This is a genomic window from Mesorhizobium vachelliae (assembly GCF_033977325.1).
Classification (GTDB): Bacteria; Pseudomonadota; Alphaproteobacteria; order Rhizobiales; family Rhizobiaceae; genus Mesorhizobium; species Mesorhizobium vachelliae.
In genome coordinates, this window is record NZ_JAVIIR010000022.1 from 1 (window position 1) to 56658 (window position 56658).

The window sequence follows — 56658 nt, forward strand, 5'->3', positions numbered from 1 at the left end:
TGATGGCTGGGCCGAAATCCAGCAAGACGGCTCCATCACCGGCCAAATCTGCTTCCACAACGGCGACGAAGCTGACTTCATCGCCCGCAAGTGGATTTCTTCAACAGCCTGCTAGATCTCGATAGGGCCATTGTATTATTTGTATGCGACAACCACGAGGCGCGAGCTATCGGAAGTAAACGCTTCGCCTTCCTGCCCATAAGCTTCAACAGTCTGGAACCCCGCGCCTCGCAACATGCGAACATATTCAGAAAACCCATACTGTCTGAAAGAAAGGTGCGTTCGTCTAACGCATCCATCGCGGACTATAATCCTTTCGAGGTTCGAGCGATCGCGTAGCACGTCATTGCTAAATATATCGATTCTTACATCATTGTGGCGCTGCGCAACGTAACAGATAGGCGACTTGTGGCTCAGGAAATCGATGCGATTAGGGTGATCGATTAGCAGACGCCCGCCCGTTCGAAGGCAGGAAGCGGCTTCACGAAGAACTGTCTCATTGTCCGCGTCATCGAAATAGCCAAACGTCGTATACCACAGAAAAGCCGCGTCGAAGCGATCTCGCCAGGGAAGTGAACGCATGTCGCCCAAAACATACTCAACATTTAATCCGCGCTCAGCCGCGTCCGCTTCGGCTTTTTTTAGCAAGATCGGCGAGATATCAAGCCCGGTTACTTGCGCTCCTTTTTCCGCCAACCGGTTGGAAATCCGCCCATAACCGCATCCAAGTTCAATAACGGGGCTATCTTGCCCAATGGAAAGAAGGTCACAAATTACTTCTGCTTGCCGATCACTGCTTTCCGGCAGGTTGACGACGTCTCCAAAATATATATAATCTTCTCCGAAGTACGACTCAAGCTCTGATGGTGAAATAGAATTATCAATTTTGTCATCCATTTTTGATTTCCCTTCTACAGTATGATGGATCGCACAGATTGTTGCACGCGGCATATAATATTGAAAGGCGATATTTGTATATTTTTCTATACCGTTGTTAAATGTTTTTGTAACAGTCATCGACCTTGGTGTGTTCGAGATTGTTTATCGGGCCGGCGCGGGGCCTCGCGAGGCGCCACTCTCGAAGCTCGCCAACATGGATTTCGCGGATTTTGGTCCGGGCTGTGCGGCGCATACCGGCCTTCGAGGTATCCGACTTGTTTCATCGGTCCGCCGTAGCGGAGCGCATGTCGATTGTTGGCGCGCGCTGTCCGTTCCGCGTTTTCAGCGAGGAGACTGATCGGCGGCTTTGAGCTTGAGCTGGCCATGGGGACTCTGCCAGTTTGTACATGCGTGTCCAGACCGGAAGGGCTTGAGCTTGACGGTCCGAAGTTTGATACGCGCGTGCGTAAGCCTATTCCCTAAGCACGGTCTGCATGAGGCGCTCGGTCCCATCCTGCACCCCACCCGTTGCCTTGTCTCGAGCGCTGCGTAGACGATCGATTCCATGAAACTGGCATGTGCTCGTAAAGGCGCGAGTCTGGCCCCTCATGGAACTGGTGGGTTGCTCGCGGATTCCTCGTTGGCGGTGAACTGAACGAGGAGCAGCGAAATGGCAAGAAGGCGGCGAGCGATTGAGCTGGCGATGAGCGATGAGGAGATTGGAACTCTGACGGCGCTTTTGCGCTCGCGAAGCGAGCGGCACGGCGGGTTGAACGGGCACGGATGCTGCTCGCCTACCGTGACAATCCATCGTTCTTCGCGGTCGGGCGGAGCCTTGGCGTCCATCATCAAACAGTCGAGCGCTGGGTGGAGCGAGCGCTGGCCTATGGGCGGCCGCTGACGGCACTCGATGACCGACCGCATCCGGGAAAGGAGCCGACGATCACGCCGGAGGCCAAGGCTTGGCTGGTATCTTTGGCGTGCGACAAGGCCAAAGAGCACGGCTATCCGCACGAGTTGTGGACGACGCGGCTTTTGGCACGCCATGCGCGAGCATGGACCGGCGGCCGGGCACGAATGTCTCGCCAGGCTGGTGCAGGGCACGGTGTGCAAGATACTCGGCCAAGAGGAAATCAAGCCGCACAAGGTGCGCTACTACCTGGAACGTCGCGACGCCGCGTTCGAGCAGAAGATGGCGCAGGTCTTGTGTGTCTATCGCGAGATCCAGATCCTGAAAAAGACCGCCGCCAAGTCGAACAAACCGGGCAAGTCGGTGGCGATCGTCTCCTACGATGAGAAGCCGGGAATCCAAGCCATCGCAACGACGGCGCCGGACTTGCCGCCCGTAGCTGGCGTCCACCTGACCTTCGCGCGCGAACTAGGAGTGGCAGCCCAAATCCTAGATGTGGAATGTCCCTGAGGAAAAGGAATACCCAGACATTTGAATGCCCGCGCTTTACGATTCGATAAGTCCGAATCTTACGGCCTTCACAGCGGCGACCGTTCTGCTAGCGGTATTCAACTTTCGCATTACGTTCTTTATATGAAAATTGACGGTGTTGACGGATATCCCTAGTATTTTTCCTATTTCCCACGACGATTTTCCTCGCGCCGTCCATAAAATACACTCCTTTTCTCTTTGCGAAAGGTTAGCTCCATCTTCGATACCACTGTAGTGCGCAAGCTTAGAGAAGCTCAGATGGAAATGTAGCGCGGCCAGTTGCAAGTAGGCGATTGTTCTATTTTCCATTTCGTGGTGCCGGGATTGAGCGAAGCTGATGACTGCAAAGCTGCCATCGGGACCGTGCAATGGTACGCTAATGCCCGACCTTAGGCCGAACGTCGCAGCTTCGTCGAAAACGCGCCGCTCGTCTCGAGTCGTGCTCGCGTCGTTGTACACTTCGCTCCATCGAAAGGCATCTGCGCTCCTTCGACTCGTCTTGATGATGGGGTCTATTCTGTCAAAACCCATTTCGAAATATCGCTCCTGCCAGTCATCAGGATAATTCAGCATGACCGCCGGGCTGCGTCGAACCGGCCCGCAAAATCTTTGGTCCGGTGTAAAAGAGCCATAGGCGATCCACGGGCAGTCAAAATTCAGAGCAAAGGCAGATAAAAGGTCGAACAACCGCTGAGATTGAGCAACGCCATTGGTCTGGTCGAGAAATCGGCCCAACTGGACGGCAAATGCCTGACCGGCTACCGTTGGGACCTGCCAGCCGTCGAATTGAGGGACTGAAGTCATCGGCGGGCGTTCCATAGTCTCTGCTCCGCAGCCATTTGCGCCGTATGCTGTCTCTGGGCATACAAAGCTGGCGGCTAAAAGGCTGCGGCTCTGGGCGTCGTGTCGGAAGGCCGGCATATCGGATGGCCGGCATCGCCAAAAATCTATCACATCGCCGCAGCAACCAGCGTTATTTTTGGGTGAACTAATGTGACACGACCGCTTCTGAAAGTTTCATATAGTAAAAGTCTTTCAGAAGCGTACCGATAGTCGTTGCGCGATTTCCTAGCCCGGAAATTTCATGGCAGGTTGGCGGATGTGGAGCAAGCCAGTCGAAATGACGTAGGATTTGTTTCCTAGGCCGATCCGAACCGTTTCCCGGAGACAATACCCGCCATGATTGATCTTACGCTGCCGGTGAGCGGTTTGTCATCAGTCGGCGGCAAGTCCGTCGTCGCCCGTTTCGACGGCGGCATGCTGTCGTCCAACAGTGGTTCTCGCTCTGGCCGAGGTGGAAAAGCGGCTGCGTGTTGCCGAGCGTCTGGCGCGCTGCATCGACGATTCGCGCTGTTCGGACCAGATCGTCCACAGCTTGGCCGACATGATCGGCTTTCGTATGAAGATGATCGCCGCCGGCTACGAGGATGGCAATGACACCAACCGGCTGCGCTACGATCCGGTCTTCAAGATGGCCCAGGATGCGCTGCCATCGGGTCCGGATCTGGCCTCCCAATCGACGATGTGCCGGCTGGAGAACCTGCCTGGGGTGCGGGAGCTAGTGGATTCCGTCTAACATAAGAGTCCTCTCTGATTGGGGTCGTTGAGGTCAAGGCGCTCCTGCACTTTTTTCTCGGACGGCTCCGCGAGTCACTCGCTTCTCTTCGCGGTTGGCGCTGGGCCGCCGCATGATGGGGTCATGAGAGCGAGGCGTCTCAATCTGATTCACGACCTTGCGAACTTGGTTCGGCAGGTTCGGGGACTCTTAACGAGATCACCTCGCCCATCGTCCCCACGGAACGATCCGGGCATCGCCCTGTTGGGGCGAAAGCTTGTTCGTGTTTGCTCGCTCCTTTGATCTGTTTTGGATCACACCGCCAGCGCGGTATTCTCCTTTCCAAAGCGGAACTCGGTTGCGTCGGCCCACATGCGGTGCAGGATAATTGCCAGTTTGCGGGCCACCGCCACACGCGCCCGCGCCATGCTGCGGCGCTTGGCAATTTTCATGCCCCATGCCCTGAGGCTCGACCATTTCTTCGAGCGCACGAGCAGCGAATGCGCTGCCTCGTAGAGGGCGGTGCGCGCGAGTTCGTCGCCGCAGCGGCTGACCTTGCCCTGGATATCGGTCTCGGGCCGGCGTCAGCCCCAGATGCGCGCCAACCGCCCGCGAGGTGCCGAACCGCTCCGGCCGGTCGATGGTGGCGCGGAAGGCGAGCGCGGTGATCGGCCCGACGCCAGGCGCGTGACGAGATGCAGGCGATCCTCGAAGCGCCCGATGCTCAAACCTGGGCCGGCCAGTGAGATCGAGCGCTGTTCAGCCTGATGTATAACACCGGCGCGCGGGTATCCGAAGCCATCGGGCTGCGCGTCGGCGACGTGATCATCGATGGTTCGGCAGTCGCGCATCTACACGGCAAGGGGCGCAAGGAGCGGAGCGTGCCGCTCTGGCACGGCCCAACTCCTCCGCAACTGGCGACGCCGGTTGGCCGACCCGGGCGCAGACCGTTTCTTGTTCCCGAACCGCGGCGGCGAGCGCATGGCGCGCTCGAACGTTACCCAGCGTCTCGGAATCGCGGTCTCGACAGCCGCCGAGCGTCACCCGCAGCTCACGCGCCGTCCCATATCGCCGCACACCATCCGCCACTATTTACCCCGCCCGACTATGTCGGGTAGCTTTGACCGCAATGGCAAATGTCTGAGGAACAAGGAGATTTTCGGCAGAGACACCCGGGTCACCCGACATAGTCAACGCGATCTACAGGCTGTTCAGGAACTCCAGCAGGTTGTCGTCTGGCCGGAAGCGGGATCACTTACCGGAATATGGGAGCGTCTTTGCCAATGCCGTCTCCTTCATCGCCCACGTCGCCTCGAGACAGATCTGCGAGGTCTCGACCGATTCATGGCCGAGCCATAGGGCGATGACGGCGCGATCGACGCCAGCCTGCAGGAGGTCCATGGCCATCGTGAGCCTCAGACGATGAACAGTGACGCGCTTTCCATTCAGAGACGGGCACATGGCAGAAGCGGTCTGGCGGTGTTTGTTCAGCATATACTGAACGCCATGAACGCTCAACCGCTCACCTCTGGCGCTGGGAAACAGGACCCCTCTTCGCCGCGCTGAGGCTCTTTCTGTTCTCAAGACTGCGGTCGTAGACTTGGCGAACGAGGTGCAGCGTTCCTTGCGCCCTTTGCCAATGACGCGCAGGTGGGCGCCCGTGCCGAAGAACAGATCGTCCCGCTTGAGACCGGTTATCTCCGATAGCCGCAATCCGGTGTGCACCGCGACCAGCAGGAATGCGTGATCACGTCGCCCAGACCAGGTCGATCGATCCGGTGCGGCCAGCAAGGCATCGACCTCCGGGCGGGTCAGGAAAGCAACCAGGGTTCGAGTGAAGCGCTTGCTGGGGACTGCAAGCACGCGTTGGATTTGGGCGGAATGCGCGGGTGCCTCGAAGGCCGCGTAGCGAAAGAAGGAATGAATTGCTGCGAGGCGCAGGTTGCGGCTGCGGACGCTGATACCCTAATGGTTCTCCAGGTCATCAAGGAAGGCAACGATCAACGGCGCGTCGACCTCCTCGAAGTTCAGGCGAGACGGCGGCTTATGCAATGTTCGTTCGGCGAACTTCAGCAACTGCCGAAGCGTATCGCGATAGGAACTGATCGTTGCCTGCCGCTGTTGCATCAGACGCTGGGTGAAAAAGCGCTCCAAAAGAGGCGCCAGGCTGGCAAGCTTGGTCATGTCCGATCCTCCCAGCGGCGCTCAAGGCGGCGCATTGCTTCTTTCATCAACTCGGGTGAAGCGCTGAGCTACCATTGGGTATCGGCCACGTGGACATGACCGAGATAGATGGACAAAAAAGGCAGCAGCCGCTCGGGATCTTGCGGGTTATTTCTGGTTGTTGGGTCGGCATAATCAGAGGCTCTTCAAAAAGGCAAGGAGATGGTCATCAGGCTTATAGCGGCCCGCCCGGCTGTCGGTAGCCTCGGTCTTCGCCAAAGCTTGTTCCTTGAGCTTCATGTCGGCCTTAAGATAGATGGCCGCGGTTTCGACCGACTCGATGGGACCGAGGACGAGCTCGCTTCAACCAGATCCTACGTCATTTCAACGGCTTGCTCCTCGTCCGCCAACCTGCCATGAATTTTCCGGGCTAGCGCGAGGCGCTTTCAGAGGTCTGCGCGCCTGTGCATCCCACTCCGGCCTCAGTAGCGAGAGCACCAGCTCGTCGCGATGCTCGTCGCGGAAGAAGGCGCTGCTGCGCGCCACGCCTTCGGCAACAAAGCCAATGGCCTCGTAGCTGCGCCGCGCTCTGAGATTGTCGGGGAAGCAGCAAATCCAGAGCCTGTGGACGTCGGTCCCTGCAAACGCCTCATCTACTACGACGCGCATCATTGCCGTGCCTAGTCCCCTGCCGGGCTCGGCGACAGCGACGCGCTCTACAAGTGTCACTTGCTCGGGCGAAGCCCAGCCGCACAGGATGGCGAAACCGAACAGTATTCCGTCAGCCTCGCCGACAAAGTAGGCATAACGCGAATCAGCGAGAGCCGCCATATGCCGAGCTTCCTCCCAGCGACCGACCAGCGATTCGTATCCTTCCAACCGCTCGGTGCGCATGATGAACGGGATGTCGGCGGCGGCGGCCCGCCTTAAAGTGACGCTCATTGGAAAATCCCGTCGATCAACGCTTCGCAAGCATCGCGCGCGAAATCGGGGGAGAGCTTGAGCAAGGGTCTTTTCCTCATGACGCTTTCTTATTCGTTTGTGGATCGGCCGTACATTTGGATCGAGATCAGTGCTCGCTTCGTCAGCGTCGCTGCATTGCGGACAAGCTTCGCCTACCACCGTGGACACGACTAGGAGCAGCCTGGTGGCACTGAGAATGCCGCGCGTCTTGGAGGTTCTCGGCGCCACGCTGCGGCGCATCGAGCAGGTTACGAAGGATAATTGACGTTCCAACTGCCGGTGGAAGCCGGTCATTCGCAGCGGCGCCCAACTTCAGGTCCACCAGAGAACAAGATCTGGCCGCGCAAATCCGAAAAAGCAATTCAGCAGCACGCGACGCTTTCCGTTGCCTGATTGACCGGTAACCCCATGAACGAAACCGCCGTCAAGTAGCGCGATATCCCCGGCCTTGAGCTGGATTTCGCGGCTAGGCACGGCCTCGAGATAAGCTGCGGAGTAGGGATATCCCGTGGTCTCCACACCCTGCGACCTTCGATCTGCGACTGTCGGCTTGTGACTCCATAGCCTCAAGTTTCCACCTGCCTCAGGCATGCTGGGATAAAAGTTGAGTGCTGCGACGATGTTGTCCGCCACCGCAGAAAGCTCGTAATCTTTCCCGGCACGTAACACTTGAGCGACATCGTCGTGGGGGTCCAAGGAAAATGTGCCGCTTCCGGTCCAACTGAGAGCGCGACAAACATTGGCCTGACCGCCTTCCGAACGGGCCAGCCGCAATTCGATGCCCTGTTTGTGAAGCTCGCGCTTCAACGCTTCGAATAGTGCTCGGACAGGGTCGACTAAATTGCCAAAAAGGGCGTCAACGTGCGGCCGTGCATTTTCCGCCTCCTCGAAATAGGATTCCGCATCCTTCCTGTAGTGGGATGCGCCCACATATTGTCCGGGGACGCCATCTTTACGCTCGTTGAGAGCGGGACTGCCAAAAAACTTCGTGGTGATCTCCTCGGCTACTTCGGTGCTGAAAGCTTGGCTGATATGCAGAGCCGTGATCTCACCCTTCAGGACCGAGATGATCTCCGCAGTGCTGATCGAGCCGGTTCGTTCTTTGACTGTAAGAGGCGAGATGGCCGGCGTTTGAGCTACTTGGTTAGTCGCCATCGGTTTTCTCCTGTAGTGCGTGATCGAGGATGGCAATGCCGTGATCGAGTTCGTCATCTGAGATGGTTATCGGCGGAAGGACTTTGATGACGTCGCGATTTGGCCCCGAGGATTCGATCAGCAGGCCGTTTTCGAACGCGACATCGTGCACACGACTAACGACGGCCTGTGACCGGCACTTGAGGCCGGCCATCAGACCACGGCCGCGCTTTTGTTCGATGCACTTCGGGAATTTCGCAACGAGGCGATCAAGGTGTTCTTGAAGTTTGACGGCCGTCCGCTCGACGGCTGTAGTAAAGACCCTGTCGGCCCACATTGTGCACATGGCCGCGGAAGTCACGAAGGCGAGATTATTGCCTCTAAAAGTCCCGCTATGTTCTCCCGGTTTCCATATGTCCAAGTCGGGGCGAATTAGAACTATGGACAACGGACTACCTGACCCGCTGAGCGATTTCGAAAGGGTCACGATGTCGGGCTCGATTTTCGCGAACTCGAACGAGAAGAAATCGCCCGTTCGTCCCGAACCTGCCTGAATGTCATCCACGATGAAAACAACGTCGTGCTTACGGCAAATGCGCTGAATTTCTGAGAGCCAAGGTGCGGATGCGGTGTTCATGCCGCCTTCTGCCTGGATGGGCTCCAGGATGATTGCGGCCGGCTTTTCTATCCCGCTGCCGGGGTCGCCCAATACGTGATCAATGTAACTCGCGGAATCGAAAGTTTGGTTGGGATAGTTCTCATAAGGGACACGGATCACATCGTGGCGAGCAACGCCGCCAAGCTGTCTGGTTGCCGCTGAACCCGACACCGCTAAGGAGCCGAGCGACATGCCATGGAACGAATTTGTGAAGGCCATGACGCTCGAGCGGCCGGTATATTTTCGCGCCAGCGCCAACGCCGCTTCGTTAGCGCTTGTCCCGGTCGGCCCAGGAAACTGTATCTTAAAAGAAAGGCCCCGGGGCTTCAGGATCGACTCGACAAACACTTCGATGAAATGACGCTTCGCGGATGTATACATATCAAGCGACAAAGCTATCTTTTTATCGACAAGGTATTTAATTGCCGGCGCCATAATATCTGGATTGTTATGGCCGTAATTTAGCGCCCCGGACCCGACAAGGAAATCAATAAAATGTTTTCCGGCCTCGTCCCATATGGTCGCTCCCAGAGACTTAGTAAAAATTGTTGGAAACGATCGTCCATAGCGACGAACGTTAGACTCGTAAGCTTCGAAAACGTCGATGTCCATTAACGGCCTCTCTGTACGCGGCTTGCGATCAACGCTGCAGGTTCTATGTTCACGCATTCCAAATCATTGAGTCAGACAACTAGCCACGGCCAATCTCGGACTGAAGCTAACGTATCATTGTCAGCGACTTGCATTCGCAAAGACTCTGTAAATTTGTTTGACGAATCTGTTGCAGCACTTTGGTATCGATAGCGTGACAGTCAGTACTCGCCTTTGCGGCCACCCTGTCGGTTGCGTTGTTGGCGGAGGCAACCGGCACAATCGCACCGGTTTTCCGGCATGACTGCAACCACGATGCTTTGGTATTTCTCTACGTCGGCTGCGACGGGACTTGCCGACGAGTGGCTGTGACAGATAGTGATTTCTCTCCTTCGATGTGACGGCAAGACCGGTGCTCGCTCGAATTTCGTTTTGCAACGCGGACTAGCCACACCGCGATTCGCGACTGAACTGGAACTGACCGCGGCATCTAATCGTGGCCATGCCGTGTGCGGTGATTGCGCTGTTCCTTGGACGGCGCGTTGGCCCACTTTCCGGGTTTCGTGGCATTTACAATGCCTGAGTCGGCCCTCGTGAGGTGACGGCCGCACTGAAGGCCACGGTCCGAGCACACTAGTGTGTTTGGAACCCAAGAGCTGACAGACGGCGCCTGCTTCGACAAGGCGCCATCGAAGCGGTTGTCGACCCCCGGTGTTCGCCATCGCACCGTGTGGTGACGACGGCGCGGCTTTTGGAGCGCAGCACGACCAAGAGTTCGCACCCGGTCCACATTCATATGATCGAAAACGCTGGCTCTGGCGGCGAGACTGGCTGATGTCGCTTTTTGTGCGCCAGGTTTCACTCTGTCCGACATCCGACAATTGTTGGATGTCAGACAGGGTGCCAATCCGCTAAACATCCAATTTTCTTCTCTGGCACGCTTTGTGCGGCGTGCCTTGCGACCACATCAAAGATAATAAGTCCCATGATCACACTCACTGAGAACGCCGTCGCCGCCGTCAAGGCCGCGCCGACGAACCGCCGGAAGGCTTTCGCATCACGGTCGAGGCGGGCTGCGCCGGCCTCAAATACCTAAAGGGTCTGGAAAGCGTCTCGCGCGAGGGGACGCCGTCATGGAGACGGACGGGATCAAAGGTGTTGGTCGACGCAAGCTCTCAGCCCATCTCGTCGGCATGACAGTTGAGTTCGTCACGGACCTGGAGTCCTCCGGCTTTATCTTCGACAATCCAATGCGCGGGACAAATGCGCCTGCGGTAGGTCCTTCGGCTAGCCGCCACCATGACAAGGATCGGGGCCATGCGGTATGACACCGACAACGTCTACCACTTCAGCGACAAGGTCTATTTCATCAACCCGAGCGATGTCGGCGTTTTGGACACCCCAAATGCGGCCGGCGAGGTCGGCGCCGTCGCCTGCGGCGATGGGCTTAAATTGACGATGGGTTTCGATCGCAAGACGCAGACGATCACCGCCGTAACATTCCAGACCTTCGGCCGCGGCTCGGCCATAACCGCATCCTCGACATTTACCGAATTCATGGTCGGCAAGACCATCGATGAAGCCCTTCAGATCACCGATCAGGACATGGCGAATTTTCTCCATGCCCTGCCGCCGCACACGACATACTCATCGCTCGACCGCCTCATCCTGGAGCGCGGCTTGCGGCTGATGAGCGAGTTCTTCCGTGCTGTGAGGCAGGCTTTCGAGGAGACTCCAGAATTCTCGCGCCTCGTCCTCGTCAAGGCGTCGTCGCCATGAGCGACTTTATAGTGGCTCTCTCGTGGTTACAGGCGACCCTTCTCCGCAACCTCCACCCGCTGAAACCTGATTCCGCGTGGAGTTCGAGCGTCTGGGTTTTCGGCATCGGGCCACTACGGTGGAACGAGCTGCAAAACGTGCGGTGAGACATTTCCCACCTTTTGCCGCGTCGCATAAGCCCGCAGAGATGTTTCCCTTGCTCACTCGAAGGCCGCTTAAGCAATGTCGGGACGAGGAGATGGTCGCCAATCGGCCGAACAAGGAGATAGAGGAAATGAAGCAACCGTAGGCTTGACAATCATCGCCCCATACAGGCGAGGGAGCGGCTTGCCGGTGGTCATCGGCGCTTTCCGGTAGGGTTTGGTTGTCGGCGCCAACCCATTTCGGAAGGATTACCGATGACCGACGACATGATGAACCTGCGCACTCTCGTGGAGAAGACCCCGGATGCCGATCTGCTGCGCGAGATGATCGGCTTTGCCGCCGAGCTAAACACCTGTCGGGATACGAGCACCAATAGCGCCTGCGAGATCGCCGCGCTTATCCGCGACTTCTCGATAACGCGCCGTTGCCGCTGCCTTTGTTCGTCGGCGGAAAAGGTGGTGGGTATCGGGCAGGCTTTCATAAATCTGTGTCTTACGCCGCGCGAGTTGCTGCGACTGCAAGCGCCAGCTTGTAATCATCAAAGCTGAATGAGTGGCTGGGTATCCACATGTGGTGGAAATCTTTCATCCCACTGTTCGCACCTCTCAGAGCAACCATGGCTTGAGCGATGGATGGTTGATCGACCGCAATGCCGCGCTCGGCCATCATCTCCTCGAGATCGCGCCGGCTGGGCTTGGCGGCCAGGTTCCAGCGCATGCCGCGGATTAGCTGAACGGATCCCGCCAAGCTGACCGCAAAGCGCCGATCGCAGCGGGCAAGCTGTTGAACGACCGCGTCGTGCCGTTCTTCTGATGAGCATAGCATACCACGGAGCCAAATGCTGACGGCGGACCGGTTCGGCAGAAGACTCGTCAGCTTCTCGAAAGTTAAGCTGCCTAGCATTCGAACTAGGTCTCCAGATGCGGATGCCTCAAAGGGTGACGGACCCAGGTACTCGCCAGACGGATCGGTAAGAGATCGTTGTTCCCGTAACAGAAGGAGAGCTCATGGATTCCACCCGGATAAACGGCACCGGATCGCTGCCCTCCCCGCCGGGGTACGTCGACAGACACGATGATGATCTCTTTAGGCAAGCTTTGAACCAAGCCAGGTCATCGACTGTCGCACTTGTCTCGGCAAACGCTCCGATCTGGAGGTCGAGCGCGCCATTCGAGGACTTTTCACATGGCGGCTATTCCTGGAACAATGATATCTGGGGGGGAAAGGGCGCTGGGCCTCAGACAATTTCGGTCTATGCAGACAACCAGTGGAGCGTTTGGTCGAACCAGCCTAATACTGGAGGTATCAAGAGCTATCCCCACCAGGCTTTCAATGTCGGGAAACCGCTCAGTTCGATTAAAACTCTGACTGGGAGCTTCAATCAGGATGTTCCTTCTGGCGGCGCCTGGGACACCGCCTACGACATCTGGGACAGCTCACATCAAAATGAGATAATGCTCTGGACAAACCACACCGGAAATCCAGACGGCAGCGGCAATGTCAAGCCTATCTCAAGTCAATATGACCCTTCCGGTGCGGCGATTCCAATCTACCCCAATGTCAATGTAGGCGGTGCGAATTGGAACGTGTTTGAAGGCTCCAATGGCCACAGGGTAATCTCGCTAGTTCGCACTTCGAAGACCGACAGCGGGACGGTGGACATCAAGGGTGTCCTGGATTGGCTCAAATCTAAAGGTTGCTTTGGCGACATAAATGTCGGCAGCGTTCAATACGGTGTCGAGATTACCGGGTCTCCCGGTGGAGCGAACTTCAACTTCAAGAACTGCTCCGTGACTTCGACGTGACACATATACGGGCTGCGGATCACCCGAAAGGGATGTCGCCAAGTATGTCGGCCGTCCCATCGCCGGTACGATCGCAAAAGGACGTCCTGATCGAAGGCTATGACTGCCTGGCATCATGGATCGCCGCGACCGATGTCGATCGCCGCCGTCAACGCCTTCAGCTATTATAGATAGGGCTCCGCGTGATGGCGGTCGGGCGCGGCGAGGACATCGCCGCGGATGCGAGAAACCTCGGCGCCCATTGCTACACTGACGCCAACGAGGAAAACGCGGCCAACGCGCTGAACGGCATGGGCGGCGCGAAAGCTATCCTTACGACGATCGGCAATTCAGCGGCCATCGCCGCGCTAATGCCTGCGCTTGCGCCGGCGGGTCGCCTGGTGGTGCTCGGCGTCAGCAAGGATCCGCTCCCTGTCTCGACGGGATATCTGGTGGGGGCCCAACGTGGCATTATCGGCTCGATTACGGGGTCACCGTTCGAAAACGAGTAGACGCTGGACGGGAGTGCGACCGATGATCAAACCATGCCGCTGGAGCGAGCCGCGGAAGCGGTCCAAGAAAATGAGGTCCGTCGACGCGAAATCTCGGATAGTCCTGACGATGGGAGACCAACCCAATGCGCATCAATGATGACCTGACGAAACCGGTAATCGTGCACGCTGCCAGGCTCGACTGGGTACAAAGTCCAGCCGCGGGCGTCGAGCGCCGCATGCTCTATCGCGTTGGCGGCGAAGTCGCGAGGGCGACTTCGATCGTTCGCTACGCTCCCGGCAGTGGCCTTTCCGCGCCATGTCCATGCCGGCGGCGAAGAAATTCTCGTCCTTGAGGGAACCTTCCAGGACGAGCATGGTGACTATCCGGCGGGAAGCTATTTCCGCAACCCGCCAGGCACCTCGCATGTGCCTGCATCGAAAGAAGGATGCACGATCTTCGTGCGTCTTTGGCAGTTCCGGAAGGGCGACGACATGCAGATCGTCCGCCGGCCCGGCGAGGGTGAAGCAGCAGCGCTACGCGAGGGCGCCAAAGAAGCGCGTGTCCTGTTCGACGACGGTGAGGAGCGAGTCTCAACTGAAGTCTGGCGGCCCGGCTCCGCCATAAAGGTCGAAAATCACCGAGGTCTCGAGTTCCTTGTCCTGTCCGGCAGCCTCGCCGTCGGAGGCGAGAACCTGGAACCGCAAGGTTGGGGTCGCTTGCCTGCGGGCAAGCCGCTTGAAGCGACAGCGGGGCCGAAGGGCGCGCAGATCTGGATCAAGGACGCTCCCCTTCAGCACGCCGACGTGTTGCCGATCCCAGGTTGATCCCTGCGGCGAGGATGTTCATGCGCCGGAAGGTAGAGGTTACGACTGCATTCCGGAACTGAATTTGAGCAAATCGCCGGCAAGGGATTAGCGTCCCATTTCCCGAGCAAGCTTCAGGAAGCCGTCGATATAGGAGGTCGTCTCCTCGCCGCGCCGCACGCCCAGGTTGATGCTCTTCCGGATGCCGCTGTCTCCCAGGCGCAGTGCGCGTATCGGCAGTCCGGACGCATCCTCCTGCAGGAGCCAATCGGGAAGAACCGTCACGCCCCTGCCCGCGCATACCAGTTGCAGCATCAGGTCGATGGTTTCGGCAGTGCGATGCTGACGGGGTCTGCAGTTCGCCGGGACAAGGAAGCGGGTGTAGATGTCCAGGCGCTCCAGCGTGACGGGCACCGTAATCAACTCTTCGTCCAAAAGGTCTTGCGGCTGCACGCGTGTTCGGCCCGCGAGTGGATGCGCCTCGTGCACCATCAGCACCAGCTCGTAATCGAACACGGAGGTGAACAGTAACTCCGGCGTCTCCACCGGGTCCGGCGTTATCAGCAGATCGATCTCATAACCAAGAAGCGCTTCGACGCCGTCGAAGCGGAAGGCAGTTCGCACGTCGAAGTCGACGTCGGGCCATTGCGTCAGATACGGAGTTGCAATTCTCGTCAGCCATCGCTGGCAGGGATGGCATTCCATGCCGACGCGAAGCGCGCCCCTCCTGCCCAGCGCGAAGTCCATCAGGACGCGCTGCGCGTGCTCCATCTGCGGCAAGACGCGCTCGGCAACGCTCAGCAGGTACTCGCCCGCCTGCGTCAACCGCAGGCCCCGTCCGGTCTTCATCCAGATCTTGATGCCGTGCCGTTCCTCGAACTTGGCGATTGTGTGGCTCAAGGCCGACTGGGTGACGTTCAGCTTTTCCGCTGCCGCGGTCACGCTGCCCCGACGGCTTACTTCTCGGAGGATCGCAAGGTGCTGCCGATCAATCATTATGATATACTCTCATGAGTAAATGAAATCATACCATTTCCGCTCATAATGCAATGCCATTAACCTTCCGTCAATCAGCCCTGCAACGGGCGGTCAAGATCGAGGAAGGAACTGCTGTGACGAAGCTGGCATTTGCCCAACATCTCCGCCCGGAGCATGCGCGGGCGGCGTCGATTTTCGACGAAGTTGTCGACCGCAAGAACAGCAACTCCATGAAATGGGCCTTTGCCAGCAAACTTCTCGCGCCGGACGAAGCTGTGGCAGATCCTTTGCCGATGTGGGTCGCCGACACCGACTTCAAGGCGCCACAAGCCGTCATCGATGCGCTCCACGAGGCGGTCGACCATGGCGTCTTCGGCTATCCAGGCGGCGCGACCGCCTCCTACGTTGACGCTGTCGTCGGCTGGCAGCAGCGACGGTTCGGCTGGGACGTCGCCAAAGAATGGATCCTGCAGACCTCCGGCATAATCACCACGCTGAAGACCGCGGTGCAGGCTTTCTCAGCGCCGGGGGACACCATTTTGATCCAGCCGCCGGTCTACGCACATTTCCATAACGATGTCCTGTTGAACGGGCGTCACCTGGCCTACGCGCCGCTCGAATTCACCGGCGATGGGTACCGCTTCAACGAGAGGACTTTCGAGGCTGCCATCCGCGCCAACACGAAGATCTTTATCCTGAGCCATCCACACAATCCGACCGGAAACGTCTGGTCCGAAAGTGAACTGCGGTCCATGGGCGAAATCTGCGCCCGCAACGGTGTTCTGGTCATTTCCGATGAGATCCACGAGGATCTCATTCTCGATCCGGCCAAGAAGCACATCCCGTTCGCCTCACTCGGCGAAGAATTCGCCCAAAACAGCATCACCTGCACGGCGCCGAGCAAGACATTCAACCTGCCCGGCTTGCAGAGCGCCAATGTCTTCGTCCCGAACAAGAGATTGCGTCAGGAACTGCACCGCCAATACGAGCGCAACGTCTTCGAGCTGGTCAACGTGTTGGGGATGGTTGCCGCCGAAGCCGCCTATGCCCATGGCGAGCCATGGTTGGAAGAGATGCTCGCCTATTTGCGGGCCAATCACGCGCATTTCGCCAAGGCGATCAACGAAGCGGATCCGCGCCTGAAGGTCCTTCCGACCGATTCCCTCTACCTGGCGTGGATGGATTGCCGCGGCCTAGGGATGGACGCCGAAGCCCTGAACAGATTCATGCTGACCAAGGCGCGCGTCTGGCTCGACAAGGGCCAGAAGTTCGGGATCGAGGGACACGGGTTCATGCGCGTCAATCTCGGCTGCCCGCGCGCGGTCGTCGACGAGGCGATCGGGCGTATCACCGCCGCCGTCGCAGCGCTTTGAGGGCGCGGCAATGTGTCAGACAATTGAAAAGCGCCTGGATGAACTCGGGATCGAATTGCCGGCAGCGGCCAACTCCGTAGCGAATTACCTCCCGGTGGCGCAAGCCGGAAGCATCATCTTAACGTCGGGCCAGTTGCCGCTCGCCGACGGCAAGTTGATTGCGGCGGGTCTGCTTGGCAGGGATATTGACGTGGCGGTCGGAGCACTCGCCGCAAAACATTGTGCGATGAACATCCTCGCCCAAGCAAAGGCCTGTCTGGGCGGCCTCGAGAGGATCGCCAGGATCGTCAAGATCACAGTCTTCGTCGCCTCGGCCGCCGATTTCACGGAACAACATCTCGTCGCCAACGGCGCGTCTGATCTTCTCGTCGCTGTCTTTGGCGAGAAGGGTAGGCACGCCCGCTCCGCCGTCGGTGTGGCGGCGCTTCCGATGAACGCGCCCGTCGAAATCGAAGCCATCATCGAGATCACTCCAGAACAATGAGCGTCTTCGGTCCGACAAGGCCGAACAAGTGGGAACTCAACCGATCCAAGTGGCGGACAATTCGGCAAAAAAGCCAGCGCTGCCGGATCACAAACCGGGAGAATGAAAATGAAAATGACGATCGCTCTTGCCACCCTTGCAGCGGCAACGCTGACGGCCGGTATCGCTTCGGCCGGCACGATGGCCGACGTTCAAGCGCGTGGTAAGCTGAATTGCGGTGTGACCGGCGGCCAGGCCGGCTTCTCCGCTCCGGACGCGTCTGGAGCATGGCACGGCATGGACGTGGATTACTGCCGGGCAGTCGCGGCTGCGGTCCTGAAAGATCCCAACGCCGTCACCTTCGTGCCCACGACGGGGCAAACGCGTTTCACGGCGCTTGCCTCCGGCGAGATCGACATTTTGTCCCGCACGACGACCTGGACGTTTTCGCGCGATGTGGACCTGAAGTTCACTTTCGCGGGCGTGAACTACTATGACGGCCAGGCGTTCATGGTGCCGAAATCCCTCGGTGCGAAGAGCGCAAAGGATCTGAACGGCGCCACCGTTTGAATTCAGACCGGGACCACCACCGAGCTGAACCTTGCGGAATATTTCCGCAAGAACAACATGAAATACGACCCGGTTCCCGTCGAGAACAACGGGGACGTCCAGCAGAAATATCTTGCCGGCGCTTGTGATGTGATTACGAGCGACGGGTCCGATCTTGCGTCAACCCGCTCGAGCTTCAAGGACCCACAGGACCATGTCATTCTTCCGGAAGTCATCTCGAAGGAGCCGTTGGGTCCGCTTGTCCGCCAGGGCGACGATCAATGGGCGGACGTGGCGCGCTGGACCTTGAATGCGCTTCTGGCGGCTGAGGAGCTCGGCATAACATCCGAGAACGTGGAGAAGCTTTCCGCGGGCACGGACAACCCGGAAGTCAATCGCCTGCTGGGTAAAGAGGACAAGCTTGGCGAAATGCTGGGGCTGGATCCTGCCTGGGCTAAAAGGGCGATTGCGTCCGTTGGCAACTACGGGGAAATCTTCGCCAGGAACGTTGGCGACAAGACGCCGATCGGATTGGCCCGCGGACAGAACGCTCTGTGGACGCAGGGCGGCCTGATGTATCCGCTGCCGTTCCGTTGAAACGTTAAAGGCGCGGGCTTGCCCGCGCCTTTAACTTTCCTGCGCTCATTGGCTCCCCCGCGCACTTAACCTGCCGAAGGAAGTATCGCAGCGAACCTTTAGGGAGATCACTCATGGCCATGAAACGCGAGGCTTTCCGCGAGCCTTTTCACCTGAGCATGCTCTTCAATGACACCCGCTATAGAGCCCGAACGATTCAGGTCATCGCGTTCATCCTGCTCGTCCTTGCGGCTGCCTGGCTGGTCGACAACACGATTCACAATCTGGCTGCGCTTGGAAAGAACTTCTCGTTTGGATTCCTCTGGAACACGGCAGGCTATGACATCTCGCCGCACGCCATCGCGTATTCGAGCACGAGCACCCACGCCCATGCCGCTCTGGTCGGGTTACTCAACACACTGATTGTTGCCGCGATGGCCTGCGTGACGGCAACGGTCCTTGGTGTTTTGGCAGGCGTGCTGAGGCTTTCCAACAACTGGATCGTCGCTCGTTTGATGACCGTCTATGTGGAGAGCTTCCGCAACGTGCCGGCCCTGCTTTGGATCGTTGTTGTCGCCGCAATCATGTCGGAGGCCATGCCGACGCCCAGTGCGTTCCGCGGCGAGCATCCGACGGCCTCCATGGTCCTGTGGGGCAGTGTCGCTGTCACGAACCGCGGCATCTACCTGCCAGTTCCCGATTTTTCCCGCAGCCTGGGCGCATTCGGCGAGCTTGACCTGAATTACACGGCGATCCTCGGCACTCTCGCCCTTTCGCTTTTCGCTTATCGGCGCCTGGTCAGACACGCTCAACGGGTTCAAGCCGTGAGTGGGCAACGTCCGGCGACTTGGTGGAAGAGCTTTTGCATTTTCGCGCTGCCTATGATTGCTTTGCTCTACGCGCTCGGCTTCCATCTTGAGTATCCCGCCCTGAAGGGCCTGAACTTCACCGGCGGCCTGTTGCTGCGCAATTCCTTTATTGCGCTCTGGATCGGGCTTAGTGTCTATAGCGGCGCCTTCATCGCCGAGAACGTTCGCTCCGGAATTCTTGCGATTTCCCGTGGGCAGACGGAAGCCGCTCATGCGCTTGGGCTTTCTCCACGTCATACGATGCGGCTGGTGATCCTGCCGCAGGCCTTGCGGATCATTGTGCCTCCGCTCATTTCGCAATTCCTCGACATCACCAAGAACACGTCGTTGGGCCTGGCGGTCGGCTACATGGATCTACGCTCGACGCTCGGCGGCATCACCATCAACCAGACCGGTCGAGAACTGGAGGCGATGCTTTTGATGATGCTGATCTACGTCAGCATCAGCCTGGTAATCTCGGGCTTCATGAACGTCTACAACAGCCGCGTCAGACTGCAGGAGCGCTAAGATGAACCTGCACAGCGTTTCCTGGGTGCGCCAGGAGCTGGTTCTCCCTTCGGCAAGGCCTACAGGCCAAAATGGTCCGCTGAAATGGATAAGGAAGAATCTTTTCGATGGCTGGCTGAGCACACTTCTCACCGTGGCGTCGATGACCGCGCTCGGATGGCTCGCAATGGCCGTCGCCCCTTGGCTAGGCAATTCCATCTGGAAAGCCAACTCACTCACCGAATGTCGACAACTCCTCAACGGAGCGCCAGGCGCGTGCTGGGCCGTCATCCGCGACCGCTGGCCGCAACTTCTGTTCGGCTTCTATCCTGCGCAGCTTTATTGGCGGCCGGTTCTCGCCTTCGCGCTGCTGTTCGCTGCACTTGCGCCGGGTCTGTTCCGTTTCCTGCCGTCTCACGCGCTCTGGTTCAGCGCAGCCTACCCGGGCATTGCGTGTTGGCTGATCTGGGGCGGAAGCCCGTGGTTTCCCATTGCCGCCTATATCGGCTTCGCCGTCGCGGCCGCTCTGTTCGCGTCGACAGCACGCATCAGTCGAGGGCTTGGGGTGAGTATCGCTAGCCTCGGCGCGGCGCTTTGGTGGATTTATGCCGCCCAGCCTTTTTCGTCTGGCGCAAATAGCGTCTTTCCGATCGCCCTCGAGGCAGTCCCCTCGCGCGAGATCGGCGGGTTTCTGCTGTCGATCATCATCGGCGTGACGGGAATCGCAATGTCATTGCCGCTCGGGATCCTGCTCGCGCTTGGCCGTCGCTCCAGTCTGCCGCTCATCCAGATGCTCAGCGTCGTGTTCATCGAATTCATTCGTGGCGTGCCGCTGATCACGCTGCTGTTCACCGCATCGCTGCTCTTGAACTACTTCCTGCCGCCCGGCACCAACTTCGATCTCGTCCTGCGCGTCGTGATCATGGTGACGCTCTTTGCGAGCGCCTACATGGCCGAGGTCATCCGCGGCGGCTTGGCGGGCCTGCCACGCGGCCAGTATGAGGCCGCGGAAGCTCTGGGCCTGGATTATTGGAAGGCCCAGCGTCTCATCATCCTGTCGCAGGCTCTCAAGATCTCAATTCCGGGCATCGTCAATACTTTTATCGGTCTCTTCAAGGACACGACACTTGTCATGTTCATCGGTCTTCTCGACCCAATCGCTCTTGCCGCGGCCATCCGCGCCAATACGGAGTGGCAAGGGATCTATTGGGAACTCTTCATCTTCATCGCAGCTGTGTTCTTTATCTTCTGCCTCGGCATGTCGCGCTATTCGATGTATCTCGAGCGCCGGCTGAAGACCGACCATCGTTAGGAGAAATGCGTATGACCAAGACCCTACGCGCCCTTTTGCGCGAAAGCGGCCTTTCAGAAACGGCTGTCGAGATCACATCCATGAACAAGTGGTACGGTGATTTTCATGCCTTGCGAGACATCGATCTCACCGTGCGCCGTGGAGAGCGGATCGTCATTTGGGGCCGTCCGGCTCCGGCAAATCGACCATGATCCGCTGCATCAACAGGCTCGAGGAACATCAGTCAGGCAAGATCGTCGTCGATGGGATCGAATTGACCAGCGACCTGAAGAAGATCGAGGAAGTCCGCCGCGAAGTCGGGATGGTGTTCCAGCACTTCAATCTCTTTCCACACCTGACTATCCTCGAGAACTGCACCCTCGCCCTGATCTGGGTCCGCAAGGTGCCAGAAAGGCAAGCCCGAGAGATCGCCATGCATTTCCTCGAGAAGGTCAGGATACCGGATCAGGCGCATAAGTATCCGGGTCAGCTCTCGGGCGGTCAGCAGCAGCGCGTGGCGATCGCCCGGTCTCTGTGCATGAAGCCACGCATAATGCTGTTCGATGAACCGACTTCGGCTCTCGATCCGGAGATGATCAAGGAAGTGCTCGATACGATGATTACGCTCGCCGAAGAGGGCATGACGATGCTCTGCGTCACCCACGAAATGGGTTTTGCCCAAGCGGTGGCGGATCGGGTGATCTTCATGGATCAGGGCCAGATCGTGGAGCAGAACGAACCGAAGACATTCTTCAGCGCGCCGCAGTCGGAACGAACGCGCGCCTTCCTCGGGCAGATCCTAGGCCACTGAGCAACAGCGTCAGCGCCCTGGCGCGCCGGCACCACACTTTACTGAGACCTCGGGCATAAGCGGCGATCTCAACGTAGCTCGGAGATCTATTCTGGCCGGCATTGCAGAGGCTTTAGTTGTCGCAATACGAGGAGCGAGGCGGCGACCGAGGGTTCGCGGCAGAGAGACGACCGGCCTTCTCCACAAGAGGAAGAAGACCTCCTGGATCTCGTGCGTTCCGAAGATCGCGAAACGTGCGCACGTCGGTGACTAGGACTTCGGGTGAACTCGCGCATACAAAGGCGGGAAAGGACAGTCTGCGTCCTTCCCCGCCTGTTTTCAAGCTGAGGCTATCAGCCGTTAACAGTGTCGAAGGCGTCAAGGACACGCGAGGAATAGACCAAGGCTGCTCCCGCGTTCAAAGCGATGGCAACACCAAGCGCTTCAGCGATTTCCTCCCGCGTTGCGCCAGCTTTTGCAGCTTCGGCCGTGTGGCTGGCGATACAGCCGTCGCAACGCGTCGTGACCGCGACTGCAAGAGCTATCAACTCGCGGGTCCTGGCATCCAGGCGGCCGGTCTTCTGGCCCGCGCCGCCGAGAGTTCGAACACCGTCAAGGGTCGCAGGGGATAGGCCCCCCAGCTCATTCACCCGCGACGACAGTTGCTTCCGGTATTTTGCCCACTCGAGCATTCGAAACTTGTCCATGAAATCGGGACCGCGCGACCAGGCAATTTCCAAGCAAAACGTGCAGATACCGCCCGCAGCGGTGTAGGCATATCCGTGAAGCTTCGTGGGCAGAAATGGTATGTTTTCACGGATTCATGAGAAGGCATCATTCAATAGCGCACCTTCACATGTGCGCTTGCTCGCCTCCTGTACGAGTGCTGCGCATCTTGGCGGTGCGCCCGCCATGTCGAGAGCGATGCGCGCCATCATGAGGGTAATGCGCAACCATTATGAATATTGCTCACGTACCCATGAAATATTGCCGCTTAAGATCATAACGCGGCCGTGATATCTCTTCTTAACGACGCCGCATGATCACCCGGCGATGCCAAGTGCAATGCTGTCGAGCGGCAGTGGCACGGTGATTGTCCTTCTGGACCAAACGGAGCTCCCAATCGCTTCGAGTTGCCAGCTTGCAAAGGCCTGGGACAGCTACTCGTCCGGCCCGCCCATAAGGGAGAGGCGAAACAATGACGGATGCGTCTGCGCAAAGGGAAAAAATTATCCTGGCTTCGGTCATGGCCGCCAATGCCAATCCCGGCTGGCTGACCAGCGACCGGGTCGAGGCGCTGACCGGCGGGCACGGAATGCTCAACATTCCAGTGGTTGCTGCATGCAACGTCATCGCGGCCGAACTTCGCCGTGGCGTGAGCCCGGAGGTCAAATTCGCCGACGCGGTGCGCCAGCCTATTGACGACCTCCTGGCGAAGAGCATCGCGGTTGCAAAGGCAGCGGGCGCAGACGGCGCCAATGCGGCGCTGATCGCAGCAACGCTCCTCTATCTGTGCGGCGCCAATGCACAGGTTGGCATCCCAGCGGGCAACCGCAAGCTCGGTTCTTCTGCGCGGATGATCGCCGGGGTCAGCCGTTCCGGCCTTGCGGCGGTGCCTACAGCCAAGATGAACAACAAGATCTCGGGATTCGCGGCGGTTGCTGCGGTTTATGATGCGATGATGAAGGGAGAACTCTCCCCGATTCAAGGCCGGGACATCCCCGAAGGCGTTGGTGGCGGGGTGATGGTCGGCCACGGAGCCCTCGGCGAGGATTTCATCTTCCCCGGCATGGCCGAAAAGGGGGCAGCTATCGGAACCAAGGCGATGATGGATGCCATGTCCGGTGCCGGCATGCCCAGCCAGAAATTCCTGTCAGCACTTTTTGGCGCGGCAGCGATCCTGGAGATCATCCATCCGGATGCCGACGTGGCGGAGGAGTACGGCCCCTATGGCAAAGTCACCAGTGCGTTTGTGGCCGGACGATCGGCCGCTCGTACTGCCGGCCTGCCGGAGAAAGTGCATGTCCGCATCACCGGCAGGGAAGTCGAGACCGCAAGGCTGATCGGTGATCTTGGGCTTATCCTCAAGGATATCGGCGGTCCCACGGTGATCGGCATCATGGCGCTCGATGAAATCATCTCGGTCTTCGAAGAGGGAATTTGCGGCGCCGGCGCGGGTCCGGTCAATCCGCCGCTCGGCCACGTCTGCGGCGATGCGGTCATTGCGCTGATGTGCCTGTTGCAAGACGGATCGACGGAACAGAGCGTGGCGCGGGCTTTGCGCGATCGGCGGCTCGGCTTCAGCTTCGACCCGGAGACCGCAATGATGGCGATGAATATCGTTGCCCGAAAGGCTACCCAGATTTGCAACGGGCCGGTGACCGAAGCGCTGATCATGTCCTCCACCCCTATGGTCACCAAGGCCCTGCATGCCCGTGCGGCGCGCAGCTATGACGATCTCATGGCCGGCAGGAGCGTCGGCGAAATCGTGCGCGCGATGGACGAGGAACGTCAGCTTCTGGTGGAAGCGCGCGGCTCTGAATTCCTGAGCAAAGCAAAAGGCACCAATATCAAGGTCCATTTCACCAAGATCGGCAAGGGAGCACGGCGATCGAGCAAGATGGCTGCACGTTGGCTTGCCTTCGATCCGGCGCTTGATGCCGAAGTGACCGTCGGCGACGAAACGATCCACATGGAGGGCATCATCAATGCCGTCATTCCGGAAGTCGCGCAGGGGATCGGCAAGGAACGCGCGCCGTTCCTGACGGCGCTTGCGCCGATCGCAAGCGAACTTCTGCTCGCTGGCAATGTGATCATGAACGTCACCATCCCAGCCGTGGTCGCAGCTGCGATGGGCAAATTGAGCGCCTCGGATGCCGCCAATGAGGCTCAATCGGCAGGCCTGATTTCCGCCGGCATTCCGGGCACGAAGGCGAAGGCAGAGGCCGCCGCCCTGGTCGCGGTCGAATCCATGAGGCTTTGATGGCAGACGGCGTCATTCTCCTTATGGCCCAGATCGATGATGCGCCTGGCGAGTTGCTCGGGCATGTCATCGACAAGATGACCGACATGGGCGCCAAGAATGTCCAGCTCCTTTCCAGTCTCGGCAAGAAAGGCCGTCCAGCCTACGTGCTGTTGGTCGACATTAACGCCGCGGACGAGCAGGAATTCGCCTCCCTTCTCGTCGGCGATCTGGGGATTTGGGGTTATCGGGTCCTCGAATCCCAGCACAAGCACTTCGACATCCAGCGCTACAAGACGCAACTCGAACTGAAATGGGCGGGAGGCGGGAGGAGTTTTCCGCTGCGCCTCAAACGCATCCTCAACGATGGCGTGTTCATACGGGCAAAAGCCGAACACGACGATCTTGTCGCCATATCCGCGCAGTTGAAAGACATCATGCCAGTGTCGGTGGCGGTGCTGAAGGCAGCGATTGAGACCACCGTGGGATCGAATGAGCCGGGCGAGATCTTGCGCGTCGATCTATCCGGCCTGCAGCTTGCGCAACGATGAAGGATGGAAGGCCCGATGCATATTCATCTTGATGTCTTGGGCGGCATTGCCGGCGATATGTTTGTCGCCGCGATGTTGGACGCCTGGCCCGATCTGGCTGAAGTCGTGCAAGAAAACCTTCGTCTTGCCGGTTTGGAAGACGACGTAGAGGCTGTGGTGCATCCGCATGACGACGGCGTGCTGACCGGCAGCCGCTTCGATGTCACGAAGATGGGCTCCGAACAGGCCACCGCCCGACCTCATTGCGGTCACCATGCTCATGGGCACGCCCACGAGCATGATGACCATGACCAGCGGCATGGCCAACATCACCATGAGCACGTCCATGACGAGCACCACGGCCACCATCATCACACTCAGTGGCGCGACCCTCGTGCGATGCTTGAGGGAAGTCGTTTGGACGAGACTGTTAAACGCGCAGCCATCGCGATCTTCCATGAGCTCGCCCTGGCCGAAGCCGCGGTTCATGGCAGGGACGTCGATGACGTGACCTTTCACGAAGTCGGCAACTGGGATTCGATCGCTGACATCGTGGCCGCGGCGACACTGATCGACGCAGTGGGCGAAGCAATCTGGTCGGTCGGATCGCTCCCGCTCGGACGCGGCTGGGTGGAGACTGACCATGGCCGGCTGCCCGTTCCAGCTCCTGCCACGACCCTATTGCTGCGCGGATTTGCCTTTCACGACGACGGACGCGCTGGCGAGCGCATCACGCCGACGGGAGCGGCGATCCTGCGCTATCTCAGCCCCTCGAGCGGTATTGGCTCATTCCCGCGCATGCTGGACCGCACCGGCATCGGCTTCGGCACGCGGCGCTTCCCCGGCATGAGCAACGTGCTTCGCGTTCTGGCCTTCACGGCTGAAGCCGTAGTGCAGGATCGCGTCGGTGTCATCCAGTTTGAAATCGACGATCAGACGGGCGAGGAATTGGCGGTCGCCCTTGATCATATTCGTGCAGCCGAAAGCGTCATTGATGTGATCCAGTCGCCGGTCTTCGGCAAGAAAGGACGGATGATGGCCTCAGTTCAGGTTCTCACACAGCCAGATGCGATCGAGGCAATCGGTGAGCTTTGCTTCCGACAGACCACGACACTTGGCCTGCGCAGCCGCACGGAGGCGCGCACCATCCTGCCGCGGCAGGCAGTCACGACCAGCGATGGGATGAGGGTGAAGATCGCCGATCGCCCCGCCGGGCCGACCGCCAAGGCAGAGATGGATGATTTGCAAGCCCTTCATCAGAGCCACAAGGCCCGGTCTGACTTGCGCCGCTGCGCGGAGGCAGAGGCGCTGGAGAAAAGCCATGACCACCACTGAAGTGTTTTTTGGCCGTCTCGACGCGGTGTTCGACAGCGCCGGTCCCGCGGCTGTGGCCATCTCCGGTGGCGTCGACAGCATGACCCTGGCTTTCGTGGCGCACCTTAGGTTGGGCGCAGACCTGACCATGTTCCACGCCGCCTCGGCCGCGGTCCCGGTCAGCGCGACCGAACGGGTCAGGGACTATGCGGCGCGCCATGCTTGGGACCTGCGGATCATCGACGCAGGGGAATTTGGGGACGAACGCTATCTGGCCAACCCTTCAAATCGCTGCTTCTTTTGTAAATCGAATCTGTACGGCGCGCTGTCGTCCCTCTCGAAAGCGCAACTCTTCTCCGGCACGAATACAGACGACCTAGGCGACTGGCGGCCCGGTCTCAAAGCTGCGGAAGCCAATGGCGTGCGCCACCCCTTTGTCGAGGCCGGTATGTCCAAGGCCGACGTGCGGGCGATGGCGGCAGCGCATGGCTTGAATGACCTCGCCGAATTGCCTTCGGCACCCTGCCTTTCGAGTCGCATCGAAACGGCCCTCCGAATCGAACCCCAGGTGCTGCGCGCCGTCGATCAGGTCGAGATGCTGATCAGGCGCGAGCTTTCGCCGGACACGGTTCGTTGCCGTGTCCGTCAGACGGCGGTCGTTGTCGAACTGGATGAAACTACGCTGTCGCGGCTGTCAGACGCCGCTCAGGTGGAACTCGCTCGCAAAATCTCTGATGCTTTCGATTGTCCGCGGCCCATCCACTTCCAGGCTTATGTCAGGGGCAGCGCCTTCTTGCGGAACAAAGCGCATGAACGAACAGATTAGATTGGACTTTCAGCGTTCTGAGCGGCTGGACTTCGATGAGGCCATCCTTTGCGCTCGCAAGTCCGATCCCCAGCTTACCGTAATCATGGACCGGGTGTTGGCGCACGGCGCGCGGTGCCTGATGACCCGCCTCGAACCCGATGTCTTCGCCCGCATGGCGCCCACTTATCGCGAAAGGTTGGATTACGATCCCGTCTCGCGGACGGCTTACCTGAACTGGACCCCTCCTGCCGAACTGGAACCGCCTCGGATCGCGGTGGTGTCGGCTGGCAGCTCGGACATGCCGCAGGCGGCCGAAGTCACGCGAACGCTCACCTATCTCGGCGCCGCGACGAAACAATTCATCGACGTCGGCGTGGCCGGCCTGTGGCGGTTGTTGGAGAGTATCGACGAATTGCGGACCTTTCCGGTCATTGTGGCGGTCGCCGGAATGGATGGCGCCCTTCCAAGCGTTCTGGGCGGGCTCGTGCCCGGCGTGATCATCTGCCTGCCCACCTCGACCGGGTATGGGGTTTCGAACGGAGGAGAAACCGCCCTTCACGCAGCGCTCGCTTCCTGCGCACCCGGACTTGCGGTCGTAAACATCGACAACGGGTACGGCGCGGCATGTGCCGCATTCCGGGCTCTAAATATGATCCGCCGAGCCGCAGCCGCTCCGACTGTGTGACGAGGTTGCGCCGTTGCATGATCCGACTGTGAATTTGTCCAGAAGCTCAGGGAGGTCTCTCCTGCAGTCTTTTCGACGACCAACTTTTCGCGCCAAGGCAAAGCTCGCCACCGTTTATGGTTTTCTGATCATCGCAACTATCGTGGCCTGAATCTGGGCTTGGAATGTTGTCAACGGCCAGCCGGTTCTACTCTCGACAGCCATTGTCGTCGATGGTGTTCTTTACCACGCGTCCGGCCCTCACGATGAGGGATAGGTGGTCGCCCTGGCCGCCGAGCAGCGACATGTTCTCCAGCGGGTCACCGTCGACGACGATAAGATCGGCGAAGACGCCGACCTGGAGCGATCCGACCTTGCCGGTCATGCGCAGCAACTCGGCCGCATAGCACGTCGTGGACCTGATCACCTCGATCGGCGGCAACACCTCGGCGCGTATGGTGAATTCGTCGGACTGGTACTTGTGCAGTTCGCCCAGGAGATCGGTGCCCAACGCCATCGTCACCCCGGCCTTCTGGAGAATTTCGAGCGAGCCTCGGCTGTGCAGCCGGACGTCGTCGAGCTTCCCGACGGACACGTCCGGCAGGCCCAGCGCCTTGGCATCCTTATGCAGAGCTTCGTAGGCCACCAGTGTGGGGCAGGCGATAGCGCCGCGTTCCTTCATGAGGCGGGCTGTTGCCGGCTCGATCAAGTTGGCATGTTCAACCGAGCGCACACCGCACCGCACGGCACGCGAGATCGCCTCGTCGGTGTAGAGATGCGCGGAGACATAGGTCTGAGCGTTCGCCGCCTCTTCGACGATGGCCTCCAGCTCTGATATCGAGAACTGCTGGAAGTTGATGGGATCCGTCGGCGACGACACGCCGCCATTAGCCATCGCCTTAATGAACTGAGCCCCCTGACGGATTTCGTCGCGGGCAGAGTGACGAACGGCGTCGATGCCGTCGCAGATCCGGCCCATCGCGCCGAGACGGTAGGTCTGGGACTCGGCGCTGCGGTTGTCGACGAAGCCGCGATAGTCGCTGTGACCGCCGGTTTGGGAGAGCGCCTTGCCGCAGAAGACAAGACGCGGTCCCTTGATCTGGCCGGCTTCCTCAGCCTGGGCCAGCGGCCGCGTCGCCCCGCCGACGTCACGCACCGTCGTGAAGCCGCGCATCAGCATCTGCTTCATAATGCGCGCCGCGCCGAAGGCGACCGTCACGTCCGGAAGCATCGCCGTGCGGCCAGGGTCGACGGTGATCGCCGTCACATGGACGTGGCAGTCGATAAGCCCTGGCATCAGGGTGCGGCCCTTCAGGTCGATGGTGCGCGCCGCCTTTGAGGAGATCGGCTTCTCGGAGATTTCCGCAATCACGCCATCCGCGAGGCGCAGCCACGCTTCCGACGTCCCGGCGAAGCCGTTTCCGTCAAGCATCCTAGCATTGGCCAGGATCAAATCATCCGCAGGCATGGTTCCTCATTCTTTGTGCTGGCTGGGTGTGAACGAGATATGCGTGTGGCGGACGCTCGCGCGAGAACGCTGCCCAGATGCCTGTCAGGACAAGCAGGTTGTCAATCCAGTCACCTGCAGGAACAGTGCAGAAATCGATGTGCCGATGACGCCGCCAATGTCGTGGGAGACGTGAAGCTGGTTCCCGGTGACTGCGATGACCACGTAACCCACAACGACGATGCTGCGCCCAGCAAAAAGAAGAAGCCGACCGAAAACGGATGCTTGCCTTCGTGTGTGAGCTTGCGCACGACATTGTCTATTGCCGCAATATGGTCTGCGTCAAAATGCATGTCGAAGGCCGAGCATATAGGCCGGGCCTAGCACCTACGAATGAGGGTGCTCGCCCATATTGCACGGCGTAACGTGAGCAGCAGCCTGGACGGGATTCGGTCTTGCCTCAAGTCTTTCATTGGGCGTTTCCGCCGCTTGAAAAATCGAGCCGAAGGATCGCCGACCTGTTAGAAGCGGTAAGTGACGCCTGCACCAATCAACCAGGGGTCTAGCTTGGCCTTGCCTTTCAGATCGGTGCCGGCCACTTTGACGGTAAAATCTGGTTCCAGGAAAAGCTTCTTGACATCGACGTTGACCCCCCAGTGCTGATCCAGCATGTAGTCGAAGCCGACCTGCAGCGCGGCACCAAACGTGTTCTTCACATGGAGAGCATCGGCGCTGCCGACACTTTGATTGTAAAAGACGGTGTAGTTCAGGCCGGCGCCGACATAGGGTCGGAAGGCCCCGAGGTCGGTGATATGATACTGCAGCGTGAGCGTGGGTGGCAGTATCCATACCTTGCCGACATTCCCCAGCGCGCCGATTGCTCCGGTGCCATCAACGTTGGCGTAGGTAGTGGCGAGTATGAGTTCGGCAGCAATGTTTTCGGTGAAAAAATAGGAGATGTCGAATTCTGGCGTCACGGTGTCTGAATAGGAGAGATTGGAACCGGCGACCCCGCCGACGTAACCTGAATCCTTGGTTTTCACTCCCAAGGCGCGCACGCGGATCTGCCACGGGCTCGACGCCTCCACTGTTCCCTGGTCCTGTGCGATGTAACGTTGCGCAGGGTCTGCTGCCAAAGCCTGCTGACCCACCCCCATAAGGACGATGAGCGCCATCGCACCCTGCGCCGCAATCATCCGCACTTTTGTCATCATGTTCTCTCCTGGTATCTGATAACCGTAGACTCTGTCGTTTGCGCGCGCGGGATGATTTCTCATCACGCGCCCATACAGACGTCTGCGAAGAGCACTGCATTTGTCGTGCCAATGAAAAGAGACGTTGGGAAACCGCAAGATTCGCTTCCGACACACTCGTGCCTCGGAGCTGATATTGTCGTGTTTCGAGCCGATATTGTCGTGGTTTGCACAAACAGACTAACGACCGAAAGCACGCGAGAGCTACCCCCGACCCATTGGCAGAGGATGAACGAGACAATCCCTCACGAGGTGGTCGCGATGCGGGTCATGCGAGGTGGGCTCCCTGGCGCGGCACGACATCAAAGCGAACCTGTTGTTCATATTGGCCCGTAGAGTTGTCGGCTTATGCCGCGCAGGTCTCGTCAAGATTCGGGTGGCTCATAGGCCCTCTGGTCATTGAGAATAGGACTGTCGGATTTCGCGTAGAACCCTAGTAGGGGTCCGATATCAAAGATCGTCCCTGGTGGAAGGCGCCGGACGGACGCAGGCCATTTTTCGGTTGAGACGCCGATGCCTCTCGCCAGCGTGCTGGCAAATCGGGGCATCAGCGGTGCGAGTGTCTGCGCCAGGATCGCAGCGGCTGTAGCCTGAAGCGCGAGTGAGGTCCGGGTGCGGGCGGGATAGAGACGTCGCGCCGCTGCATAGTCTTGCGCCTGATGGTAGATCAGGCAATCGCGCACGAAATCGCAGGCCTGAGCGGCCGCGCGACGGAGCGAGAAGCCCTCGTCCGAATAGGCGCGTTCCATCGCCGCGCGATGAGTATCTATCTGAGCAAAAAAGGCGCGGTCGGCCGAAGCCCAGTCGCCTGCGTCGGGCACACGGCCGCCAAAGTCCCGCTGGATGTCCCGGTGCAGCGCAGCAAGCCAATTCAGCCAGATCCCCTGAAATATCTCGTTCCCGGTGCGGCGCAGCGCGTCCAGCGTGAAGTTCGTGCGCTGACCTTCCGGGCGTGTCAGGGCCAAATGGAGACGCACGACGTCGACTGTCTTTGGGTCCAGAACATCCTTGCCCCAGACCGCATGGCCGCGGCTGGTGGAGAACTTCTGGCCGTCGAGCAGGTAAAACTCATTCACGTGATAGCGAATGCGCGGCGTCCAGTGGGAGAACACCTCGCAATAAAGAGCGGGGTAGAGTAGCGCGTGGTAGAAGGAATTGTCGAAACCGAAGAAATGCACAATCTGCCAGTCATTGCTTGGCCTGGCCGCATTCCAGTCGCGGCCTAGTGAGCGGGCTAACGCCTGGATGTTGTAAAGAAAACTGAAAGCCATCTCCGGCCAAACCCAGATCACCTGCCCCGGGAGCCCTTGGGCCGGCAGGCCCCAGGCTGACGGGTGGGTAATGGGCAGCGAAAAGCCGCCACGTTGGCGTAGACGCGCGAAGAGGTCCATGATCCGAAAGGGGGCGCCTGACGACCTTAGATGCCGGTCGATATTGGCATAGCACCGATCCAGCGCAAGTTCGGCACGGCGCACGTAGCCAACCACCGGCGCCTCGGCCGAGTGCCGCGACCGGGCTGCACCTAAGTCATGACACAGGTTCGGCGCGCCGCATTCCTCGCAGATGTTTCCGCCCGCGGAGCCGCCGCAATCGGGGCAGAGGCCGCTTACATCCGGTTCGTAAAGATAGTCGCCCGAAAGAGCATCGAAGAGCGCAGGGCGCTCGCGCAGATCTACCGCCGTGCTGCTCAGAAGATCACGGAAACACGCGGCTTGAAACTCTGCATAAGCGTCATCGCCGAATGTGGGCAGGAAGCTGTGGACCTCACAGTCGAGAAGTGCAAGCGTGGCTCTGATCTCGTCGGAGTAGTGGCGCGCCACTTTTGCCGGCGTCGCTTGATCGGCATCGGCACGCCTCGCGACGTAGCTCTGGTAATCATCGCTCCCAGTCAGGTGGTAGGCTTCGGCCCCTTTCATGCGCAGGAATCGTGTGTACACGTCGGCACCAAAATAAGGGCCTGAAAGATGCCCCAGATGCAGATCGCCATTGGGCGTCGGCGGCGTGGAGAAAATGAAGATCGGTTCGCGCGGAGTCGGGGTCTGTGTAGCGGCATCGAGGGCGGCCTTGCCATCACGCCAGTAGACATCGACGAAGTTTAGATCTTCGTCCCCATCGTTGATCAGCACATGCGCTTCAAAAGGGTGGAACAGAACGACGTCGCCGGCCTTGACCGAGATTTCCCCAAGGTCGGTCCTGACCTTGCCCGCTCCAGACAGGACCACGAAGGCCTCGATTTCGTCGTGCCGATGGGGCTGGGATGTCACGCCCGGTCCGACCTTTCCGAATGAAAACCCGGTGCCAGCGCTCCCCGTTCCAAGCGTGGCCATGTCGATGCCGAACGCCCGGGGACAGCTCTGTTCGAGAAAATGTGGATTTGCGCATGACGAACCTCAGCTGTTGGAGCAGTGGTATCTTCGGCCGTCTGCACAACAGCCTCTGCTGCAAGTCGCGGAGAGACGCGGTAGGCAGCCCCCGCCCGAACATCCGGCTCTTCAGATGAGCGACGACGGGCGCGCCAGTAATGCTGTAGGTGGCGTCAGGCCGCGCGGCGACCACCTCCACAATCGAGGTGCCGAGGCGTCGCAACGGGAAGCTGGCTATGCTCCAGTAGCCGGCAAATCAGAACGCCATACCCTTCTTGCATTATTTGAGCAGTCGATCAGTTTCGTGTGCACGCCTCGCCTCGTTCCGCGAGCTTAATCGCGATAGAAAATGCCGTTTGGGGGCTTGAGGTTGTCGAGATCGGCAACTTTGCCCTCTGGCGGGTTAAGGGCGCGCTTAAGAACGTTATATTCAGCGCGGCTCGGTCCACCGGTTGAAGCCCGTTGGAACACCAAATAGAGCGTCCGCCGCGAACGATTGCTTTTGTTGGGCCTTGAGTAATGCGGTGCGTAATCGTCGAAAATGAAGACGTCGCCAGCCTTCCATGATATGGGTTCCCAGTAGAATGTTTCGGCGACCGCCGGATCGATCACCCCTCCGGCATCCATGGGAAAGACCCCCTTCTTGTGATTGCCGGGACTGAAGAAAAGCCCGCCATTGTCCGGGTCAGAGTCGTCGATCCCTATGGCGACGACCGCATGAACCATGCGGTCGGACAGCTTGTGTGGAATGTGATAGATGTCCTGGTGCGGACGGTAGCCGCCGCTGTCGGGATAGTGAAAAATCAGCAGTTCCTTGAGCCTGCGAGACTCTTCGTCAAGCAGTTCCTCAACGCAGGACCTGATGCGCTGATCTTCCAGGAGCAAGTTCCGCAAGGGGTGGTGGAAGTCGAGAAAATTCTCGGCTTTTGAGGTTATCTTTCGATTGTCCGTCGTCTTCTCGAACCACAGCATCCATTTGTCATCGCTGACGTCCCAGCATGAAACATTGTCGACAAAACTGGAGATACGCTCAACAGCCGCAGGATCGAAGAATCGTTCGAGCCTGACGTATCCATCTTTGTGCCACTTGTCTTTTTGTGTGTCAGTCAACATGCGGAAAGCCTCCTTTTGAAACACTGGTTTGGTCGAGCACCCCAGTAAGGGACTCGGGCCCTGGTCAGCTTCTGTCGCTGAGGGCCCTCCGTGGCTTGCAGGCGATTAGCGGCATGTTCGAAACCAGGCCCGCCGTCTCCGAGGACATCGGTCTCGAGATCAGCAACAATGAGCGAGCGCGCGGCGTCATCTGGTCGCCCCTTCATTGGTTATGGCAATCTTCGATGAGCGCAATCATGGGACGATATTCGGCAGGTTTGTTCGGACGGTACGGTGCATCGAACGTGCCAAAAGGAAAGTGTCATCAAAGCAACGGCAGGAGGTTTGTCATTATGTCGGGTGTCCGACATTCAGGGGGAAAGCTCGCATCTGCCGCCGATTTGCACGTCGTCTTCCTTGCCGCGCTGTGAATACGGGCTCACCAGGACACTGTTCAATGCGAGGGGGCGGCTGGCGGCGAAACCTTCGTCACGCGCAAGGCGAGGCGAGCTGTAGCTGCGATCACGACAGGTGCTTCTACCCCGGTAACCTCGATGCAAAGCGCGACTGGGGCCCGGGCATCTCTACGTCGGAAGGCATGTGGCGCATTCTACAGCCTCACGAGCTAACGATTTTGTGCTCACGACTGGCGAGACATAGTAGGTCGCAGGTTCGTCGAGCTGCCTTCACGCGAATGCAGAAAGGAGATCGTCTGGGACAGCGAAGGCGTTGATGATGTGGGGCACGCAGGGAACTCTCTAGCAGCGGCTGGCGCTGGATTTCCCACATGGCATTGAGCCGCGCGATGATCCACCTCGCACTCGGGCGATGGAAACTCGGAGACACATCCCATTCAGGGACGCCCTAGCCAGCGCTCTTCTTGCCTTCATGATCTCATCGGCAAACCCGCCGCGGCCGAGTGACCGCCGTCGAGTAGCCTTCCAGATGCCGGGCCCAAAGCGGTCCTGGAATTTTGGGCGCTGCCTGCCAGCGTCGCCAAGTGTTTGCGGTTCATGGCGATATCAATAGGCGGCTGCGGCGACCGCTCTAGATGCACTAGCTCCGCGCTCGGCAGCCGTCCCGCAGACTCCCAGCCGCGCCGCTCCTGCCGCGGCCCGCACGGGTCAGCCGTTTCGAAAGGTGTAACCGTAGCCGTTGATCGCCGGCGCACCGCCGAGATGCGTGAAAAGAACCCTCGATCCCTTGGCAAAAAAGCCTTTCTGGATCAGGTCGATCATTCCTTGCATCGATTTGCCTTCGTAAACGGGATCGATGATCATACCTTCGAGCCGCGCGCACAGACGGATGGCATCCTTGGTTTCCGGGGACGGTATGCCATAACATGGGTAAGCGTACTCCTCGAGCAACACCACATCATCCTCGACCAGTTCCATTCCGAGATCGACGAGCTCCGCTGTATTTTGGGCAATATCCAGCACTTGCGCCTTGGTTTGCGAGGGAGTGGCAGAGGCATCGATACCGATGACGTTGCGATGTCGACCGTCATTGGCAAATCCGACGATCATTCCGGCATGCGTCGAGCCCGTGACCGTGCAAACGACGATGAAGTCAAATGCAAACCCAAGCTGTTTCTCCTGAGCGCGCAACTCCTCTGCGAACCCCACGTAGCCGAGGCCACCATACGGGTGAACGGACGCGCCAGCTGGTATCGCATAGGGTCTGCCGCCCCTTGCTTTGACCTCATAGAGCGCCTTTTCCCAACTGCGGCGGATGCCGATGTCAAAGCCCTCGTCGACCAGATGCACTTCTGCACCCATGATGCGGCTTAAGAGAATGTTGCCGACCCGATCGTACACGGCATCCTCATGTGGAACCCAGCTCTCCTGAACCAGGAGGCATTTCATACCAATCCTGGCGGCGACCGCGGCGACCATTCGCGTGTGGTTGGACTGCACGCCGCCGATGGAGACAAGCGTATCGGCATCTGAGGCGATGGCGTCGGGGATGATGTATTCGAGCTTGCGCAGCTTATTTCCGCCAAACGCGAGTCCGGAGTTGCAGTCCTCGCGTTTGGCGTAGATTTCCACCTTTCCACCCAGATGCTTGCTGAGCCGGTCGAGCTTCTCGATGTGCGTCGGTCCAAAGGTAAGCGGATAGCGTTCGAACTTTTCCAGCATGTTCTCTCCGGCGATGCGTGAATGAGCCGAGAATAGCTATGCACATCAGCTAAAGGGGCGTGTTTGGTCTGAGGTCAGCTGCGCTGTCCGACGTCTTGGAAGAGCTTCGTCACATTCCAGCGCCTCATTCGCCGTCCCGACACGCAACGGCAACGTCGGCGTCCCCAATGCCTGTCGCGCCGAAAACTGCGTCGCCGGGATTGGAACGACGGAATGCGGTCGCCGTCGACGGCACCAAGCATAGCATTCCTTGAAAGATCCACCCGATGTTCACGGTTGATCCGAAGTGGCGTGAAACTGACTTTGATCTCGTCATCGCACCTCAGTGGAGCAGCGATATGCCGCCCATCGGAAAGACCGGAGGCACATTGGAAGATTTATTCCTCACCACCTCATCATCATCTGGCGGCTGACATTCCAACTGCGTCGCAACTCCGAAATGTTCGGCCCTTTGGCCAGATCTGCTAGCGCAGCCAGACCGCCAGATCTGAAAGAGCACGCTTGCGAAATAGGCTACCTGGAGGAGCAGCGAACAAGCCAGCGTTGTGAGGACTACTGTGCGGATGGAATGAGAAGCAAAGTAGACAGCCAAAGCGTTGCTGCACAGGACCACCCAAAAAATTCGATAAAAGATTCTGAAGGGCAACGCCGTTCTCCTGGTTTTCTCGCCACATCATGCAGCGACCTTATCGGCCGCAACATGGGTCTGGCAGTTCTTCGGGCAGACGCGGGCGCAGGCTCCGCAGCCGACGCAGCGGCCTGCATGGTCGACGACCATGATCATGCGATTGAGCTCGCCATCGAAGTCGTCGTCTTCGTCGTTGCAGGGGCCGAGGATTTCGCCTGCGTCATCGACGCCGTAAAGGTGCATGACCTCGCGCGAGCAAACCTTAAAGCAGCGTCCGCAGCCTATGCAGGTCGTGCCGTCGATAGCGGTGAGATATTGCGGCATCCATTTGGAGCCGTCGCGGGTGACGAACGCGCTCGTCATCGCGCATTCTCCGATGCAGCGAGATCTCTCTTGGCAGCGTCCCACTCGGCAAAAACGGCGAACGTTCTCTCGGCAATCACCTTGATCTCGGTCCAGTTGACCGGGAGGTCTTCGGCAAGGTCGTGCAATTCCATCTTCGCCGTTCCCGCACGCGACTGCAGCTTGCGGACCTTCTTCAGCAGCTCTTCACGGTTTGACATTAATCCTTCCTCGAATACGGCTTCCATCACGCCAGCGCGACGTCGGGACTGACTTCGGTGTCTGCGGTCGCATCGTCGACCAGTTTCGTACCGGCCTCCGCGAGTTGTCGGAACGTCTCGAAGCCGAACCGGTGGATGTCCGGACAGAACGACCCAACGCCTGGCACCGAAAAGCCCGCGCCCAGAGGCCTCACGGGTTTGGCCTCCACAATTGGCGATGTCGCCGGGTGGAAACGCTCAGCGATCGCAAGCCCGACGGCGCTGTAGAACATGTCGAGCCTCCACAGCGCGTGGGGATCGGGATAGCCCATGCCAGGGATCGCGCGGCCCTTCTTTCTGGTGACGATGAAGCCGGCCAGCAGCGCTGCGTCCGATTTGCCTTCCCATAAGCAGTAGGACTCCTCAGCACGGATCAGCCGCACGAGGCAATTGACGAACGGGGTGGCAAGGGCCGCCTCGTCCTCGTTAATAGCAGCGCAGGTCGCGGCTTCGGCCAATTTCATATTCTCCCCAGTTCAGGCCTCTTCGTCGAATTTCCTTTTTCGGCAGCGCCTGGCTCGGGCACACGTGCGCGGCCGATGCCCGGCTCGGAGCGGGCAATTCCAAGCAATTGACGTCCCGGTGAGCGTTCTTGGACGCGTCTTCGACCGCGAGGCCTTCCACCATGGCGAGAATTCTCGTCCAACATCACTTGCGCCGCTGCGCGGCCGCGGGTCATCGCAAAATTCGAGTTTTGAAACTGCCGCAAACGATCCACCCGGTGCTGCATAGGGCCTACTTGCTGCGGCCACGCCAGGCAAATGGACGAATTGGCCAGTAAACATTCAGATTGACGCCTCTTTTTATGTATTTTTTCGGCCGCTCGCGCTTTGGTGTCGGGGGGAAAATGTTTTGCGAACCCGCGAAGAGAGCGCTGCAACGGCCCTCCCAGCCTTGTAGCTGGCTAGGGCCTGGAGCAAATCCGGTAGAAGGTGCTGTTTCTGTGCGTCCGGAATAAGCTCCGGACCTTCAAGCGACTTCAGTGCCAACCTGAGCAACTCGATCGCGCGATCCTTGTTGCCGCTGTCGTAATAGTACCTAGCGACCGCCGGATAAGACCGGAACTTGGGGCCGTCGCCTTGCGGGGGATTGAGTGCCAAGATGTGTTCGGACAGCTTTTTGCCCATCGCGAAACGCTCAGCAGATGGAAAGTGCGAATGATCGTGCGCCGGACCGAAGAGCTGGCCTAGCGCTGCAAGCATCCAGTTCTCGGAGTTTCTGTCGATTGCGTCGCGAACCAATTCGCGCATGACGGGCCTGCCTTTTTGCATGTCGTGCATTCTGTGAAGTAACAGATGCACATGAGCCAGGCGAAAACTGATATTGTCCGGCATCAAGGCGATGCCCTCTTCGATCGCCGAGAGCGCCATCGTCCAATCCTCTGCCTTTATCGCCGCCCAGAATTTGTCATTGATTGGCTTCTTCAAGCCCTGTTCGCGCGCTAGTGCGCCATTTCTGGCGATCCGCGCCGTGTCGGCGGCTTTCGCTTCATCGCTGGCGCGCCAAGTGCCGTTCAGCACCTTCGGCAAAACCTCATCGAGGTGCCTCGGATGACCGAGAAAGGCGATGTGGCTGTCCCGGTCGACCACGAACGAGGTCGGAATTCCGACCGAAAAGCTGGGCTCCCTCCAAAGCTTGTTCATTTCGTCCGTAGGGTCGAACGCGATCCGATAGTTCAGATCCGGGCATTTTTCGGCCAACCACGCGCCCAACTTGGCTCGGGCCTCAACGGGCGAGGAAGCGTCTTCATCGGCCGCGACTCCGACGACCTCAAGTCCGGCGTCCTTGTATTTTTCCTGCAGTTGCACCAGTTGGAGTGCCGCCGCCGCACATGGTCCGCACCAAGTCGCCCAAAACTCGACGACGTACACTTTGCCGGCCTGGAAACTCGCAAGCGGCTCGCCACGCAGCCAGGTCTCGACCTTGATCGGGGGAGCCTGTGACTCCATCTGCAATGACATGTTGCTCTCCAAGGCTATTGCCAAAGGTTGCGCGACTTTACGCGCGAGCTTGTTTCCCTCTAAGCGAGGGGCACACGGGTTCAAGGAAAGCGAGCATCACCCGTCTCGCGCGTCTGCGCGCAATGAGCGTTTACTCAGTCTTGCCGGCATCCAGTGTTGCCGAATCTCCACTTGCAAAGGCTGTGCCAGTGCGCTCGGCGTGCAGTAAGGGGTAGGTTTCGCTTGAAAACCCACCATGCGACGAAGATGGCCGGTTGTATTGAACCCGACATGTTTGACCCCGTTGTCAGGTTTTGGACATGCATCACGCGCTGCGCGCCGCCAGAAGAGCCTGGCCACGGACCACTCAACATGTATGCCGGCCAAGGGATGAGCAGATGGACATCATGACTGCGTCGGCTATCGCCAGGCTCGTCATCATCGCCCGCTTCGCGCCCATTGGGTTGAGCTTTGTGCCGTTACGGTCCCTCAGGCGGTAGCGGAACTCGGCGTTTGCGATTGCAAGGGACCGCTCCATGCGCGTGCCGCTGTGCCCCCCTTCCGCCTTGCGATTGAATTTCCCGGCTGGTGACATGGGCGTCCTCCGCGACGACGCCGGTCCAGCTGCGGCCCGCCACTACCGCCATCGCCAACGCCGCCATTGTCAGATTGACTATGACGATCGTGGCGGACCGGCCAGGAGTGCTGGTGCCGGCCGGTGAACTCTGCGGGATTCCTGCTTTGTGTTACCTTGTGTTCCGGCGCCCGGGCGCTACAGCGCCCGCCCGGGTGCGAATGCGAGCATTGTCGGATTTGATCAGCCCAGGACCATTCGGCCGCCACGCGGGGTCCGGCCGGACCGACTGAATACACTGAAGATGCGGCGTCCTCGCCGCTCTACCATCTCAGCCAATGACATTATGATTGATGCCATCGCTTGCCGCCCAATCCGGCAAGGGCCCGACTGTCCAGACTCGAAGTCGAGGGTCTTGGCCGCGCGGTACTAGGATTGCGTTGTTCAGCCCCAACCCAATCGTGAGGGCGATCCGTGATTTCGCCCATGCGGATGCCGATGCGGGTCCGAACGGCGCGCCGCGTCGAAAGGATTCTCGTTTTCGACCCGACGCCGACCCGAGAACCCTTGAGACTGCATTGAGAAGCCCGGTACGTCGGCGCGGCCGTTGAGTTCCGCTCACGGATCATCTCGGGCGAGCCATCCTAAGCACACACTGGAGACGTGCGGGATGCCTCGGGCCGAGGCGCTTGTAAATTGTCTCGAGGCGCTCGGCGAAAACGTGCGCGTTTGCCGCGACCCTGGCCGACTTGGCGTCAGGAGAGGCGACCAGCGAAGCAGAGCTTCGAACAGCATAGGTGCCCCTTCGGAACCGTCACCGCGCCAAAAACAGCGGCAATGGCGGCTTTGCTTCTATCCATCTCCTCACGCCACCGAAGAGCCGCTCGCGCAGCCGCCGGCTGCCATAGGCGCCCATGACAATCATGTTGGCAGACGTGTCGATTGCGTGCTGCGCGAGCACCGTTGCCGCCGGCTTGCCGGCGCTCGGCAGCCGGTCGACCGATACCCGAGCACCATGCCGGGTGAGATAGGCAGCGACGTCGGCTCCCGGCTCGGTGCCGTTTCCGGTGCAGGTCACCTCCGGATCGACCAAGGTGAGCCGAACTTCCTCGGCTCCGGACAGCAAATCCAGCGCTTCCCGAACCGCACGGGACGCCTCAACGCGAGAATCCCAGCCGACCAGCACGCGCCGTGGCGACAGAGTCGCCTCGGCACCCTTCGGTACGACGAGCACCGGCTTTCCGGTATCGAACAAGCTGCCGTTGATAACAAGAGGTCCGAGATCGATGTCGTTGAGAAGTGCGGGGCCGACGATGGTCAGGTCACTGCAGAGCGCCCGCTGTCGCACCGCGTCGCCGACGATGGCCCGGTCGCAGTATTCGGTATCGACGTCATGGCAAATCCACAGAGCTCCCAGCAGGTTTTGAATATCCCTGGACGTCTTTTCCAGAATGGCCATGTCGTGTGAAAATTTCTCGATTTGCCTATACCGCTTTTCCAGTTTGGCAATGGCCGCTGCACGTCGTTTTGGCCACTCGGGGATGGAACCGCATAGCGGCGGAGACGCCAAAATAAGTACCGAAAGGTTCGCACCGCCCTCAGCACACAAGCCGGCAGCTATTGTGACGTCCTTATCGGAGTGGTGAGCTCCCGTCACACTGAGTACACTTTTGAAGGCCATGGACTGCTTCTTTTCGAGTATGTTGTACCTGCAGGCGTTTCGAAGCCGCTAGACTTGCCCTCGCGAGGGAGATGGGAAATGGCAAACCGGCTTGCCATTCAGCCATCCGGCTTCTCCAGCGAGTAACCTGCCGATCTGACGGTACGAATGACGCTGTCGGGCGAGGCCGCCTTCAGCGCCTTTCTGATCCGGCTGATATGGACGTCGACAGTGCGTGCACCGATATGGATATTGTTGGGCCAGGCCGCGTCGATCAGCTCGTCTCGGCTAAAGACCTTGCCGGGAGCTTCAAGCAAATGGCGCAGCAGGTTGAACTCGAGCGGTCCGAGATGGATGTCATGGCCGTTACCGCGAACTCGGTAAGCATCGAGCTTCATCTCAAGGCCGCCGCAGCAGAGCCAGCTGCCGTTTTCGGCCCCGTTTGAACCCGGCTTCGGCAGCGCCAGCTTCGTGCGCAGACAGTCAAGCAGCGTGGCCGGCGCGATCGGCCGCACAAAGCTCTCGTCGATGCCTGCCTTCAAGAGATCGAGGTGCTGGTTCTCGGCGCCGGGGGCAATCAGGGCAATAACGGGAAGGCCACCCGTCCGGGGCTCCCTCTTGAATGTTGCGCAGATTGTGGAGCCCGTTGCGCTTGCCGGCCCGCAATCCAGCACCACCGCCTGGAGCTCTCGTTCATCGGCCGCTGCAATTGCTTCCTTCACGCCGCCGGCCGGCTCACTCGTGAAGCCGTCCACCCCCAGAATGTGACTGAGGAACAGGTACAACTCCGCGTCTTTCGAACAGATCAGGACCAATGGCTTCATCGGCGCTACCCCAAGAAGCAAATCGGCCTCGACCGCCCCGGTTGGGTGGGCGGGCCATGACATGTCTTCAACGCCTGGCATGATCCCCTTGCTCGAAAATCGCGTTCATCACGCCCGCGCCACATCGGGATAGGCTTCAATGGCCGCGATCGCATCACCGGCCAGTTTCGTACCCGCCGCCGCAAGTTTCCAGAAGGTCTCGAAGCCGAACCGGTGGACGTCGCGCAGGGTCTTCGACAGAACGACCAGCCGCCCGGCCGTGAAGAGCACGCGCCCGAAGCCCTCATGGCTCATCTCCATCATCGGCGATGCCATCAGGCCGGAACGCTCTTCGATCGCGAGCCCGACGGCGGTGTAAAACATATCGAGCCTCCACAGGACGTCAGGATCGGGATCGCCGATAATCGGGATCGCACGGCGCTGTTCCTTTGTGATGATGAAGTCGCCCAGGAGCTCGGCGTCCGATTTGCCTTCCCATGTTCCATAGGAATCCTGGGCACGGATCAGTCGCACGAGGCATTTGACGAACGGGGTGGCAAGGGCCGCCTCGTCCTCGGCGACATCAGGGCTGACCACGGCGTCAAACATTTCGCCCACTCCTCATTTGAAGTCCTCGTCTTCGAAGCACGGCTTCTTTTCGGCAACGCCTGCCTCCGCCAGCACCTTGCGCAGCCAGGGCGGAGGAGCCTTCCTGAGCATCGTTTGCGTGCGCAACAGCACCTCTTGGATGGTTTGGGGCTGCGGCACTTTGATCGGATGGATTTTCGCCGAAATAACCTTGGCTGCCGAAGGTCCCCCGATAGCAAGACAAAACAGAAGATGACAGCCCTTCAGCGCCGCCACCTTCGGAGCGATGCGATCGTCGCCCTCGCTGCGATGCGTCCCGCTCTCATCGGAAACGTCGTCGAAGGCCACGGCTTCCACAAGCTGCCACTCCTCGCGCGTCACGTCGTAGACCGCAAAGCGCTTGGCCGACCCGAAATGGGCATTGAGGTTCTTCATGTCTTGCGTAGCGATCGCCACGCGCAAAGCGCCGGCTTGCCGTAGCGGCATCGATGCGTGGACCTCGTCAGAGACGAGCGAGAGGCGACGAACTGAGCTCATCTGGCATTTCTCGGTGGCGGAACGGATCAAGCGCCTCAGGCGTCGGCGCATGTCGATTGGCCTGGAAGATGTTGGCAACCTCGAAGATCAGGTCGCGGGTCCCCTGATAGAGGACTGTGAGCTTGTGTTGGCTGCCGAGCCGGTCAAAGATTGGGAAGCCGACGCGCATGAGCGGGATGCCAAGCTGCTGCGCCGCCTGGCGGCCGTGGGAATGGGTGACGAGGAGATCAGCGCCAGCGCCAAGAGCCTCCAAATCGCCAAGATCGCCGATCTGAACCGAGTCCGCCGGTACTTTCTCCAGAATTTTCGACATATTGGTCGTGGTGACCGCCGCCGCGATTTCGGAGCCCATGCCGACGAAGAAAGTCGCGAGTTGGTAGAGTTGGTCTGGTTCGGCAGCGATCGCAATTTTCTTGCCTCCGAAATGGAAATGTCCGTCGAGCAACGCGTCCTGCAACTGCGCCCGGCGCCGGCGCACCCCGGCTGGCACCGGCGCGCCCGAAATCGCTGACAGCAGCGAGACGAACCGGTCTGCGGCCTTCAATCCAGCCAGTGACTGGAACATCGCGTAAGGCACGCCAGTCAACCTGTGCAACAGCTCGGCCGGGCGGCGCATATGCTCACCGATCACAATGCATCGCACGGCCGTGCCAAGCTCGCGGATGTCCTCGACGCTGGTACCGCCATAGGTGGTCGTGACCCAGCGGTCTGGCACTGTACCGTCGAGCGAGCCGGAGACGTCCGGCACAATCGCCGGCTCGAGCCCAAAGCTTTCGACCATGTCGCGCAAATGCTCGATATCGGCGACAGTGAGATTCCAGCCGGGCAGGATCGCGATCTTCTTCGATTGCCGCGCCTGCTCGCCGGGCCGCGTCATCCTTCCGATCATCGCCGTGACAGCCTTGGCCCAGCCCTCTTCGATCGCCCCCTCGAAATCCGGCGTGTTGGCCAGCACGATCTCCGTACCCGCGAGTTCTTCCGCGCGCTTCTGCCCGATATTGGCGATATCCCCTGCGAAATCCTCGCCTCGGGTTTCCGTTAGCGCCGTCGTGCAGACCCCGATCAGCTTTGGCTTTGTGCGCGTCTTGAGATTGAGGATCGCCTCTTCCAGATGATCCGCCCCGCCAAGGATCGTCGCCACTTCGTCCATCGCGGTAGTCTGCAGGGGGATGGCTTCCTTGAAATGCCGCACGAAGAGCACGAGCGCGAAGCTGGTGCACCCCTGGCTGCCGTGGAACAACGGCATCGCACCATCGATCCCAAGAAAGGCCAAGGCTGCACCCAGCGGCTGCGACGACTTCAGTGGATTGACCGCCGCGGCTTTTGCCTGGGGAAGGATGCGGACCATCGGCTTCCTCAACACTCGCCGAAATCGTCGGCCGTCGTGCCGGCGAATTTCTTGAAACCCTGGACGGTCGCGGTCTCGCTTTTCGTGCTCGACGGTTCGTCCTCTGCGACGAGCTGGCACTCCCACGGTGGTGGCTCCCGCACCTGGCGCCAGATCGGGTTGTGGATGGCGAGGTCGATTTGGCGCACGAGTTCCACCATGCCGTCATAACCGGCATAGGGCTGGTGACGCTCCTGGTTGATATCGAGCCAGGGTACCTTGGCCTTCAGTGCGATAAACTGCGTGCGCCCTCCCGACAGCATGATGTCGGCCTCGTGTTTTGAGAGCATTGCGTAAAGCTCGCGCGGTGCCATGGCCTCGAACATGTGGTTTTCGTCCTTGAGTATCTTCTTGATGCGCTCCTTGTCTTCGGGCGTTGATTTCTTGACCGAGGTGCCGACGATCTCGATGCCGATCTCCATAAGTGCGTGGACGACCGACCAGGACTTCACACCGCCAGTGTTGAGAAGCACGCGCTTGCCTTCGAGCCTCGGCCGGTAGGCCGCGAGCTTCTTCCAGGCAATCGACTCCTCTTCAGCAATCAATGCCTCTGTGCGGCCGAGGATCTCCGGATCCGCACCCTTCTTCATGAGCAGTCTGGAGATCTGCCGCAGCGCTTCGGAAGTGTCGGTGATGCCGTAGAAGGAGCCCTCGAAAAACGGGATATCCCAGCGCTGCTCCATCTTGCGCGCCAGATTAATGAGGGCAGTCGAGCACACGATCATGGTTGTCCGGGCGCGGTGCGCTGATGCAACGTCGAGGTAGCGCGCGTCGCCCGGAATTGAGGCTCGCACCCGGATGCCGAGCCGATCAAAAAGCGGCTTCACCAGCCAAAATTCGCCCGAGAGGTTGAATTCGCCAAGGATGTTGATGTCGTGAGGGCCGGCATCGTCGGGCTCGACAGTGCCGATTACATGATCGAGCAACGCCTCGCCGGCAAGCTTGTTGCCGAGATTCTTGGACCCGACGAAGCCCGGCGCATTTATCGGCACCACCGGCAGGCCGAACTTTTCGGCCGCGCGTTTGCACACTGCCTCGATGTCGTCGCCGATCAGCGCCGTCACACAGGTCGAATAGACGAAGATCGCGGGCGGCGCGTAAGCTTCCTTGATCTCGCGGATCGCTTTGAAAAGCTTCCGCTCGCCCTGCCCCATCATCACGTCGAGTTCGGTGACATCGGTCGTGAAGCTTGTGCGCCATAGCGTTGGCCCGGACGAAGCCGTGCCGCGGTTGTCCCAGGAATTGCCCTCGCAGGCGAGCGGTGCATGGACCAGATGCGCGACATCGGTGATCGGCTGCAGCACGATTTTTGCGCCGTCGAAGGCACAGCCGCCGGCTGCCGCCCCGGGGGTCAGCGGCTTGGAGCAGCCCTTTTTGCGCGCCTTGGCGTCCTTGCCGCGGTTGTTTTCGCAGGCAGGCTCGTTGAAGACATCTTGGATTTTGGCATTGAGCGAGGACATTGCGCCGGTCTCCAAAGTCAATCGAGAAGACGGACCGATCGTAAAAGCCGGCCACCGCTCTTAGCGGGTGAGGTCATAAGAATAATCCGTCACCCCCGTCTCGCTTGTCTCGCGATCGAGTTTGTCGAAGATCTTGTCGAGGATTGTCGTCAGTACGCGCAACCCGCCTTGGTAGCCCATGAGCGCAAAACGATGGTGGTGGTGCCGGTCGAAGATCGGAAACATCAGCCGGATCAGCGGCGTGCCGGTGTCGCGCTCCAGATACTTGCCATAGGAATTGCCGATCAACAGGTCCACGGGCTCGGTGAAGAGCAGCGATCGCATCGCCCACAGGTCCTTGCCCGCCCAGACTTGAGCCTCCTTGCCGAAGGGCGAGGATGCAAGCAGCTCCTTCATCTGGTCTTCCCACGCCTTCGTGCCGTTGGTGGCGAGGCAGTGAGTCGGCTCGCCGCCTGTCTCCATGATGAAGCGGGCCATGGCGTGGACAAAGTCCGGGTCGCCGTAGAGTGCGTATTTCTTGCCGTGCAGCCACGATTGGCTGTCGGCCATGGCGTCAACAAGTCGGCCGCGCTCCAGCCGGATTGCCTCGGGGATTTCCTTGCCGGAGATCGCGGAGACCTCCACGAGGAATTCGTCGGTCGCCTGGACGCCCAGCGGGTAATGGAACGAGGCTGTGGCCTGGCCGACCTCCTCGCAATATTCCAGCGTCTTTCGGGTGTTGTAATGCTGTAGCGAAAGTGTCGCCTCGGCGTTGAGTGCGTTCCTCACGTCTTGGATTTTCGTGCCGCCGTCATACATGCGGTATTCGCCGTCCGATGGTGTGTCGAACTGGTCAGAGGCATCTTGGATGAACGTGTAGGACACGCCCATCAGATCGAGCAGGCGTTTGAGTTCCCGGTTGTTGCCAACGCAAAAGCCGTCGAAGCCCGGAATGATGTTGATCGTCCCTGGGGCTTCCGTTCGCTCCTGGCCTTTCCAGAAGTGTTCCAAAATGCCCTTGACCGTACCATCATAGCCGTCGATGTGGCTGCCGACGAAGGCCGGCGTGTGCGCGAAGGGCACGTCGAAGTCGCGCGGGACCGAGCCTTCTTCCTTGGCGTTCTCTATGAAGCTGTGCAGGTCGTCGCCAATGACCTCGGCCATACAAGTCGTCGACACGGCGATCATCTTCGGGTCATAGAGTTGATACGTGTTGGCGAGCCCGTCGACCATGTTCTTCAGGCCGCCGAACACTGCCGCGTCCTCGGTCATCGAGGAAGAAACCGCCGAAGCAGGCTCCTTGAAATGGCGCGACAGGTGCGAGCGGTAGTAAGCCACGCAACCCTGACTACCGTGCACGAAGGGCATGGTTCGCTCGAAGCCCGTGGCCGCGAACACCGCGCCGAGCGGCTGGCAGGCCTTGGCGGGGTTGATGACAAGCGCTTCGCGAGCGAAGTTTTTTTCCCGGTATTCCCAGGTCTCGGTGAACTCGCGTTGATCGGTAACGACCTGATCCTGGTGCGGACATTCGAAATTCAGCTTCTTCTCGGCCAGCATCTGCCTGTATTCCGGCTCGCGGAAGAGGGGCGCATGGTCGAGAATTTTTTCGGCCGACTGCGGCATGGTGGTCACCTCTTTTTCTATCTGACCGCGCCATACGGCGGGACAGGAACATCAAACGTTTCTGGTCTTCCGCGTATCACGGGGTCGCGGGGTTTATCGTCTCCTTGGGAAGACCAGGCTAAGGGCCTGGCATTTATTCGGCAGCCATCGCCCGTCCACGGCTCGGACGCCTTTTCCAAGGCGCCTCGAATAGGCCCCAGACCGGGTTGTTGATGGCAAGATCCACATCACGGGCGAAAACGGCAAAGCCGTCATAGCCATGATAGGGCCCCGAATAATCCCAGGAGTGCATCTGACGGAACGGTATGCCCATCTTTTGCACGGGGTATTTTTCCTTGATCCCCGAGCCTACGAGATTAGGGCGAACCCCCTCGATGAACTTCTCCAACTCATAACCGGTCACGTCGTCATAGATCAGCGTGCCGTTCTTCACGTAGTGAGCAGTGCGTTGGTAATCGTCGTTGTGGCCGAACTCGTAACCTGTGCCGACGATCACCATGCCGAGGTCCTCGTAGGCTGTGATGACGTGGCGGGGGCGCAGGCCGCCGACATAGAGCATCACCGTATTGCCTTCGAGGCGCGGTCGGTATTTGGCGATTACCTCTTCGACCAAGGGGCGGTACTTGGCGATCACCTTTTCGGTCTTCTCCTCGATTTCCGGCCCAAAATGCTTGGCAATCTTGCGCAGGGAGGCTTCGATCTGGGAGGGACCGAAGAAATTGTACTCCATCCAAGCGATGCCGTACTTTTCCTCCATGTGTCGACAGATGTAGTTCATAGACCTGTAACAATGGATGAGATTGAGCTTGGCCTTCGGCGCGCGCTCTATCTCGGCGAGCGTGGCGTCGCCCGACCAGTTGCCGACCACGCGCAGGCCGATCTCCTCGAGCAGGATTCGCGAAGCCCAGGCGTCGCCGCCGATATTGTAGTCGCCGACCACGTTGACGTCGTACGGGCCACCCTCGAACTCGACGTCCCTCTTCTCGAACACCCAGTCGCGGATCGCATCATTGGCGATGTGGTGGCCGAGCGATTGCGAGACGCCGCGGAAGCCCTCGCAGCGCACCGGCACGATCGTCTTTTCGATCTCCTTGGCTTTCTTGCGCGAAACCGCTTCGGTGTCGTCGCCTATGAGGCCGATCGGGCACTCGGACTGCACGGTGATGCCCTTGTTCAACGGAAAAAGTTCTTCAATCTCGTCGATGATCTGTTCCAGCTTTTTGTCGCCGCCGAAAACAATGTCTTTCTCCTGGAAATCGGAGGTGAACTGCATTGTCCCGAACGTGTCGATGCCGGTGGTGCCGACATAGTAGTTGCGGCGCTGCGACCAGGAGTATTGCCCGCAGCCGACGGGGCCGTGCGAGATATGGACCATGTCCTTGACCGGACCCCACACCACGCCTTTTGAGCCGGCATAGGCGCAGCCGCGAATGGTCATCACGCCGGGAATGGACTTGATATTCGATTTGACGTCACATTCGGAAAGGACCTCCCCTTCCTCGCCGGCCTCGTCCCCGCTCTTTGCGACGTTGAGGTGCTTTTTGCGGCGCTTCGCCGTCTTGTCGGGATATTGCGACAACACCTCCTCGATAAGCTTCGCATGGAGAGCACCGTCATTTTCGTATTCCAGGCTCATGGGACCCCTTTCAAGGTTCGTGTGACGCCTCACCGGCGAGGCGCCGTTACAAAGGCGCGCTTGGTCAAGGCCGCACCTCAAGTCGACAACGCTCGTTACAGTGCGGCCGCCTTCGCCGTTTCCTTGGCTTGGAGTTCGGCAAGCATCTGCTCGTCTGTTTTCATGATGCCGAAGTCGAGCAGCATGTCCTCGAGCTCCTCCATGGTGATTGGGGTCGGGATGGTGCCCTGGCGCGAATTGGCATGGATCTTCTCGGCCAGCGCACGGTATTCCCCGGCCTGCTTTGAGTCCGGCGCATACTGGATCACCGACATCTTCCTGAGCTCGGCGTGCTGGACGATATTGTCGCGTGGCACGAAATGGATGAGCTTGGAATTGAGCTTGGACGCCAGTGCTTCGGCGAGGTCGAGCTCGCGGTCGGTTTGGCGCTCGTTGCAGATCAGGCCGCCGAGCCGCACGCCGCCCGAATGGGCGTATTTCAAAATGCCCTTGGCGATGTTGTTGGCGGCATAGAGCGCCATCATCTCGCCGGACATGACGATGTAGATTTCCTGGGCCTTGTTCTCGCGGATCGGCATTGCAAAACCGCCGCACACCACGTCCCCGAGCACGTCGTAGGAAACATAGTCGACATCATCGTAGGCGCCGTTCTCCTCGAGGAAGTTGATCGAGGTGATGACGCCGCGGCCGGCGCAGCCTACACCCGGCTCGGGGCCGCCCGACTCCACGCACTTGATGCCTCTGTAGCCGATCTTGAGCACGTCTTCGAGTTCGAGGTCTTCCACCGAACCTTCCTTTGCAGCAAGGTGCAGCACGGTATCCTGCGCCTTCGAGTTCAGGATCAGGCGGGTGGAGTCGGCCTTGGGATCGCAGCCGACGATGAGTATCCTCTGCCCGAGATCGACAAGGGCGGCGAGCGTATTTTGGGAGGTGGTGGACTTGCCGATGCCGCCCTTGCCGTAAAAGGCGATCTGACGCAGACCTGACATGTAGCTTTCCTTCCTTCGTTCCATTCATCGCGGCTGCCCGCGATATGAATGCCGGTCGGCAGCTTTTTCGCCGCCTCGTAATGCAAGGCTCAAAACTCGTGCCAATTTTATTGACCGATCGAAGAAAGTTTTTTGTTCTTCCTTTTCAGTTATTTGACCTGAGCAAAATAAGGGAATGGCTAACCGAGCCCGTGTCGCGAACCTGACAAGACCAACGAAACCTGTCGGAGAGCGTAAATATGACAGCCATACCTCACGCCGGGACCGAAAGGCACAAACGCTGTCGTCCAGTCCTCGTGAGTGGCACGCCTCCCCGGCCAATTTGCGCCGCCACAACTTCAATCCTGGATGACGCACCTGTCTTCTGGCAATAGTCGAGAACGCCACGGTTGCTGTCGTCGTCTGGCGGAAGTGAACCTTTAGTCAAGGTGCGCCCAGATATCTCCTTTGAACGCACCCTGATGGCGCAAGTCGAGTGATTTTGGGTCATTCGCGGATTATCGCTAACTATCGCTAACCCGCTCTACGTCACTGATTTCAAGAGAAGATATGTGTAACCCTCGCCCGCGCGAGAGAGTGGTGTCTCGATGCGCGTCGCATGGTCGGGGAGGGAATCTCGCCTGCGCAGGAGAAGCAGCGACAGAAGCGCCGCTTGAAGGAAGCCAAGAGTTTCGGTGAGTTCGGGGAGCGTTGGTTCAGGAAGCGCGTATGGCTGACAGTACACGCGCCATGCGCCGGGCGATCTTCGACCGCGACATTGTGCCGACCTGGAGAAGCCGGCTCCTCAAGGAGATCTCGCCGGACGATCTCCGGGGGCTCTGCAAGAAAGTGAAGGATCGAGGAGCACCGGCAACGTGCTATCCACGTCCGCGACATCGTCAAGCAGATCTTCGCGTTCGTGATCCTGCATGGCGCGACGATCCGCTTGGGCCTGCGACTCATACTGCTGACCATGGTTCTAAAAAGCGAATTGCAGGATGCGGTCTGGGATGAAGTCGATTTGCCGTGTGGAGTATTCCCAAAGAGCGCATGAAGCGCTCCAAGCCTCGTAATGTTTATCTGTCGCGCCAATCCGTCGATATCATGATCGCACTCAGGACATGCGCCGGGAACTCACGCTATGTTCTTCCATCGCGCTACGATGCTGACGCGCCGATGTCCCGCGCCACGTTTACAGAACGGTGGAAGGGCTGCTTGCCGACTTCCCCTCTCCGGTGTAATAGAATGTCGGAACTTACCTGTAATTGCCGACAGTTTGATACATGATCGGATCCCTTGAAACCTCTCAGCGCGATCTTGCCGTCAGTCTGATTGAGCACCACGGGATCATGCGCCTGTCGGATCTGAAACGCCGAGGCATCAATCCGGCTACACTTGCGCGTCTGGTAGACGAGGGCATCCTCCATCGCCCCTCACGTGGGCTCTACGAACGCGCGGATGCCGACGTCGACATTTCTCATTCCCTGGCCGAGATCGCAACCCGAGTTCCGAAAGGCGTGATCTGTCTCGTATCGGCGCTCCAGTTTCATGAGATCACGCTGCAGCTTCCGCGCAGCGTCTGGATCGCAATCGGCTCCAAGGACCGCAAGCCGACGATCGACTATCCGCCGATCCGGGTTGCTCGCTTCGGCGAAAAGGCGCTCACCATTGGCGTCAAGACCTACACCATCGATTCGGTGCCTGTCCGGATCTTTGATCCGGCCAAGTCGATCGTGGACTGCTTCCGCTTCCGCAATGCCGTCGGCCTCGACGTTGCAATGGAAGCGCTCCGCATGGGCTGGCGGTCCAGAAAAGCCAGGCCCGACGACATTGCCCGATATGCGCAGGCGCTGCGCATCTGGAGTGTCGTTCGTCCTTATCTTGAAAGCACAGTTGCTGATGAAGGATAGGCCGGCGAATCTTCCAGCATCGATTCTTGCTCGGCTCCGCAACATCGCGCGGGACAAGCAGACGGACAATCAGCTCATCCTGAGAAGATACGCCATCGAGAGGCTGCTTTATCGGCTGAGCATCTCCCCGCATCGAGATCAGTTCATCCTGAAGGGCGCGATGCTCTTCACAGCGTGGCTCAACGATCCGTTTCGCCCTACGCAGGACCTCGATCTTCTCGGATTCGGCAATCCAGCCGTAACGGCGATCCGATCCGTTTTCGAAACAATTTGCCGGATCGAGGCCGAAAGAGACGGACTGGTGTACGATGCGAACGGCCTGAGCGTCGAGGTGATCCGTGAAGGCCAGCAATATGGCGGCGTCAGGGTGCAGACGACAGCGTTTCTCGGGAGGACCCGGATACCGGTACAAGTCGACATCGGCTTTGGTGACGCTGTTACGCCGACGGCGCAGGAACTGGAGTTTCCGTCGCTTCTGTCGGCCGAGGGTCCTCGACTGAGAGCCTATCCCAGGGAAACCGTGGTTGCCGAAAAACTCCAGGCAATCGTCGTGCTTGGCCAGGCGAACAGTCGCACGAAGGATTTTTACGACCTGCTGGCGCTGTCGCGGCTGTTCGCGTTCGAAGGTGGATCTCTGGTCCAGGCAATCCGAGCGACATTTGAACGCCGTGACACGCTACTGCCAACGGAGACTCCGCTTGGACTCAGTACCGCTTTTGCCGAGGACAGCGAGAAGGCAAGGCAATGGACGGCGTTCTTCGGAAGGGAACCGCTTCTCTTGCAGCCATCGAATCTCCCGGCCGCGATCGTCGCGATTGGCGAGTTCGTTTTCCCGCCGCTCCAGGCTGCAGCCTTAGGCGACAGTTTCGAGCGTCATTGGCCGGCCGGCGGCCCTTGGACATAAAGCTCGGACTTGCTTTGCTCCACGGGCGGATCACGGCTCTCGAAATCGTTGCGGATCGATCGGCTGCCACGGCAGCGGATCAGCTTGGGGCGCGGAGGTGTCGACCTGTCGACATAGCACTTCGAAGTGCTTTTTCGCTAGGCCGATGCTTTTATTGCATTGCGGGATGACATTTGTGCGTTGCAATATCTGACGCGGAAGCTACTATGAGGGTGTCGGCGATCAACTCTCTCGATGCGATGCCGATCTTGAATGCGGCACACCCCCTCTAGTGCCGTTTTCGAATCGGGCCCGTTGCCACCTCCTCCCGGCAGCGGGCCTTTTCTCTCCAAGGCTGCCTTACTAAACTCACTCAAGTCAATGATTTTGCGCCGTTGGCACATTAGTAGTGTAAGAAGCGACGATAAAATCGATCTCGCCTTCTGGGTAGATGAGTTTGAGGTAGTTTGCCGCCTCATCATATGCCTGATGATCCCAGATGCCTTCGCTACCCAATCGGGTGAAAGGATCGACAAATACTGGGGGTCATCGATGAAAGCGTCGATGTGCTCAGGCGATGACCAGTGTGGACCATCAGAGCGGTACCGCCCCCGAGCACCCAATCGGGGACGGGTTGCCCTTTCGCGCGGAGTCGATCGAGCCCTGCTACTGCTCTATCGAGGAGAAGGCGCCAGTGAGACAAGTTCGCTCTCCAAATCCGGATTGTACTCACCCGTCGCGGCCTTCGTTGCCATGTAAGCCTTGGCGAGCTTGGATTTAGAGATACCGTGAGCGCTTGCAAATTGAAAAACGAGAAAAGGCTCCACGTCTGTGAAGAAAGTGGCGACATGGACGGGCCAGTCGTCCAGTTTGGCCTTGGCAATACACTCCCGCAGCGCCGCTACGCTGATATCCCGCTTGTAGGGCGCGTTGACCGTAGCCAATACAAGCCCGTCCACTGCTGAAAAGCCTTCAGCAGCGCCAATGATATGGGTTTTCGTAATCGCACGAACCATGCTGGGTATTTAGTTCTTTCGCCCGACAGAGTCGACCCACGGGCAATTTGGCATCGCGCCTCATTAATAGAATTCACCGCGGCACAACGACCCGTTCCGATCGTCAGCCCAAAATGCAAGGAACCGATCGACTCCCCCGCCATATCCAAGGGCCCGCCCCATGTTGAGGGGATAAGCATACGACGCTGATTTCGAGGGCCTCCCACGGCCGCCGCTTCGCCCATTGCGTATCGACGACTGCCCAGTCCAGGAGCCTGAACCTGAACCCCAGGCCTCTAATTCTCCCTCGCACCGCCTGACCCCCAGGATTTTGGAGCGTCCGGTGTGGTTCGAAGATGGCCATCGCGATCCGAGAACGAAACGCGGGGTTGTGAAATACCGAACGAGCAGCATTTCCTGATGTCCCCGGCATGCCGGGACATGCCTATCCAGGATCTCGTCGGATTGACGAGGAGGAAGCCTACGCGACCTTCTGCCATTTCAGCTGGCCAAAGACGAATGGCGAGTCCGTCTGCCCGCATTGCGGCCTTCTCGGCTGCTACGCGCTCCGCAGGCGCGCTTTCAAGTGCTCTGGCTGCCGCCGCGAGTTCTTACCGACGTGCCGAAAAGAGCGCAGAGTTCATTGACATGAAAAACTTATTTCGGCCCTTTCCCATTCGGCTACGCGCGGACGAAGCTGCGCTTCGGGTTCAGCATAAGTATCGTCTCCGTTCCACCACTTCTCCCTTCTCGCGGCCCAGCCCTGCCCTTGGTAGAGCTTCCGACATTTTCGTCCACCTTCTGACACAAGAAGGTCCGTCGAGTCGTCACGTGGAAACGCCTTGTATGTTTCCCGAGCATTAGCTGCCTGAGATGTTACAAGTTAGCCCGATGAGATCGCCGTCTTAGACGGAAGCCTTTCCTCCATGGCGACCCCGAAAGCAGGTCCCTCTACTCAAGTTAAAGTCGCTTCCATCCCTGCTGCAAGTCAGATGGCACGGCATTTGCGACAGCTCATTAGAACCATCGAACCACAAACAAAGCGACGAGCGAATCATTGGTGACTCCGTACAAGCGCTTGAGGCGACGGTGACTATCGCGGATAAACATCGGGAGGTCGTCCCCTCCAGGCGTCAGTGCTCGCTAGCTTTTCTGCGCAGTTGTGGTCGGAGGCCGACATCCAACTGCGCGGCATGCGCCCAATTGCTGCTTGCCGGTCCTCATCAGCATGTGAATGCCGAAGCACTGCATCGAAGGGTCACTCCAACCGACGTCGGCGCGCCACTGGCAACCATCTACAATAGGCAGAACCACTTTCGTGAAGCGAGACTCTTGCGCGACCTCAACGTTGCGGCGCCACACGGCTATTTCGAGATTGACACTGTCGATCACCACCACTTTCTCCTCGACGACAAGCAGCCAGTCATCCACATCCCTTCCAGCGCCACTTGCCGCAAAAGGGTTGCTCGATCCCGCCCAAATCACTCATATTGGCCAGGCCATTCGGATGACGAAGAGGGTGGGCCCAAGGCCTTCCCGTACCACCGGATGGAAGAGCGATTTGGAAGCCGCGAAGGCCTTCATCTCATGTCCGGCATGCCTGCCGAGTCGACGTTGCGTCGGCCCAAACCGAGAAGCCATGCCAGGTTTCTCCTAAAAGGAGCTACTTGATGACCATCACGAAGAAGGTCCCCTTCGTTACTTTTCGCACGCGTGTTCGCGATGAGTCCGTCGAGGGGCCAAATCCATACCGCTGGCAAGACAAGACATCCGACGACTATTTCGATGGCAAGCGCGTCATCCTGTTCTCGCTGCCTGGCGCCTTCACCCCGACCTGCTCGACCTACCAACTGCCCAATTTCGAAAAGCTCTATGACGAGTTCAGGAAGGAAGGAATTGACGCAATCTACTGCATCTCCGTCAACGATGCCTTCGTCATGAATGCGTGGGGCAAGTCCTTGGGGCTGCAGAAGGTCGAGCTTATCCCGGACGGCTCAGGCGAGTTCACGCGCAAAATGGGTATGCTGGTTGCGAAGGACAATCTCGGCTTCGGAATGCGCTCCTGGCGCTACGCCGCCCTGATCAACGACGGTGCGGTGGAGCAATGGTTCGAGGAAGAAGGATTCTCCGACAACTGCGAGACCGATCCC

The 56658-nt window shown here is 59.2% G+C and carries 50 protein-coding genes and 10 pseudogenes (1 of these 60 only partly in view); 28 read left to right on the forward strand and 32 right to left on the reverse strand.

The annotated features are described in order from the left end of the window. Window positions 1–135: 135 nt before the first annotated feature. Together RFM41_RS30755 and RFM41_RS30760 are read right to left on the reverse strand one after the other, a co-directional pair. Window positions 136–1017, reverse strand: coding sequence for a class I SAM-dependent methyltransferase (locus RFM41_RS30755; RefSeq protein ID WP_320319330.1), 882 nt, complete (start codon window positions 1015–1017; stop codon window positions 136–138). A 468-nt stretch (window positions 1018–1485) separates the two neighbouring features. Next, window positions 1486–1728 carry a hypothetical protein gene (locus RFM41_RS30760; RefSeq protein WP_320253110.1) on the reverse strand — a complete coding sequence of 81 codons (243 nt, stop codon included), beginning with the start codon at window positions 1726–1728 and terminating at the stop codon, window positions 1486–1488. On the opposite strand from RFM41_RS30760, the pseudogene RFM41_RS34245 reads away from it, so the two are divergent. Together RFM41_RS34245 and RFM41_RS30765 are read left to right on the forward strand one after the other, a co-directional pair. Beyond that, window positions 1663–1890, forward strand: a pseudogene (locus RFM41_RS34245) (helix-turn-helix domain-containing protein); the annotation flags it as partial. The gene RFM41_RS30760 and the pseudogene RFM41_RS34245 overlap by 66 nt on opposite strands. A 34-nt stretch (window positions 1891–1924) precedes the next feature. Then, window positions 1925–2299: a hypothetical protein gene (locus tag RFM41_RS30765; RefSeq protein WP_320253109.1), complete on the forward strand. Its 375-nt coding sequence runs from the start codon at window positions 1925–1927 to the stop codon at window positions 2297–2299. Window positions 2300–2335: 36 nt separating this feature from the next. Here RFM41_RS30765 and RFM41_RS30770 read toward each other — a convergent pair whose 3' ends face one another. Continuing rightward, complete coding sequence (locus RFM41_RS30770; protein WP_320253108.1) at window positions 2336–3139, reverse strand: helix-turn-helix transcriptional regulator; 804 nt, start codon at window positions 3137–3139, stop codon at window positions 2336–2338. A 360-nt stretch (window positions 3140–3499) separates the two neighbouring features. Here RFM41_RS30770 and RFM41_RS30775 point away from each other — a divergent pair. After that, window positions 3500–3884: pseudogene (locus RFM41_RS30775) on the forward strand (transposase); the annotation flags it as partial. 305 nt (window positions 3885–4189) lie between these two features. Here RFM41_RS30775 and RFM41_RS34250 read toward each other — a convergent pair. Both RFM41_RS34250 and RFM41_RS34255 read right to left on the reverse strand, forming a co-directional pair. Further along, window positions 4190–4327, reverse strand: a complete 138-nt coding sequence (locus RFM41_RS34250) for a hypothetical protein (RefSeq protein WP_430691585.1) — start codon at window positions 4325–4327, stop codon at window positions 4190–4192. A 121-nt stretch (window positions 4328–4448) separates the two neighbouring features. Then, window positions 4449–4544 (reverse strand): annotated as a pseudogene (locus RFM41_RS34255) (transposase); the annotation flags it as partial. Window positions 4545–4642: 98 nt separating this feature from the next. Here RFM41_RS34255 and RFM41_RS34260 point away from each other — a divergent pair. Further along, window positions 4643–4993 (forward strand): site-specific integrase, encoded by a 351-nt coding sequence (locus RFM41_RS34260; protein WP_430691584.1) that lies wholly within the window; start codon window positions 4643–4645, stop codon window positions 4991–4993. A 133-nt stretch (window positions 4994–5126) separates the two neighbouring features. Here RFM41_RS34260 and RFM41_RS30785 read toward each other — a convergent pair. The 4 genes and pseudogenes from RFM41_RS30785 to ectB all read right to left on the reverse strand — a co-directional run bounded on the left by RFM41_RS30785 (window position 5127) and on the right by ectB (window position 9405). After that, a pseudogene (locus RFM41_RS30785) lies at window positions 5127–6059 on the reverse strand (tyrosine-type recombinase/integrase). Window positions 6060–6422: 363 nt separating this feature from the next. Next, window positions 6423–7295: a GNAT family N-acetyltransferase gene (locus RFM41_RS30790; protein WP_320253107.1), complete on the reverse strand. Its 873-nt coding sequence runs from the start codon at window positions 7293–7295 to the stop codon at window positions 6423–6425. 18 nt (window positions 7296–7313) lie between these two features. Then, entirely contained in the window at window positions 7314–8156 is an 843-nt protein-coding gene (locus tag RFM41_RS30795) for a 2OG-Fe(II)-dependent halogenase WelO5 family protein (protein WP_320253106.1), read from the reverse strand. Next, window positions 8146–9405: a diaminobutyrate--2-oxoglutarate transaminase gene (ectB, locus tag RFM41_RS30800; protein ID WP_320253105.1), complete on the reverse strand. Its 1260-nt coding sequence runs from the start codon at window positions 9403–9405 to the stop codon at window positions 8146–8148. Before ectB ends, RFM41_RS30795 begins: the two co-directional genes overlap by 11 nt. 1296 nt (window positions 9406–10701) lie before the next feature. Here ectB and RFM41_RS30810 point away from each other — a divergent pair. The 5 genes and pseudogenes from RFM41_RS30810 (at window position 10702) to RFM41_RS30835 (ending at window position 14410) form a co-directional block, all read left to right on the forward strand. Next, window positions 10702–11163 (forward strand): iron-sulfur cluster assembly scaffold protein, encoded by a 462-nt coding sequence (locus RFM41_RS30810; RefSeq protein ID WP_320253104.1) that lies wholly within the window; start codon window positions 10702–10704, stop codon window positions 11161–11163. Between the two features lie 398 nt (window positions 11164–11561). Next, window positions 11562–11855, forward strand: coding sequence for a hypothetical protein (locus RFM41_RS30815; protein ID WP_320253114.1), 294 nt, complete (start codon window positions 11562–11564; stop codon window positions 11853–11855). Between the two features lie 459 nt (window positions 11856–12314). Next, complete coding sequence (locus tag RFM41_RS30825; RefSeq protein ID WP_320253103.1) at window positions 12315–13112, forward strand: glycoside hydrolase family 12 protein; 798 nt, start codon at window positions 12315–12317, stop codon at window positions 13110–13112. Window positions 13113–13297: 185 nt separating this feature from the next. After that, on the forward strand, window positions 13298–13603 hold the full coding sequence (locus tag RFM41_RS30830; RefSeq protein WP_320253102.1) for a zinc-binding dehydrogenase: 306 nt from the start codon (window positions 13298–13300) through the stop codon (window positions 13601–13603). 125 nt (window positions 13604–13728) lie between these two features. After that, window positions 13729–14410, forward strand: a pseudogene (locus RFM41_RS30835) (cupin domain-containing protein). Window positions 14411–14497: 87 nt separating this feature from the next. On the opposite strand, the gene RFM41_RS30840 reads toward RFM41_RS30835, so the two are convergent. Beyond that, window positions 14498–15385: a LysR family transcriptional regulator gene (locus tag RFM41_RS30840; RefSeq protein WP_320253101.1), complete on the reverse strand. Its 888-nt coding sequence runs from the start codon at window positions 15383–15385 to the stop codon at window positions 14498–14500. Window positions 15386–15501: 116 nt separating this feature from the next. Here RFM41_RS30840 and RFM41_RS30845 point away from each other — a divergent pair, with 116 nt between their 5' ends. The 6 genes and pseudogenes from RFM41_RS30845 (at window position 15502) to RFM41_RS30870 (ending at window position 21785) form a co-directional block, all read left to right on the forward strand. Beyond that, window positions 15502–16740, forward strand: a complete 1239-nt coding sequence (locus RFM41_RS30845; RefSeq protein WP_320253100.1) for a MalY/PatB family protein — start codon at window positions 15502–15504, stop codon at window positions 16738–16740. A 10-nt stretch (window positions 16741–16750) separates the two neighbouring features. Then, the gene (locus RFM41_RS30850) at window positions 16751–17224 is read left to right on the forward strand and encodes a RidA family protein (RefSeq protein ID WP_320253099.1); all 474 of its coding nucleotides are present in this window, start codon (window positions 16751–16753) and stop codon (window positions 17222–17224) included. Window positions 17225–17332: 108 nt separating this feature from the next. Continuing rightward, window positions 17333–18349: pseudogene (locus RFM41_RS30855) on the forward strand (amino acid ABC transporter substrate-binding protein). 113 nt (window positions 18350–18462) lie between these two features. Next, a complete protein-coding gene (locus RFM41_RS30860; protein WP_320253098.1) occupies window positions 18463–19704 on the forward strand; it encodes an amino acid ABC transporter permease in 1242 nt (413 codons plus the stop codon). A gap of 1 nt (window position 19705) precedes the next feature. Continuing rightward, window positions 19706–20995 (forward strand): amino acid ABC transporter permease, encoded by a 1290-nt coding sequence (locus tag RFM41_RS30865; RefSeq protein WP_320253097.1) that lies wholly within the window; start codon window positions 19706–19708, stop codon window positions 20993–20995. An 11-nt stretch (window positions 20996–21006) separates the two neighbouring features. Beyond that, window positions 21007–21785, forward strand: a pseudogene (locus RFM41_RS30870) (amino acid ABC transporter ATP-binding protein). Between the two features lie 332 nt (window positions 21786–22117). Here RFM41_RS30870 and RFM41_RS30875 read toward each other — a convergent pair. Beyond that, window positions 22118–22456 carry a carboxymuconolactone decarboxylase family protein gene (locus tag RFM41_RS30875; protein WP_320230066.1) on the reverse strand — a complete coding sequence of 113 codons (339 nt, stop codon included), beginning with the start codon at window positions 22454–22456 and terminating at the stop codon, window positions 22118–22120. Window positions 22457–22962: 506 nt separating this feature from the next. Between RFM41_RS30875 and RFM41_RS30880 the strand changes: the two genes are divergently transcribed. From RFM41_RS30880 to larB, 5 genes are read left to right on the forward strand one after another with little or no spacing between them, the layout of a single operon-like run. Beyond that, window positions 22963–24747 carry a hypothetical protein gene (locus tag RFM41_RS30880; RefSeq protein ID WP_320253096.1) on the forward strand — a complete coding sequence of 595 codons (1785 nt, stop codon included), beginning with the start codon at window positions 22963–22965 and terminating at the stop codon, window positions 24745–24747. Further along, window positions 24747–25277 carry a nickel pincer cofactor biosynthesis protein LarC2 gene (gene larC2, locus RFM41_RS30885; RefSeq protein WP_320253095.1) on the forward strand — a complete coding sequence of 177 codons (531 nt, stop codon included), beginning with the start codon at window positions 24747–24749 and terminating at the stop codon, window positions 25275–25277. The genes RFM41_RS30880 and larC2 overlap by 1 nt, the downstream gene beginning before the upstream one ends. Before the next feature lie 15 nt (window positions 25278–25292). Next, window positions 25293–26591, forward strand: a complete 1299-nt coding sequence (gene larC / locus RFM41_RS30890; protein ID WP_320253094.1) for a nickel pincer cofactor biosynthesis protein LarC — start codon at window positions 25293–25295, stop codon at window positions 26589–26591. Beyond that, a complete protein-coding gene (larE, locus tag RFM41_RS30895; RefSeq protein WP_320253093.1) occupies window positions 26578–27396 on the forward strand; it encodes an ATP-dependent sacrificial sulfur transferase LarE in 819 nt (272 codons plus the stop codon). Before larC ends, larE begins: the two co-directional genes overlap by 14 nt. Continuing rightward, window positions 27380–28063 (forward strand): nickel pincer cofactor biosynthesis protein LarB, encoded by a 684-nt coding sequence (larB, locus tag RFM41_RS30900; RefSeq protein ID WP_320253092.1) that lies wholly within the window; start codon window positions 27380–27382, stop codon window positions 28061–28063. Before larE ends, larB begins: the two co-directional genes overlap by 17 nt. A 187-nt stretch (window positions 28064–28250) precedes the next feature. On the opposite strand, the gene RFM41_RS30905 is transcribed toward larB, so the two are convergent. The 5 genes and pseudogenes from RFM41_RS30905 to RFM41_RS30925 form a co-directional block, all read right to left on the reverse strand. Then, window positions 28251–29510, reverse strand: coding sequence for a metal-dependent hydrolase family protein (locus tag RFM41_RS30905; RefSeq protein ID WP_320253091.1), 1260 nt, complete (start codon window positions 29508–29510; stop codon window positions 28251–28253). Between the two features lie 52 nt (window positions 29511–29562). Further along, a pseudogene (locus tag RFM41_RS30910) lies at window positions 29563–29864 on the reverse strand (HoxN/HupN/NixA family nickel/cobalt transporter); the annotation flags it as partial. 146 nt (window positions 29865–30010) lie between these two features. Further along, window positions 30011–30703: an OmpW/AlkL family protein gene (locus RFM41_RS30915; protein ID WP_430691583.1), complete on the reverse strand. Its 693-nt coding sequence runs from the start codon at window positions 30701–30703 to the stop codon at window positions 30011–30013. Window positions 30704–31107: 404 nt separating this feature from the next. After that, window positions 31108–33069 carry a class I tRNA ligase family protein gene (locus tag RFM41_RS30920; RefSeq protein ID WP_320253090.1) on the reverse strand — a complete coding sequence of 654 codons (1962 nt, stop codon included), beginning with the start codon at window positions 33067–33069 and terminating at the stop codon, window positions 31108–31110. Between the two features lie 369 nt (window positions 33070–33438). Next, complete coding sequence (locus RFM41_RS30925) at window positions 33439–34218, reverse strand: phytanoyl-CoA dioxygenase family protein (protein WP_320253089.1); 780 nt, start codon at window positions 34216–34218, stop codon at window positions 33439–33441. Window positions 34219–34331: 113 nt separating this feature from the next. Here RFM41_RS30925 and RFM41_RS30930 point away from each other — a divergent pair, with 113 nt between their 5' ends. After that, window positions 34332–34628: a hypothetical protein gene (locus tag RFM41_RS30930; RefSeq protein WP_320253088.1), complete on the forward strand. Its 297-nt coding sequence runs from the start codon at window positions 34332–34334 to the stop codon at window positions 34626–34628. Between the two features lie 693 nt (window positions 34629–35321). Here the strand turns inward: RFM41_RS30930 and RFM41_RS30935 are convergent. After that, window positions 35322–36335 carry a 1-aminocyclopropane-1-carboxylate deaminase gene (locus RFM41_RS30935; RefSeq protein WP_320253087.1) on the reverse strand — a complete coding sequence of 338 codons (1014 nt, stop codon included), beginning with the start codon at window positions 36333–36335 and terminating at the stop codon, window positions 35322–35324. 266 nt (window positions 36336–36601) lie between these two features. Between RFM41_RS30935 and RFM41_RS30940 the strand changes: the two genes are divergently transcribed. Then, entirely contained in the window at window positions 36602–36748 is a 147-nt protein-coding gene (locus RFM41_RS30940; protein ID WP_320253113.1) for a hypothetical protein, read from the forward strand. Window positions 36749–36828: 80 nt separating this feature from the next. Here RFM41_RS30940 and RFM41_RS30945 read toward each other — a convergent pair. From RFM41_RS30945 to nifH, 14 genes and pseudogenes are all read right to left on the reverse strand, one after another. Continuing rightward, window positions 36829–36948: pseudogene (locus RFM41_RS30945) on the reverse strand (exopolysaccharide production repressor protein); the annotation flags it as partial. 60 nt (window positions 36949–37008) lie between these two features. Then, a complete protein-coding gene (gene fdxB / locus RFM41_RS30950; RefSeq protein ID WP_320215349.1) occupies window positions 37009–37326 on the reverse strand; it encodes a ferredoxin III, nif-specific in 318 nt (105 codons plus the stop codon). Next, window positions 37323–37526, reverse strand: coding sequence for a CCE_0567 family metalloprotein (locus RFM41_RS30955; protein WP_320215350.1), 204 nt, complete (start codon window positions 37524–37526; stop codon window positions 37323–37325). The genes fdxB and RFM41_RS30955 overlap by 4 nt, the downstream gene beginning before the upstream one ends. A gap of 26 nt (window positions 37527–37552) precedes the next feature. Further along, a complete protein-coding gene (locus RFM41_RS30960; protein WP_430691582.1) occupies window positions 37553–38023 on the reverse strand; it encodes a DUF269 domain-containing protein in 471 nt (156 codons plus the stop codon). A 345-nt stretch (window positions 38024–38368) separates the two neighbouring features. Then, complete coding sequence (locus tag RFM41_RS30965) at window positions 38369–39526, reverse strand: TlpA disulfide reductase family protein (protein ID WP_320253086.1); 1158 nt, start codon at window positions 39524–39526, stop codon at window positions 38369–38371. Between the two features lie 1367 nt (window positions 39527–40893). Next, window positions 40894–41760, reverse strand: coding sequence for a universal stress protein (locus RFM41_RS30970; RefSeq protein WP_320253085.1), 867 nt, complete (start codon window positions 41758–41760; stop codon window positions 40894–40896). A 98-nt stretch (window positions 41761–41858) separates the two neighbouring features. After that, window positions 41859–42644 (reverse strand): winged helix-turn-helix transcriptional regulator, encoded by a 786-nt coding sequence (locus RFM41_RS30975; RefSeq protein WP_320253084.1) that lies wholly within the window; start codon window positions 42642–42644, stop codon window positions 41859–41861. 27 nt (window positions 42645–42671) lie between these two features. Continuing rightward, entirely contained in the window at window positions 42672–43151 is a 480-nt protein-coding gene (locus RFM41_RS30980; RefSeq protein WP_320253083.1) for a NifX-associated nitrogen fixation protein, read from the reverse strand. Between the two features lie 12 nt (window positions 43152–43163). After that, window positions 43164–43667 carry a nitrogen fixation protein NifX gene (nifX, locus tag RFM41_RS30985; protein ID WP_320223314.1) on the reverse strand — a complete coding sequence of 168 codons (504 nt, stop codon included), beginning with the start codon at window positions 43665–43667 and terminating at the stop codon, window positions 43164–43166. Beyond that, window positions 43633–45015 (reverse strand): nitrogenase iron-molybdenum cofactor biosynthesis protein NifN, encoded by a 1383-nt coding sequence (gene nifN / locus RFM41_RS30990; protein WP_320253082.1) that lies wholly within the window; start codon window positions 45013–45015, stop codon window positions 43633–43635. Before nifN ends, nifX begins: the two co-directional genes overlap by 35 nt. Window positions 45016–45023: 8 nt before the next feature. Next, window positions 45024–46514, reverse strand: coding sequence for a nitrogenase iron-molybdenum cofactor biosynthesis protein NifE (gene nifE, locus RFM41_RS30995; RefSeq protein WP_320253081.1), 1491 nt, complete (start codon window positions 46512–46514; stop codon window positions 45024–45026). A gap of 60 nt (window positions 46515–46574) precedes the next feature. Then, complete coding sequence (gene nifK / locus RFM41_RS31000; RefSeq protein WP_320229533.1) at window positions 46575–48116, reverse strand: nitrogenase molybdenum-iron protein subunit beta; 1542 nt, start codon at window positions 48114–48116, stop codon at window positions 46575–46577. Window positions 48117–48249: 133 nt separating this feature from the next. Next, window positions 48250–49752 carry a nitrogenase molybdenum-iron protein alpha chain gene (nifD, locus tag RFM41_RS31005; protein ID WP_320229532.1) on the reverse strand — a complete coding sequence of 501 codons (1503 nt, stop codon included), beginning with the start codon at window positions 49750–49752 and terminating at the stop codon, window positions 48250–48252. Window positions 49753–49847: 95 nt separating this feature from the next. After that, entirely contained in the window at window positions 49848–50741 is an 894-nt protein-coding gene (gene nifH / locus RFM41_RS31010) for a nitrogenase iron protein (protein WP_320215360.1), read from the reverse strand. A gap of 553 nt (window positions 50742–51294) precedes the next feature. Between nifH and RFM41_RS31015 the strand changes: the two are divergent. The 3 genes and pseudogenes from RFM41_RS31015 to RFM41_RS31025 all read left to right on the forward strand — a co-directional run. Next, window positions 51295–51914 (forward strand): annotated as a pseudogene (locus tag RFM41_RS31015) (tyrosine-type recombinase/integrase); the annotation flags it as partial. A gap of 89 nt (window positions 51915–52003) precedes the next feature. Next, window positions 52004–52630: a type IV toxin-antitoxin system AbiEi family antitoxin domain-containing protein gene (locus RFM41_RS31020; RefSeq protein WP_320253080.1), complete on the forward strand. Its 627-nt coding sequence runs from the start codon at window positions 52004–52006 to the stop codon at window positions 52628–52630. Then, window positions 52620–53534 (forward strand): nucleotidyl transferase AbiEii/AbiGii toxin family protein, encoded by a 915-nt coding sequence (locus RFM41_RS31025; RefSeq protein ID WP_320319331.1) that lies wholly within the window; start codon window positions 52620–52622, stop codon window positions 53532–53534. Before RFM41_RS31020 ends, RFM41_RS31025 begins: the two co-directional genes overlap by 11 nt. A 653-nt stretch (window positions 53535–54187) precedes the next feature. On the opposite strand, the gene RFM41_RS31030 is transcribed toward RFM41_RS31025, so the two are convergent. Further along, a complete protein-coding gene (locus RFM41_RS31030) occupies window positions 54188–54529 on the reverse strand; it encodes a hypothetical protein (RefSeq protein WP_189407090.1) in 342 nt (113 codons plus the stop codon). 410 nt (window positions 54530–54939) lie between these two features. Here RFM41_RS31030 and RFM41_RS34265 point away from each other — a divergent pair, with 410 nt between their 5' ends. From RFM41_RS34265 to RFM41_RS31040, 3 genes are all read left to right on the forward strand, one after another. After that, window positions 54940–55155, forward strand: a complete 216-nt coding sequence (locus RFM41_RS34265) for a transposase (RefSeq protein WP_430691581.1) — start codon at window positions 54940–54942, stop codon at window positions 55153–55155. A 583-nt stretch (window positions 55156–55738) separates the two neighbouring features. Further along, entirely contained in the window at window positions 55739–56179 is a 441-nt protein-coding gene (locus RFM41_RS34270) for a transcriptional repressor (RefSeq protein WP_430708742.1), read from the forward strand. Further along, window positions 56179–56658 carry the 5' portion of a peroxiredoxin gene (locus RFM41_RS31040; protein ID WP_320215367.1) on the forward strand. 54 nt of this gene lie beyond the right edge of the window, so only the first 480 of its 534 coding nucleotides appear in the window; the start codon lies at window positions 56179–56181; the stop codon falls past the right edge of the window. The genes RFM41_RS34270 and RFM41_RS31040 overlap by 1 nt, the downstream gene beginning before the upstream one ends.

Bases quoted from the DNA above. Each gene is read 5' to 3' on its own strand.
- RFM41_RS30755 (WP_320319330.1), bottom strand. From the start codon at position 1,017: ATGACTGTTACAAAAACATTTAACAACGGTATAGAAAAATATACAAAT.
- RFM41_RS30760 (WP_320253110.1), bottom strand. From the start codon at position 1,728: ATGATGGACGCCAAGGCTCCGCCCGACCGCGAAGAACGATGGATTGTC.
- RFM41_RS30765 (WP_320253109.1), top strand. From the start codon at position 1,925: ATGCGCGAGCATGGACCGGCGGCCGGGCACGAATGTCTCGCCAGGCTG.
- RFM41_RS30770 (WP_320253108.1), bottom strand. From the start codon at position 3,139: ATGGAACGCCCGCCGATGACTTCAGTCCCTCAATTCGACGGCTGGCAG.
- RFM41_RS34250 (WP_430691585.1), bottom strand. From the start codon at position 4,327: ATGAAAATTGCCAAGCGCCGCAGCATGGCGCGGGCGCGTGTGGCGGTG.
- RFM41_RS34260 (WP_430691584.1), top strand. From the start codon at position 4,643: ATGTATAACACCGGCGCGCGGGTATCCGAAGCCATCGGGCTGCGCGTC.
- RFM41_RS30790 (WP_320253107.1), bottom strand. From the start codon at position 7,295: ATGACCGGCTTCCACCGGCAGTTGGAACGTCAATTATCCTTCGTAACC.
- RFM41_RS30795 (WP_320253106.1), bottom strand. From the start codon at position 8,156: ATGGCGACTAACCAAGTAGCTCAAACGCCGGCCATCTCGCCTCTTACA.
- ectB (WP_320253105.1), bottom strand. From the start codon at position 9,405: ATGGACATCGACGTTTTCGAAGCTTACGAGTCTAACGTTCGTCGCTAT.
- RFM41_RS30810 (WP_320253104.1), top strand. From the start codon at position 10,702: ATGCGGTATGACACCGACAACGTCTACCACTTCAGCGACAAGGTCTAT.
- RFM41_RS30815 (WP_320253114.1), top strand. From the start codon at position 11,562: ATGACCGACGACATGATGAACCTGCGCACTCTCGTGGAGAAGACCCCG.
- RFM41_RS30825 (WP_320253103.1), top strand. From the start codon at position 12,315: ATGGATTCCACCCGGATAAACGGCACCGGATCGCTGCCCTCCCCGCCG.
- RFM41_RS30830 (WP_320253102.1), top strand. From the start codon at position 13,298: ATGGCGGTCGGGCGCGGCGAGGACATCGCCGCGGATGCGAGAAACCTC.
- RFM41_RS30840 (WP_320253101.1), bottom strand. From the start codon at position 15,385: ATGATTGATCGGCAGCACCTTGCGATCCTCCGAGAAGTAAGCCGTCGG.
- RFM41_RS30850 (WP_320253099.1), top strand. From the start codon at position 16,751: ATGTGTCAGACAATTGAAAAGCGCCTGGATGAACTCGGGATCGAATTG.
- RFM41_RS30860 (WP_320253098.1), top strand. From the start codon at position 18,463: ATGGCCATGAAACGCGAGGCTTTCCGCGAGCCTTTTCACCTGAGCATG.
- RFM41_RS30865 (WP_320253097.1), top strand. From the start codon at position 19,706: ATGAACCTGCACAGCGTTTCCTGGGTGCGCCAGGAGCTGGTTCTCCCT.
- RFM41_RS30875 (WP_320230066.1), bottom strand. From the start codon at position 22,456: ATGCTCGAGTGGGCAAAATACCGGAAGCAACTGTCGTCGCGGGTGAAT.
- RFM41_RS30880 (WP_320253096.1), top strand. From the start codon at position 22,963: ATGACGGATGCGTCTGCGCAAAGGGAAAAAATTATCCTGGCTTCGGTC.
- larC2 (WP_320253095.1), top strand. From the start codon at position 24,747: ATGGCAGACGGCGTCATTCTCCTTATGGCCCAGATCGATGATGCGCCT.
- larC (WP_320253094.1), top strand. From the start codon at position 25,293: ATGCATATTCATCTTGATGTCTTGGGCGGCATTGCCGGCGATATGTTT.
- larE (WP_320253093.1), top strand. From the start codon at position 26,578: ATGACCACCACTGAAGTGTTTTTTGGCCGTCTCGACGCGGTGTTCGAC.
- larB (WP_320253092.1), top strand. From the start codon at position 27,380: ATGAACGAACAGATTAGATTGGACTTTCAGCGTTCTGAGCGGCTGGAC.
- RFM41_RS30905 (WP_320253091.1), bottom strand. From the start codon at position 29,510: ATGCCTGCGGATGATTTGATCCTGGCCAATGCTAGGATGCTTGACGGA.
- RFM41_RS30915 (WP_430691583.1), bottom strand. From the start codon at position 30,703: ATGATGACAAAAGTGCGGATGATTGCGGCGCAGGGTGCGATGGCGCTC.
- RFM41_RS30920 (WP_320253090.1), bottom strand. From the start codon at position 33,069: ATGGCCACGCTTGGAACGGGGAGCGCTGGCACCGGGTTTTCATTCGGA.
- RFM41_RS30925 (WP_320253089.1), bottom strand. From the start codon at position 34,218: ATGTTGACTGACACACAAAAAGACAAGTGGCACAAAGATGGATACGTC.
- RFM41_RS30930 (WP_320253088.1), top strand. From the start codon at position 34,332: ATGTTCGAAACCAGGCCCGCCGTCTCCGAGGACATCGGTCTCGAGATC.
- RFM41_RS30935 (WP_320253087.1), bottom strand. From the start codon at position 36,335: ATGCTGGAAAAGTTCGAACGCTATCCGCTTACCTTTGGACCGACGCAC.
- RFM41_RS30940 (WP_320253113.1), top strand. From the start codon at position 36,602: ATGTTCACGGTTGATCCGAAGTGGCGTGAAACTGACTTTGATCTCGTC.
- fdxB (WP_320215349.1), bottom strand. From the start codon at position 37,326: ATGACGAGCGCGTTCGTCACCCGCGACGGCTCCAAATGGATGCCGCAA.
- RFM41_RS30955 (WP_320215350.1), bottom strand. From the start codon at position 37,526: ATGTCAAACCGTGAAGAGCTGCTGAAGAAGGTCCGCAAGCTGCAGTCG.
- RFM41_RS30965 (WP_320253086.1), bottom strand. From the start codon at position 39,526: ATGTCATTGCAGATGGAGTCACAGGCTCCCCCGATCAAGGTCGAGACC.
- RFM41_RS30970 (WP_320253085.1), bottom strand. From the start codon at position 41,760: ATGGCCTTCAAAAGTGTACTCAGTGTGACGGGAGCTCACCACTCCGAT.
- RFM41_RS30975 (WP_320253084.1), bottom strand. From the start codon at position 42,644: ATGCCAGGCGTTGAAGACATGTCATGGCCCGCCCACCCAACCGGGGCG.
- RFM41_RS30980 (WP_320253083.1), bottom strand. From the start codon at position 43,151: ATGTTTGACGCCGTGGTCAGCCCTGATGTCGCCGAGGACGAGGCGGCC.
- nifX (WP_320223314.1), bottom strand. From the start codon at position 43,667: ATGAGCTCAGTTCGTCGCCTCTCGCTCGTCTCTGACGAGGTCCACGCA.
- nifN (WP_320253082.1), bottom strand. From the start codon at position 45,015: ATGGTCCGCATCCTTCCCCAGGCAAAAGCCGCGGCGGTCAATCCACTG.
- nifE (WP_320253081.1), bottom strand. From the start codon at position 46,514: ATGTCCTCGCTCAATGCCAAAATCCAAGATGTCTTCAACGAGCCTGCC.
- nifK (WP_320229533.1), bottom strand. From the start codon at position 48,116: ATGCCGCAGTCGGCCGAAAAAATTCTCGACCATGCGCCCCTCTTCCGC.
- nifD (WP_320229532.1), bottom strand. From the start codon at position 49,752: ATGAGCCTGGAATACGAAAATGACGGTGCTCTCCATGCGAAGCTTATC.
- nifH (WP_320215360.1), bottom strand. From the start codon at position 50,741: ATGTCAGGTCTGCGTCAGATCGCCTTTTACGGCAAGGGCGGCATCGGC.
- RFM41_RS31020 (WP_320253080.1), top strand. From the start codon at position 52,004: ATGATCGGATCCCTTGAAACCTCTCAGCGCGATCTTGCCGTCAGTCTG.
- RFM41_RS31025 (WP_320319331.1), top strand. From the start codon at position 52,620: ATGAAGGATAGGCCGGCGAATCTTCCAGCATCGATTCTTGCTCGGCTC.
- RFM41_RS31030 (WP_189407090.1), bottom strand. From the start codon at position 54,529: ATGGTTCGTGCGATTACGAAAACCCATATCATTGGCGCTGCTGAAGGC.
- RFM41_RS34265 (WP_430691581.1), top strand. From the start codon at position 54,940: ATGCCGGGACATGCCTATCCAGGATCTCGTCGGATTGACGAGGAGGAA.